Source organism: Cupriavidus sp. a3 (genome assembly GCF_051015765.1).
GTDB classification, from domain to species: Bacteria; Pseudomonadota; Gammaproteobacteria; order Burkholderiales; family Burkholderiaceae; genus Cupriavidus; species Cupriavidus oxalaticus_A.
Genome location: NZ_CP170643.1, coordinates 1379416 through 1437086 on the forward strand (window position 1 = coordinate 1379416; position 57671 = coordinate 1437086).

At 67.2% G+C, this 57671-nt stretch carries 43 protein-coding genes, 6 tRNA genes and 1 other RNA gene (2 of these 50 only partly in view); 35 read left to right on the forward strand and 15 right to left on the reverse strand.

Features of this window, described 5'->3' with window-relative positions; translation table 11 throughout:
* The 4 genes from ACAD63_RS06670 to ACAD63_RS06685 all read right to left on the reverse strand — a co-directional run.
* A protein-coding gene (locus ACAD63_RS06670) for an efflux RND transporter permease subunit (protein WP_434033627.1) crosses the window boundary here: on the reverse strand, positions 1–2460 show its 5' portion. 714 nt of this gene lie to the left of the window's left edge; 2460 of the gene's 3174 nt are visible here — the first part of the coding sequence; the start codon lies at positions 2458–2460; the stop codon falls past the left edge of the window.
* Complete coding sequence (locus tag ACAD63_RS06675; RefSeq protein ID WP_434033628.1) at positions 2457–4007, reverse strand: efflux RND transporter periplasmic adaptor subunit; 1551 nt, start codon at positions 4005–4007, stop codon at positions 2457–2459. Before ACAD63_RS06675 ends, ACAD63_RS06670 begins: the two co-directional genes overlap by 4 nt.
* On the reverse strand, positions 4004–5311 hold the full coding sequence (locus ACAD63_RS06680) for a TolC family protein (RefSeq protein ID WP_135705525.1): 1308 nt from the start codon (positions 5309–5311) through the stop codon (positions 4004–4006). The genes ACAD63_RS06675 and ACAD63_RS06680 overlap by 4 nt, the downstream gene beginning before the upstream one ends.
* Positions 5312–5383: 72 nt before the next feature.
* On the reverse strand, positions 5384–5782 hold the full coding sequence (locus ACAD63_RS06685) for a copper resistance protein (RefSeq protein ID WP_133096112.1): 399 nt from the start codon (positions 5780–5782) through the stop codon (positions 5384–5386).
* Between the two features lie 454 nt (positions 5783–6236).
* Between ACAD63_RS06685 and ACAD63_RS06690 the strand changes: the two genes are divergently transcribed.
* The 3 genes from ACAD63_RS06690 to ACAD63_RS06700 all read left to right on the forward strand — a co-directional run bounded on the left by ACAD63_RS06690 (position 6237) and on the right by ACAD63_RS06700 (position 9233).
* Entirely contained in the window at positions 6237–6764 is a 528-nt protein-coding gene (locus ACAD63_RS06690; protein ID WP_133096134.1) for a c-type cytochrome, read from the forward strand.
* 188 nt (positions 6765–6952) lie between these two features.
* Positions 6953–7420: a nucleoside deaminase gene (locus tag ACAD63_RS06695; RefSeq protein WP_195431970.1), complete on the forward strand. Its 468-nt coding sequence runs from the start codon at positions 6953–6955 to the stop codon at positions 7418–7420.
* A 523-nt stretch (positions 7421–7943) separates the two neighbouring features.
* The gene (locus tag ACAD63_RS06700) at positions 7944–9233 is read left to right on the forward strand and encodes an MFS transporter (protein ID WP_133096113.1); all 1290 of its coding nucleotides are present in this window, start codon (positions 7944–7946) and stop codon (positions 9231–9233) included.
* A 106-nt stretch (positions 9234–9339) separates the two neighbouring features.
* Here ACAD63_RS06700 and fabI read toward each other — a convergent pair whose 3' ends face one another.
* Positions 9340–10125, reverse strand: a complete 786-nt coding sequence (fabI, locus tag ACAD63_RS06705) for an enoyl-ACP reductase FabI (RefSeq protein ID WP_133096114.1) — start codon at positions 10123–10125, stop codon at positions 9340–9342.
* Positions 10126–10336: 211 nt separating this feature from the next.
* Between fabI and ACAD63_RS06710 the strand changes: the two genes are divergently transcribed.
* The 5 genes from ACAD63_RS06710 (at position 10337) to ACAD63_RS06730 (ending at position 17226) form a co-directional block, all read left to right on the forward strand.
* Entirely contained in the window at positions 10337–12235 is a 1899-nt protein-coding gene (locus ACAD63_RS06710; RefSeq protein ID WP_434033629.1) for an extracellular solute-binding protein, read from the forward strand.
* 41 nt (positions 12236–12276) lie between these two features.
* Positions 12277–13326, forward strand: a complete 1050-nt coding sequence (locus ACAD63_RS06715) for a microcin C ABC transporter permease YejB (protein WP_133096116.1) — start codon at positions 12277–12279, stop codon at positions 13324–13326.
* Complete coding sequence (locus tag ACAD63_RS06720) at positions 13323–14459, forward strand: ABC transporter permease (RefSeq protein ID WP_133096117.1); 1137 nt, start codon at positions 13323–13325, stop codon at positions 14457–14459. The genes ACAD63_RS06715 and ACAD63_RS06720 overlap by 4 nt, the downstream gene beginning before the upstream one ends.
* Positions 14456–16123 carry an ABC transporter ATP-binding protein gene (locus ACAD63_RS06725; RefSeq protein WP_135705523.1) on the forward strand — a complete coding sequence of 556 codons (1668 nt, stop codon included), beginning with the start codon at positions 14456–14458 and terminating at the stop codon, positions 16121–16123. Before ACAD63_RS06720 ends, ACAD63_RS06725 begins: the two co-directional genes overlap by 4 nt.
* Positions 16124–16545: 422 nt before the next feature.
* Positions 16546–17226 carry a C40 family peptidase gene (locus ACAD63_RS06730; protein ID WP_135705522.1) on the forward strand — a complete coding sequence of 227 codons (681 nt, stop codon included), beginning with the start codon at positions 16546–16548 and terminating at the stop codon, positions 17224–17226.
* Between the two features lie 80 nt (positions 17227–17306).
* On the opposite strand, the gene ACAD63_RS06735 is transcribed toward ACAD63_RS06730, so the two are convergent.
* The gene (locus ACAD63_RS06735; RefSeq protein WP_434033630.1) at positions 17307–18236 is read right to left on the reverse strand and encodes a patatin-like phospholipase family protein; all 930 of its coding nucleotides are present in this window, start codon (positions 18234–18236) and stop codon (positions 17307–17309) included.
* A 257-nt stretch (positions 18237–18493) separates the two neighbouring features.
* On the opposite strand from ACAD63_RS06735, the gene gltX reads away from it, so the two are divergent.
* The 7 genes from gltX to ACAD63_RS06770 all read left to right on the forward strand — a co-directional run bounded on the left by gltX (position 18494) and on the right by ACAD63_RS06770 (position 21125).
* Positions 18494–19900 (forward strand): glutamate--tRNA ligase, encoded by a 1407-nt coding sequence (gltX, locus tag ACAD63_RS06740; RefSeq protein WP_133096121.1) that lies wholly within the window; start codon positions 18494–18496, stop codon positions 19898–19900.
* A 273-nt stretch (positions 19901–20173) separates the two neighbouring features.
* Positions 20174–20249 (forward strand) — tRNA-Ala (locus ACAD63_RS06745).
* Between the two features lie 66 nt (positions 20250–20315).
* Positions 20316–20391, forward strand: a tRNA-Glu gene (locus ACAD63_RS06750).
* A gap of 68 nt (positions 20392–20459) precedes the next feature.
* Positions 20460–20536: transfer RNA gene (locus ACAD63_RS06755), tRNA-Asp, on the forward strand.
* Positions 20537–20722: 186 nt separating this feature from the next.
* Positions 20723–20798 (forward strand) — tRNA-Ala (locus tag ACAD63_RS06760).
* Between the two features lie 106 nt (positions 20799–20904).
* Positions 20905–20980 (forward strand) — tRNA-Glu (locus ACAD63_RS06765).
* Between the two features lie 68 nt (positions 20981–21048).
* Positions 21049–21125 (forward strand) — tRNA-Asp (locus ACAD63_RS06770).
* Between the two features lie 105 nt (positions 21126–21230).
* Here the strand turns inward: ACAD63_RS06770 and ACAD63_RS06775 are convergent.
* The 6 genes from ACAD63_RS06775 to trxA all read right to left on the reverse strand — a co-directional run bounded on the left by ACAD63_RS06775 (position 21231) and on the right by trxA (position 27930).
* Positions 21231–22586: an MATE family efflux transporter gene (locus ACAD63_RS06775; protein ID WP_135705520.1), complete on the reverse strand. Its 1356-nt coding sequence runs from the start codon at positions 22584–22586 to the stop codon at positions 21231–21233.
* Between the two features lie 114 nt (positions 22587–22700).
* Positions 22701–24488, reverse strand: a complete 1788-nt coding sequence (locus ACAD63_RS06780; protein ID WP_133096123.1) for an ArnT family glycosyltransferase — start codon at positions 24486–24488, stop codon at positions 22701–22703.
* Between the two features lie 263 nt (positions 24489–24751).
* A complete protein-coding gene (locus ACAD63_RS06785; protein ID WP_133096124.1) occupies positions 24752–25012 on the reverse strand; it encodes a type B 50S ribosomal protein L31 in 261 nt (86 codons plus the stop codon).
* 204 nt (positions 25013–25216) lie between these two features.
* The gene (locus ACAD63_RS06790; RefSeq protein ID WP_195431966.1) at positions 25217–26068 is read right to left on the reverse strand and encodes a M90 family metallopeptidase; all 852 of its coding nucleotides are present in this window, start codon (positions 26066–26068) and stop codon (positions 25217–25219) included.
* 92 nt (positions 26069–26160) lie between these two features.
* Entirely contained in the window at positions 26161–27423 is a 1263-nt protein-coding gene (gene rho, locus ACAD63_RS06795; protein WP_042886485.1) for a transcription termination factor Rho, read from the reverse strand.
* Between the two features lie 180 nt (positions 27424–27603).
* Entirely contained in the window at positions 27604–27930 is a 327-nt protein-coding gene (gene trxA / locus ACAD63_RS06800) for a thioredoxin TrxA (protein ID WP_029046118.1), read from the reverse strand.
* Between the two features lie 458 nt (positions 27931–28388).
* Between trxA and ACAD63_RS06805 the strand changes: the two genes are divergently transcribed.
* From ACAD63_RS06805 to ACAD63_RS06815, 3 genes are all read left to right on the forward strand, one after another.
* Positions 28389–28661 carry a hypothetical protein gene (locus tag ACAD63_RS06805; RefSeq protein WP_116322035.1) on the forward strand — a complete coding sequence of 91 codons (273 nt, stop codon included), beginning with the start codon at positions 28389–28391 and terminating at the stop codon, positions 28659–28661.
* A gap of 174 nt (positions 28662–28835) precedes the next feature.
* Positions 28836–31751 carry a PD-(D/E)XK nuclease family protein gene (locus ACAD63_RS06810; RefSeq protein ID WP_135705518.1) on the forward strand — a complete coding sequence of 972 codons (2916 nt, stop codon included), beginning with the start codon at positions 28836–28838 and terminating at the stop codon, positions 31749–31751.
* On the forward strand, positions 31748–35371 hold the full coding sequence (locus tag ACAD63_RS06815; protein ID WP_240745884.1) for a UvrD-helicase domain-containing protein: 3624 nt from the start codon (positions 31748–31750) through the stop codon (positions 35369–35371). The genes ACAD63_RS06810 and ACAD63_RS06815 overlap by 4 nt, the downstream gene beginning before the upstream one ends.
* 213 nt (positions 35372–35584) lie before the next feature.
* Here ACAD63_RS06815 and ffs read toward each other — a convergent pair.
* An RNA gene (gene ffs, locus ACAD63_RS06820) (signal recognition particle sRNA small type) lies at positions 35585–35683 on the reverse strand.
* A gap of 218 nt (positions 35684–35901) precedes the next feature.
* Here ffs and ACAD63_RS06825 point away from each other — a divergent pair.
* The 11 genes from ACAD63_RS06825 to ACAD63_RS06875 all read left to right on the forward strand — a co-directional run bounded on the left by ACAD63_RS06825 (position 35902) and on the right by ACAD63_RS06875 (position 49311).
* On the forward strand, positions 35902–38385 hold the full coding sequence (locus tag ACAD63_RS06825; protein ID WP_195431964.1) for an adenosylcobalamin-dependent ribonucleoside-diphosphate reductase: 2484 nt from the start codon (positions 35902–35904) through the stop codon (positions 38383–38385).
* A 120-nt stretch (positions 38386–38505) separates the two neighbouring features.
* Entirely contained in the window at positions 38506–40857 is a 2352-nt protein-coding gene (locus ACAD63_RS06830; RefSeq protein WP_434033631.1) for a DNA polymerase III subunit gamma/tau, read from the forward strand.
* Positions 40858–40930: 73 nt separating this feature from the next.
* On the forward strand, positions 40931–41263 hold the full coding sequence (locus ACAD63_RS06835) for a YbaB/EbfC family nucleoid-associated protein (RefSeq protein ID WP_012353187.1): 333 nt from the start codon (positions 40931–40933) through the stop codon (positions 41261–41263).
* An 8-nt stretch (positions 41264–41271) separates the two neighbouring features.
* Entirely contained in the window at positions 41272–41898 is a 627-nt protein-coding gene (recR, locus tag ACAD63_RS06840) for a recombination mediator RecR (protein ID WP_133096548.1), read from the forward strand.
* A 56-nt stretch (positions 41899–41954) separates the two neighbouring features.
* Positions 41955–42860, forward strand: coding sequence for a LysR substrate-binding domain-containing protein (locus ACAD63_RS06845; protein WP_063238140.1), 906 nt, complete (start codon positions 41955–41957; stop codon positions 42858–42860).
* Positions 42861–43046: 186 nt separating this feature from the next.
* Complete coding sequence (locus ACAD63_RS06850; RefSeq protein WP_135705515.1) at positions 43047–44243, forward strand: CaiB/BaiF CoA transferase family protein; 1197 nt, start codon at positions 43047–43049, stop codon at positions 44241–44243.
* Positions 44240–45208, forward strand: coding sequence for a hydroxymethylglutaryl-CoA lyase (locus tag ACAD63_RS06855; protein ID WP_135705514.1), 969 nt, complete (start codon positions 44240–44242; stop codon positions 45206–45208). Before ACAD63_RS06850 ends, ACAD63_RS06855 begins: the two co-directional genes overlap by 4 nt.
* Before the next feature lie 47 nt (positions 45209–45255).
* The gene (locus tag ACAD63_RS06860) at positions 45256–46287 is read left to right on the forward strand and encodes a Bug family tripartite tricarboxylate transporter substrate binding protein (RefSeq protein ID WP_434033632.1); all 1032 of its coding nucleotides are present in this window, start codon (positions 45256–45258) and stop codon (positions 46285–46287) included.
* Between the two features lie 207 nt (positions 46288–46494).
* Positions 46495–47538, forward strand: a complete 1044-nt coding sequence (locus tag ACAD63_RS06865; protein ID WP_135705512.1) for an ABC transporter substrate-binding protein — start codon at positions 46495–46497, stop codon at positions 47536–47538.
* A 116-nt stretch (positions 47539–47654) separates the two neighbouring features.
* Complete coding sequence (locus ACAD63_RS06870) at positions 47655–48467, forward strand: ABC transporter ATP-binding protein (RefSeq protein WP_135705511.1); 813 nt, start codon at positions 47655–47657, stop codon at positions 48465–48467.
* A 52-nt stretch (positions 48468–48519) separates the two neighbouring features.
* Positions 48520–49311, forward strand: a complete 792-nt coding sequence (locus ACAD63_RS06875; protein WP_133096542.1) for an ABC transporter permease — start codon at positions 48520–48522, stop codon at positions 49309–49311.
* A gap of 193 nt (positions 49312–49504) precedes the next feature.
* On the opposite strand, the gene ACAD63_RS06880 is transcribed toward ACAD63_RS06875, so the two are convergent.
* Positions 49505–50479 (reverse strand): NADPH:quinone oxidoreductase family protein, encoded by a 975-nt coding sequence (locus ACAD63_RS06880; protein ID WP_063238131.1) that lies wholly within the window; start codon positions 50477–50479, stop codon positions 49505–49507.
* 220 nt (positions 50480–50699) lie between these two features.
* Here ACAD63_RS06880 and surE point away from each other — a divergent pair, with 220 nt between their 5' ends.
* From surE to ACAD63_RS06905, 5 genes are read left to right on the forward strand one after another with little or no spacing between them, the layout of a single operon-like run.
* Complete coding sequence (gene surE / locus ACAD63_RS06885) at positions 50700–51452, forward strand: 5'/3'-nucleotidase SurE (RefSeq protein ID WP_133096541.1); 753 nt, start codon at positions 50700–50702, stop codon at positions 51450–51452.
* Between the two features lie 28 nt (positions 51453–51480).
* On the forward strand, positions 51481–52401 hold the full coding sequence (locus tag ACAD63_RS06890) for a protein-L-isoaspartate(D-aspartate) O-methyltransferase (RefSeq protein WP_133096540.1): 921 nt from the start codon (positions 51481–51483) through the stop codon (positions 52399–52401).
* A gap of 8 nt (positions 52402–52409) precedes the next feature.
* A complete protein-coding gene (locus ACAD63_RS06895; protein ID WP_135705510.1) occupies positions 52410–53273 on the forward strand; it encodes a peptidoglycan DD-metalloendopeptidase family protein in 864 nt (287 codons plus the stop codon).
* A 6-nt stretch (positions 53274–53279) separates the two neighbouring features.
* On the forward strand, positions 53280–54461 hold the full coding sequence (gene rpoS / locus ACAD63_RS06900; RefSeq protein ID WP_133096538.1) for an RNA polymerase sigma factor RpoS: 1182 nt from the start codon (positions 53280–53282) through the stop codon (positions 54459–54461).
* Positions 54458–55297 (forward strand): 3'-5' exonuclease, encoded by an 840-nt coding sequence (locus ACAD63_RS06905; protein ID WP_434033633.1) that lies wholly within the window; start codon positions 54458–54460, stop codon positions 55295–55297. The genes rpoS and ACAD63_RS06905 overlap by 4 nt, the downstream gene beginning before the upstream one ends.
* Positions 55298–55340: 43 nt before the next feature.
* Here ACAD63_RS06905 and ACAD63_RS06910 read toward each other — a convergent pair whose 3' ends face one another.
* Positions 55341–56195: an endonuclease/exonuclease/phosphatase family protein gene (locus ACAD63_RS06910; protein ID WP_434033634.1), complete on the reverse strand. Its 855-nt coding sequence runs from the start codon at positions 56193–56195 to the stop codon at positions 55341–55343.
* 236 nt (positions 56196–56431) lie between these two features.
* Here ACAD63_RS06910 and rlmD point away from each other — a divergent pair, with 236 nt between their 5' ends.
* Positions 56432–57671, forward strand: the 5' portion of a protein-coding gene (gene rlmD, locus ACAD63_RS06915; protein ID WP_255519963.1) for a 23S rRNA (uracil(1939)-C(5))-methyltransferase RlmD. 65 nt of this gene lie beyond the right edge of the window; only the first 1240 of its 1305 coding nucleotides appear in the window; it begins with the start codon at positions 56432–56434; its stop codon lies beyond the right edge, outside the window.

The window sequence follows — 57671 nt, forward strand, 5'->3', positions numbered from 1 at the left end:
CAGGCGCGCATTCTCGCTGCGCAGCATCGGCGGGCCCTGCACGACTTCAACGCGGGCCACGTCGGACAGCATGATCTGCAAGCCCTTGTCGGTCACGATCGGCAGGCTTCGCAATTGCTCGATGGAATCCCGGTAGTCGCGCGGATACCGGACGTTGATCGGAAAGCGCGCCAGTCCGTCGACCACTTCGCCGACATTCTCGCCACCGATCGCGGATGACACGATGCCTTGCACGTCCTCGATATTGAGGCCATACCGGCCCGCGGCCCTGCGGTCGATATCGACGTCGATATAGCGGCCGCCGGTAAGGCGTTCGGCCAGCGCGGAGGTGACGCCCGGGACGTTCTTGACGGCTTCCTCGATGCGGGTGGCCAGCCGGTCGATCTCCTTCAGGTCCGTGCCGGCCACCTTGATGCCGACCGGGCTCTTGATCCCCGTGGCGAGCATGTCGATCCGGTTGCGAATCGGCGGCACCCAGATGTTCGACAAGCCCGGCACCTTCACCACGCGATCCAGTTCCTCCACCAGCTTGTCGGTGGTCATGCCCGCACGCCACTGATCGCGTGGCTTGAACCGGATGGTGGTCTCGAACATCTCGATGGGAGCCGGATCGGTGGCGGTATCGGCGCGGCCGGCCTTGCCGAACACGGTCGCAACCTCGGGCACGGTCTTGATCAGGCGGTCGGTCTGTTGCAGCAGCTGCGCCGCCTTGCCGGCGGAGAGCCCGGGCAACGCCGAAGGCATGTACAGCAGGTCTCCTTCATCGAGAGGCGGCATGAACTCGCCACCGATGCGCATAATCGGCCAGGCGCTCGCTACCAGCAGCAGCGCCGCGATTGCCAGTGTGATCTTCGGATGCGAGAGCACCCTGGCGAGCAATGGCTGGTAGCCACGGATCAGCCACCGGTTGAGCGGATTGGCCTGTTCCAGTGGAATCTTGCCGCGGATCATGTAACCCATCAGCACCGGCACCAGCGTGATCGACAAGCCCGCGGCGGCGGCCATCGAGTAGGTCTTTGTAAACGCCAGCGGCGAGAAGAGCCGCCCCTCTTGCGCTTCAAGCGTGAATACCGGGATAAACGAGAGCGTGATGATCAGTAGCGAGAAGAACAGGGCCGGACCGACTTCCGCAGCGGAATCGCCGACGATGCGCCATCGCTCCTGTGCGGACAGTTCCCCTCCCGGGTTGTCGGCGTGCCAGTGCTCCAGGTGCTTGTGCGCATTCTCGATCATCACCACCGCCGCATCGACCATCGCGCCAATGGCGATGGCGATGCCGCCAAGGGACATGATGTTGGCGTTCACGCCCTGATAGCGCATGACCAGGAACGCAGCCAGCACGCCGAGCGGCAGCGAGACAATGGCGACCAGGGCCGAGCGCAGGTGAAACAGGAACACCAGGCAGACCAGCGCCACCACGATGAATTCCTCGATGAGCTTGGCCGTCAGGTTATCCACGGCGCGATGGATAAGCGCCGAGCGATCGTAGGTGGTCACGATCTCCACGCCCTTTGGCAGGCTTGTCTGCAGGGCGGCAAGCCTGGCCTTGACCGCGTCGATGGTCTCCAGTGCATTCTTGCCGGATCGCATCACGATGACGCCGCCCGCGACTTCGCCCTGGCCATCGAGCTCGGCAATGCCGCGCCGCATCTCGGGGCCGAACTGAACGGTGGCCACGTCGCCGAGCCGTACCGGGATGCCGGCCTCGCTGGTTACCAGCGGGATCTGGCGGAAGTCATCGAGCGTCTTCAGGTAGCCACTGGCCCGCACCATGTACTCGGCTTCTCCCAGCTCCAGCACGGACCCTCCGGTTTCCTGGTTCGCACCCTTGAGCGCCGCCAGCAACCTGGCCTGCGATAGGCCATGGGCACGCAGCCGGTCTGGCATCAGCACGATCTGGTACTGCCTGACCATCCCGCCCAGCGACGCGACCTCGGCCACATTGGGCAGCGATTTGAGCTCGAAGCGCAGGAACCAGTCCTGCATGGCGCGCAACTGGCTGAGGTCGTGCTGCCCGGTCTTGTCGATGAGGGCGTACTCGTAGATCCAGCCCACGCCGGTCGCGTCGGGCCCAAGCGCCGGCCTGGCGGCGGCGGGGAGCCGGGATTGCACCTGGTTCAGGTATTCCAGCACGCGCGAGCGCGCCCAGTAGAGGTCCGTCCCATCCTCGAACAGCACGTAGACGAAGGAATCGCCGAAGAACGAATAGCCGCGTACGGTCCTGGCGCCGGGCACGGACAGCATCGTCGTGGTCAGCGGATAGGTGACCTGGTTCTCCACGATCTGTGGTGCCTGGCCGGGGAGCGGCGTACGGATGATCACCTGTACGTCGGACAGGTCCGGCAATGCGTCGAGCGGCGTACTGCGCACGGCCCACAAGCCCCAGGCGGTGAGCATGGCGGTGGCCAGCAGGACCAGGAAGCGATTCCGGATGGAAGCAAGGATGAGCCGCGCAATCATGGCCTGGCTCCCTGTGCAGAGCTGGCGGGCTCCACCGACGACAGGATCGCCGCGCCTTCGTTGTTCACGCGGAAGCGGAAGCGGATGCGGTCACCTGGCTTGAAGCCCTTCGCCATGCCTGTCGGCGGTGCGGCAAAGTCCATGGTCATGGCGCCCCACTGCATCGACTGGATCGGGCCGTGGGAAATCGTCATGCCTTCAGCGCTCACCGCCTCCACACGCCCGACGCCTTCGTGCTCCGGCCCTGCGGCCGCGGCGGCGGGTGCCGAAGCGGCTGGCGCTGCCGTCATGCGCTGCGCGGTACCGCGCAGGCTGGCTTCGGAGTCGATCAGGAACTGGCCGGATACCACGACCTTCTGTCCGGCCTTGAGGCCCTCGATCACTTCGGTCTGTCCGCCAGCCTCGGCACCTGTCTTGACCTCGACGGGACTGAAGCCACCCTGGCCGGTTTCCACCATGGCAAGCGTGCGCGTCCCGGTGCGGATCAGCGACTCGGTCGGGACAAGCAGCCGTTCCGGTCCGGGCGGGGCACCAAAGCGGGCAGTCACGAACATGCCAGGCAGCAACTGACGGTCCTTGTTCTGCAACTCGATCCGTATCTTGATCGTCCGGGTGCCTGGGTTGATGTCCGGAAGGATGGCGTCGGCCTTGCCAGTCAGCGCTTGTCCGGGCAGCGCTGCCGCGATTGCCGACACGGCTTGTCCGGGCCGTAGCTGCGCGGCCTGGCTCTCCGGCACTTCGGCCAGCACCCATACCGTGGCCAGGCTGGCAATGCGAAAGAGCGTCGTGCCGGGGGACACCGTCATGCCCTCGCGCGCGCCGATCTCGGTGACGATGCCGTCTGCCGGACTTGCAACGGTGAGCCGCGGCTGCAGCTTGCCGGTGTCCTGCACCAGGCGGATGTGGCTGTCGGCCATGCCGGCCTGCCGCATGCGGGCAATGGCGGCTTCGCGCAAATCGCCCTGCAGGTTACCGCTCATGCGGGCCACGGCCAGGTACTCCTCTTGCGCGGCGACCCAGTCAGGCGAGTAGATCTGCGCCAGTGGCTGGCCTTTACGGACCGGGTCCAGCGTCGTCCTGGCATAGGTGTGCTCGACGAACCCAGTCGTACGGGCCTGCAGCACTTCGATGCCGCGTTCGTCGATCGCGACATTCCCTGGAACTTCCAGTGCGGATGCCAGGCGACCCAGCTTGACTTCCGCGGTTCGAATGCCGAGGCTTTGGCTGACACGGCTATCGATGGTGACAGCCGCGCCGCCACCGGCGTCTTCGTACACGGGCGACAGCGCCATATCCATGAATGGCGACTTGCCAGGCTTGTCAAAGCGCTGGCCCGGCACCATCGGGTCATGCCAATAGAGGATGCGCTTGCCGTTTCGGGGATCGATATCCCCGGCCTTCAGGCTCGCATCGCCAGGGTCGCCCGCGGGCGTCGTCGACGCGGCCGTATGCTGGCGTCCCTGTTGCTGGCCGAGGTAGTAGGCACCGGCGACGCTCGCCACCACAGCGAGGGTTGCTCCTGCCCGTGCAATCGTGGTCCTTTTCATTGCTGGACTCCTTGCGGAAACATGGCTTGTGCGGCAGTCGGCAAAGGCATCAGGAAAGCGAGCTCGGCCCAGAGCCTGGCGGTAGCTGCCTCCAGCTTGAGCCGCTCGAGCGAGAGGTCGAGCGCCTTGCGGCTGGCCTCGGCCACCGCTGTCAGGCTGCCGGCGCCGGCGCGATAGGCGCTCAGGGCCGCCTCGGTCTGCGCCTTCGCCAATGGCAAGGTGGCATTTCGATAGCGCTCCAGGCGCGAGCGGCCGAGTTGCAGTTCGGCCTGCTTGCCGCGGAGCTGTCCAATCACGCCGCGGCGTACCGATTCGGCTTGCGCCCGTGCGGCATTGGCCTGCGCGAGCCTGGAGGCCAGTTCGCGATCCTGGCGATTCTTCTGGTCCCACGGCACCGGCAGCGAAACATTCAGCGACACCATGTTCGAATAGGCGGGACCGCGCTGGCTGTACATCAGTTCGACGCTGACGTCCGGAACCTTGCTCTCGCGCGCGAAGCGGCTTTCCGCGTCGGCCACGCCGACCTGGGCCTCCGCGGCGGCAACCTCTGGCAGTTGCGTGGCGCCGGCAGCGTCGAGCGTATCGAGCCAGGCCGGCGCATCGAGCGCGGGGCGCTCGGTCAGCGGCAGTTCCGCAGCGTCGCCGACCCACCGGCGCAGCATCGCCCGGGACGAAGCGACCGCGGCGCGGGCTTCGTCTTCGCGATCCTGCAGTCGCTGCCATTCAATCTCGGCCGCCAGGATATCGGCACGCGAACCGCGGTTGCCGCGATAGGCGGCCTGTGCCGCATCCACCAGCAGCTTGATCGACTGCGACTGTTCGGTGAGCACGCCGTATGCGCGCTCGGCATACCAGCGCTCGAGCCATGCCGTGGCGGCGCCGCGCTGCACGGCGGCCAGCGCCACCGTGCGTTGGGCCTCGGCCGAAGACGCTTCGGCCTCGAAGCGCTCGGCGCGGGCCTGGCGCTTCGCCGCGCGCGTGAATTCCTGCATGACGCTGATCGACCTCATGGTCATCGAATCCGTGCCAAGCGAGAACCGGTCAGGGCCATTCGCCGGCACGTTGTTGACGCCGACCTTCAGCACCGGGTCCGGCAACTGCTTGCCTGCTACTGCCATCTCAATGGCTGACTGGACCGCCGACCGCGATGTCTCGGCATCCGTCGAACGCGACGATGCGCGTGCGACCGCTTCTTGCAGGGAGAGCGCGGCCAGGGATTCCGCCCGTGCCGGATGGACAATGGCAAGCAGCGTGATGGCGAGCACCAGCCGGCGCCCGCACATGGTGGGGAAACGCAAATGCATAAAGCCTCCGCAAAGCAACGACCGCCCTGACGCCTATGGCTCAGGGCACGATGGCAGGCGTTGCTTCGGAGGCTACGTTCGGAAGCAGCAGTTGAGGATAGGGAGGGGGCGTGGCGGCGCGCGCGGAATTGCGTCGCGGGAAACCGCTACGCGATGTGCCAGTACCGGTACCGGGGTGGGCACCACAATATTGACGAGCACCGGATGGAAGGCGGGAACCTGGGGTGTTGCATGGTCGGCCGACTTGGAGCCGAGCTGGCAGTGCTCCTGGCAAAGCCCGTCATGCATGCCCGGCGCGGCGTCTTCCTTTGCCATGTCGGGGCAGGCTTCCGTCATGCCCGGCATTCCCTCCATCGAGCCAAGCGAATACCGGCTGCCCTCGCAGGCATACGCTGCCGCTGCCAGCTGCACTGTCAGGAAAGCGCTCAGCAGGAATACGGCAAGCAAGAGCCGATGAAGGGGAGTACGCATGTTGTGATGCCGGTGTGGCACGAATGGTAGCAGCCTTTGCCTGCTTGCAGCATATGCCGGTTGTGGCGCTTTGTCGCACGTCAAGCGCATGCTGCCGGCCATGGATGGGAGCGCCAATTCGCCAGACACCTTACCGGGATGTAATGGCCGCGTAACGTCCTGGTGAGAGAAGGCCTCATACGATGGATTCGCGGGTGCGCCCGCGTTTGGGAGCCAATGTGGGAGCCACATTGCCTCCCGGCCGCCCTTTGCGATAGTGTTGCCGTACCCGCTGATGCATTTCTTCCATGGCAGCCAAAAGGAGCCAGGGGCAACGCCACGGTAACAGGCAAAGCGGATGCCTCGATGGGTCCCGGCCGCCGATGATTGCGGCGCTGGCGATGAGCCTGAGTTCTGCCTCGGTCATTACCAATGCGTTGCGGCTCAGGGGGGCTGCTACTTGACGCGAGCCAACATGGAAGATTCAAGCAAGCGACGCTGGCGCATCGCTGGACTGATCGCACTCGGCGCGGCGGCTGCCGCCGCCGTTGCGCTGCAGGCCAAGCGATATATCGAGGCGCCCATCCCTGCCGGAAAGGCAAGCGATGCGCGGCAGCTTCGCATCGATGCCTCCGATACGGTACTGGTTGCGCAGGGTCGGAAGATCTACGCGCAGCAGTGCGCGTCGTGTCATGGCGCCAGCCTGCAGGGGCAGCCCGAGTGGCGCCAGCGACTGCCAAGCGGCCGGATGCCGGCGCCTCCGCATGATGCTTCCGGCCACACGTGGCATCATCCCGACGCCGTGCTGTTTGCCATTACCCGGAATGGCCTGGTCCCGGGCGTTACCGCGCCGGAGGGCTATGAGAGCGACATGCCGGCGTTCGCACCGTTGCTGTCCGATGCAGACATCATCGCCGTGCTGGCGTATATCAAGAGTACCTGGCCACAGAAAATGGCAGCCGCGCAGCGGGAGGCAACGGAGCAGTACGCCGGTCGCCGGTGACGCGCCGCACCGGGTCCCGGCGAAAGCGTCGCCGTCAAGCCGCGTTGCGGCTCAGCACCGGCAGCGAGCTGGAACCAAATTCGCTGTATAACAACTTGCCGCACGCCGCGCACGCACGCTGGCCTATAGTCTGTCAGCCAGCCACCTCATCGGCCCAACCAGGGCCGAGCCCTCACAGGAGATAACGCGTGTCGACCACGGAAACCTATCTGATCGATTCCATCCGCCTTGCCATGGAAAACGTGCGGGAGCGCAACACCTGGCCCTTCGGCGCCGTGGTGGTCAAGGACGGCAAGGTGCTGGCGCGCGCGGTCAACGAGGTGGAAGCCACCTGCGATCCCAGCGCGCACGCCGAAATGCAGGCAGTGCGCGCCGCGAGCCGTGCACTGGGCAAGCCCGACCTGAGCGGCTGCACGGTCTACGCCAGCGGCTACCCGTGCCCGATGTGCCTGACGGCGATGTACCTGGCCGGTGTCGGGGCGGTCTACTACGCCTATTCCAACGAAGACGGCGCGCCTTATGACCTGTCCGCGGAGCGCGGCTATGTCGAGCTGGCGCGGCCTGTCGAACAGCGCGAGATGAAGCTGGCCTACCTGCCGGCGCGCGACGAAGGCCCAGACCTGTATGAGGCGTGGCGCGAACGGCAGGACCGCTAGGGCATAGGCCTTCACCGGATGCCGCGCGATGCCTTGTCCGCGCGGCCGTGCAGCGCGCGACTTCCTGGCCGCAGGTGCTCCAGCACCCGGGCGGCGCGCGGCGACAGCGGCCACTCGGCACGATGGACCAGCCAGAGCGTATCGACCGCCGGCGGGCCAGCACGACCAGTTCCTGGCGCTCTTCGATAGACGGGCTCGCCGCGCGCCGTGCATCGTCTGGCTTCAGCGTAACCAGCCCAAGCTCATAGCGGTTCTGCAGCACTGCCAGGCGCATTACGCTGGCCTGGCCCGTGGCGGTGCCGGCCTAGTGATCGTCGAAGCGACTGCCGGAGCGCTACCAGCTTCAAGCCTGAGCGCGGGCCGGGCGTGGGCTGAACGCGGCGGCGTGCCGGCACGTTTGCGCGTTTTGCCGCACAATAACGCCTTGCGCGCCGCACAGGAGCACGCTGGATCACCAGAGGCGGGGTCATCGACCCGCCCGGCAGCGGGCGGCATTTTCGTAGAACCCCCTGCAATCCTGTACATGGCCGCCCCACATGCACACGCCGCCGCGGACGCCGTCCGCGGCGTTCCGCCTTCCGGCCCCTCGCGCGATGCGAGCACGCCGAATCTTTCCGACCACCCTGCAAAGGCCAGACGGCCGGCAAGTTCCGGCCGCCTCGCACTGCTGGCGCTTGGCGTCGGCAGCTTCGCCATCGGTACCGGCGAATTTGTCATCATGGGTCTGCTGCCCGATGCCGCGCGCGACCTCGCCATCTCCATCCCCGAAGCCGGCCACCTGATCAGCGCCTATGCGCTGGGCGTGGTCATCGGCGCGCCGCTGCTGGCGGTGCTGGGCGCGCGCTGGCCGCGGCGCAACCTGCTGGTGGCGCTGATGGCGGTGTTCGCGGCGGGCAATCTCGCCAGCGCGATGGCGCCGGCCTACCTGTCGATGCTGGTGGCGCGGCTGCTGACCGGCTTCCCGCACGGCACCTACTTTGGCGTGGCGGCGCTGGTCGCCGCGGGGCTGGTGCCGCGCGAGCGGCGCGCGCAGGCGGTAGGACTGGTGATGCTTGGGCTGACCAGCGCGACGCTGGTCGGCGTACCGATCGCCGCCACGGTCGGCACCTGGCTCGGCTGGCGATCGGCCTTCGTGATCGTGGGTGCGCTCGGCGCGCTGACCGCGCTGCTGGTGTGGCGCTGCGTGCCGTTCGTGCCGGCCGACCGGCATGCCAGCCCGCTGCGCGAGTTGTCGGCGCTCAGGCGCAAGCAGGTGTGGCTGACGCTGGGCATCGGCGCGATCGGGTTTGGGGGCATGTTCTCGGTGTTCAGCTACATCAAGCCGACCATGCTCGAACTGGCGCACATGCCGGCCGCGGGCATCCCCGTGGTGCTGGCGCTGTTCGGCGTCGGCATGGTGGTGGGCAACCTCGCCGGCGCGCGGCTGGCCGACAAGGCGCTGATGCCGACCATCGGCGGCGTGCTGGTGTGGACCGCGCTGGTGCTGGGCGCCTTCACCTTCACCGCGCCGCATGCGTGGCTGGCCGCGGCCAATGTGCTGCTGGTCGGCACCGTGGTGGCACTGGGCCCGGCGCTGCAGATCCGGCTGATGGACGTGGCCGGCGATGCGCAGGCACTGGCGGCCGCGCTCAACCACTCGGCGTTCAACATGGCCAATGCGCTCGGCGCGTGGCTGGGCGGCGTGACCATCGCAGCCGGCTATGGCTGGACCTCGACCGGCTGGGTCGGCCTGCTGCTGGCGCTGGGCGGCCTGGCGATCTATGCCTGGTCGGTGCTCGACATGGACCGCCGCGGCGCCACTGCCACGGCTTGATCTTGCTCGCGGCGCTACGACAGCCGGCTTGCAACCTGCCAGGAAAAAAGGGCGCCATCGCTGGCGCCCCTTGTCGATTCCGGCGCTGCGGCCGGCAGTGCTGCCCTCAGGCGTCCGCGACGCTCGCGCCGACGATATTGAAGCCGCCGTCGACGTAGGTGATCTCACCGGTCACTCCGCTGGCCAGGTCGGACAGCAGGAAGGCGGCCACGTTGCCGACTTCGTCGATGGTCACGTTGCGGCGCAGCGGCGCGGCCTGCTCGAAGTGGCCCAGCAGCTTGCCGAAGTCCTTGATCCCCGACGCGGCCAGCGTCTTGATCGGGCCGGCCGAGATGCCGTTGGCGCGGATGCCGCGCGGGCCGACCGAGGAAGCCAGGTAGCGCACGCTGGCTTCCAGCGCGGCTTTGGCCAGGCCCATGGTGTTGTAGTTGGGAACCACGCGCTCGGCGCCCAGGTAGGTCAGCGTCAGCAGCGAGGCCTTGTCCGACAGCAGCGGCAGCGCGGCCTTGGCCAGCGCCGGGAAGCTGTAGGCGGAAATGTCATGCGCGATGCGGAAGCCTTCGCGCGACAGGCCCTCGAGGAAATCGCCGGCGATGGCTTCGCGCGGCGCAAAGCCGATCGAGTGCACCAGCCCGTCGAACTTCTCCCAGCGCTGGCCCAGCGCGGCGAAGGTCGCGGCGATCTGCTCGTCGCTGCCGACGTCGCACTCGAACACCATGTCGGTACCGAATTCCTTGGCAAACTCGCTGATCCGGTCCTTGAACCGTTCGCCGACATAGGTGAAGGCGAGTTCGGCGCCTTCGCGCTTGCACGCGGAGGCAATGCCATAGGCGATCGAGCGGTTCGAGAGCAAGCCCGTGATAAGGATCCGCTTACCTGCCAGAAATCCCATAAGTTCTCCAAGGTGGTGTATCAGGCACGCTTCCTGCGTCCGCCGTGCGGCCGTGCGCGTGCCCTGGCTGTTCTGCGGCTGTTTTATTGCGCCGCGCAGAGGGAATGTCCGGATGGCTGGCGCCACCCCGGACGCATGTAAAATTGTCTCATACTTGGCCCGGCCGCAGAACGCCGGGACCCCAGAGGTCATAGTGGAGGAATCCAACGGGATGCCTATTCAAGCACGTTGGCCGCTTCAGGCGGCATGGCAGTGCTTCCGGCGGGATGCGGTACTGCGGTTCGGGCTGGCGACCATGCTGGCGGCGGGGGTCTCCCTGGTCTCTCTGGTCTCTTCCCCGGCCATGGCGGCGCATGGGTTCGCGCTGCACGGAGACCTGAAGTACGCCGAGAATTTTCCGCACTTCGACTATGTCAACCCCAACGCACCGGCTGGCGGCACGCTCACGCTCGCCAATCCGGACCGGCGCACCAGCTTCGACAAGTTCAACCCGTTCACGCTGAAGGGCACGTCGGCGCCCGGGCTCAATGCGCTGATGTTCGAGTCGCTGCTGGTCAGCAGCGCCGACGAGACCGCCAGTGCCTACGGCCTGCTGGCCGAGGACGTCACGGTCGCGCCGGACGAGATGTCGGTCACCTTCCGCATCCGCCCGCAGGCGCGCTTCTCCAATGGCGACCCGGTGCTGGCATCTGACGTCAAGCATTCTTATGACATGCTGATGAGCAAGGCGTCGAGCCCCGGCTACCGCAGCATGTGCACCGATGTGAAGGCGGTGGTGGTGACCGGCGAGCGCACGCTGCGCTACGACTTCAAGCAGCGCAACCGCGAACTGCCGCTGATCGTCGGCGCACTGCCGGTGTTCTCGAAGAAGTGGACCGCCAAGGTGCCGTTCGAGAAGCTGACCTTCGAGCCGCCCATCACCAGTGGCCCCTACCTGATCGAGCGCTACGACGCCGGCCGCGGCATCATCTTCAAGCGCGATCCCGGCTATTGGGGCAAGGATCTGGCGGTGCGCCGCGGCACCTTCAACTTCGCGCGCGTGGTCTACCGCCTGTACAAGGACGAGACCGCCAAGCTGGAGGCCTACAAGGCCGGCGAGTTCGATGCCATCGTCGAGTACCGTGCCAAGAACTGGGCCAAGAGCTACCAGGGCACGCGCTTCCGCAACGGCGAGCTGATCAAGACCGAGTTCCCGCACCGCAACGGCGCCGGCATGCAGGGCTTCGTGATGAACATGCGCAAGCCTGTGTTCCAGGACGTGCGGGTGCGCCAGGCGCTGATCCTGGCGCTGGACTTCGAATGGCTGAACCGGCAGCTGTTCTACGGCGCGTACAAGCGGCTGGACAGCTGGTTCTCCAACAGCGAGCTGGCCGCCAGCGCCACCGTCGACGGCCGGCCCGGCCCCGGCGAGATGGCGCTGCTGGAGCCGCTGCGCGCCGAGCTGCCGCCCGAGGTCTTCGGCCCCGACGTGGTGCAGCCCAGCACCGCGGCGCCGCGGTCGCTGCGCGACAACCTGCGCCTGGCCCGGCGCCTGCTGGCGCAGGCCGGCTGGACCTACACCGACGGCGCGCTGCGCAACACCAAGGGCGAGCCGCTGGTATTCGAGTTCCTGGACGATGGCGGCGCCATGAGCCGCGTCATCACCACCTATGTGCGCAACCTGGAAAAGCTCGGCATCCAGGTGCACCAGCGCACCACTGACTTTGCGCTGTACCAGAAGCGGCTGGAAGACTTCGATTTCGACATGGTGTCGATCCGCTTCCCCGACTCGCAGAGCCCGGGCAACGAACTGCGCGACCGCTTTGCCAGCGAGGCCGCGACCACGCCCGGCTCGGACAACCTGTTCGGGCTGAAGTCGCCGGTCGTCGACAAGCTGGTCGACAACCTGCTGCATGCCCATACCCGCCAGGAGCTGATTACTGCCGGGCGCGCGCTCGACCGGGTGCTGATGCACGGCTACTACATCGTGCCCAACTGGTACAGTGCGTCACACCGGGTCTCGTACCGCAAGGAACTGGCTTATCCGGAGCGGCTTCCCTCTTTCTATACGGCCGAAGGCTGGATCCTGAGCCAGTGGTGGCGCAAGGACGTCCAGCCGCAAGCGCGCTGACGCTTTCAGTGCAGATTAGCTAAAGGAACAAGGACCGGCCGATGCTTGCCTACCTGCTCAAGCGCATCCTGCTGATGATCCCGACGCTGATCGGCGTCATCACGCTGACCTTTGTCGTCATCCAGTTCGTGCCGGGCGGCCCGGTCGAGCAGATGATGATGGAACTGAAAGGGCGGGGCGGCGCTGGCGAAGCCAGCGGCGGCGGCGCCGAATACCGCGGCCGCCGCGGCGTCGACCCGGAGAAGATCAAGGAGATCCAGGCCCTGTACGGCTTCGACAAGCCGCCGCTGGAGCGCTACTTCCTGATGCTCAAGCGCTTCGCCCAGTTCGACCTGGGCCAGAGCTATTTCCAGCACCGCAGCGTGTGGGAGCTGGTCAAGTCCAAGCTGCCGGTGTCGGTCAGCCTGGGTTTGTGGACGTTTTTCCTGACCTACCTGATATCGGTGCCGCTCGGCATCTCCAAGGCGATCCGGGCGGGCAGCCGCTTCGACGTGGTCACCAGCATCGTCGTGCTGGTCGGCTATGCGATCCCCGGCTTCGTGCTGGGCGTGCTGCTGCTGGTGCTGTTCGGCGGCGGCACCTTCGTGCAGTGGTTCCCGCTGCGCGGGCTGACCTCCGACAACTGGGAACAGCTGTCGCTGATGGGCAAGGTGATGGACTACCTGTGGCACCTGGTGCTGCCGATCACCGCCTCGGTGGTGGGCAGCTTCGCGGTGGTGACCATGCTGACCAAGAACGCCTTCCTGGAGGAAATCCGCAAGCAGTACGTGCTGACCGCGCGAGCCAAGGGGCTGGGCGAGCGCCGCGTACTGTGGAAGCATGTGTTCCGCAACGCGCTGATCCCGCTGGTGACCGGCTTTCCGGCGGCCTTTATCGGCGCCTTCTTCACCGGCTCGCTGCTGATCGAGACACTGTTCTCGCTCGACGGGCTGGGCCTGCTGTCGTATGAGGCCGTGCTGCGGCGCGACTACCCGGTGGTGCTCGGCACGCTCTACCTGTTCACGCTGATCGGGCTGGTCACGCGCCTGATTTCCGACGTCTGCTACGTGCTGGTCGATCCGCGCATCCATTTCGAGGGCCTGCACCGATGAAACCGTTCTCGCACGCGGTGCCCAACGGCCTGCCGCATTCGCCCTCGCCGCGCCAGCGCGCCTGGCAGCGCTTCCGCCGCAACCGCCGCGGCTACTGGAGCCTGGTGATCTTCGTCGCCATCTTCGTGCTGAGCCTGGGCGCGGAGATGTTGTCCAGCAACCGCCCGCTGGTGGTGCGCTACAACGGCGACTACTACTTCCCGATCGTCAAGACCTACCCGGAGACGACCTTCGGCGGCGACTTCCCGACGCAGGCCGACTATCTCGATCCGTTTATCCGCGACCGCATCACCAGCGACGGCAATTTCGCGGTCTTCCCGCTGAACCGGTATTCGTACGACTCGCTGAACTACTTCGCCAAGGAGCCCAACCCGGCGCCGCCGTCGGCCGAGAACTGGCTTGGCACCGACGACCGTGGCCGCGACATCCTGGCGCGGCTGCTGTACGGCTTCCGCGTATCGGTGCTGTTCAGCCTGGCGCTGACCGTGATCGGCGTGGTGATCGGCACGCTGACCGGGGCGCTGATGGGCTTCTTCGGCGGCCGCTTCGACCTGTTCTCGCAGCGTGCCATCGAGATCTGGAGCTCGATGCCCGAGCTGTACCTGCTGATCATCTTCGCCTCGATCTTCGAGCCCAGCCTGGCGCTGCTGATCATCCTGCTGTCGCTGTTCGGCTGGATGGGGCTGTCCGACTACGTGCGCGCCGAGTTCTACCGCAACCGCTCGCTCGACTACGTCAAGGCGGCGCGCGCGCTGGGCTTGTCCAACGTGCAGATCATGTGGCGCCATATCCTGCCCAACAGCCTGACGCCGGTGATCACGTTCCTGCCGTTCCGCATGAGCGCGGCGATCCTGGCGCTGACCAGCCTGGATTTCCTTGGCCTTGGCGTGCCGCCGACCACGCCCAGCCTGGGCGAGCTGCTGGCGCAGGGCAAGGGCAACCTCGATGCCTGGTGGATTTCGCTGTCGACCTTCACCGTGCTGGTGGTGACGCTGATGCTGCTGACCTTCATGGGCGACGCGCTGCGCGATGCCTTCGACACCCGCCTGGGCCTGGCCGCGCTGCGTGGCCGGGTCGAACCCAAGGTCCCGGCCGGCGCGCCGGCGGCGCCGGCGCCGGGAGTCACGCCATGAGCGCCGTGTCGCCGCTGCTGCAGGCCGCCACCGGCCTCGCCCCCGCCGAGATCCCCGCGCCTGGCTCCACGCTGATGTGCGTGGACAAGCTGTCCGTCACCTTCGGTCACGGCGAACATGCCACCCGCGCGGTGCGCGAGGTCAGCTTTGACCTGCGCGCCGGCGAGCGCTACGCGCTGGTCGGCGAATCGGGCTCGGGCAAGACCGTGACCGCGCTGGCCATGCTGCGCCTGGTTGAAGATGCCTACTACGACGGCGCGATCCGCTTCGAAGGCAAGAACCTGCTCGACGTCTCCGACCGCGAGATGCGGGCAATCCGCGGCGCCGAGATCGCGATGATCTTCCAGGAACCGATGACGGCGCTGAACCCGCTGTACACCATCGGCAACCAGATCGTCGAAACGCTGGCGCTGCATGAAGGCCTGGACCGCCGCGCCGCGCGCGAGCGTGCCATCGCGCTGCTGGAGCGCACCGGCATCACCGACGCCGCCCACCGTTTCGACAGCTTCCCGCACCAGCTGTCCGGCGGCCAGCGCCAGCGCGCCATGATCGCCATGGCGCTGGCGTGCCGGCCCAAGCTGCTGCTGGCCGACGAGCCCACCACGGCGCTGGACGTGACCATCCGCGCGCAGATCATGGACCTGCTGCGCGACCTGCAGGCCGAATTCGGCATGGCGGTGATGCTGATCACCCACGACCTGAACCTGGTGCGTTCATTTGCCCAGCGCGTGGGCGTGATGGAGAAGGGCGTGCTGGTCGAGACCGGCGAGACCGCCCAGGTGTTTGCCGCGCCCCAGCACCCGTACACGCGCAAGCTGATCGACAGCCGCCCGAAGCGCGAGGTGCTGCCGCTGGTGCCGCTGGCGCCGGTGCTGCTGGAGGCGCGCAACCTCAGCGTCAACTACGCGCGCAAGCGCCGTGGCGTGGCCGGCTGGTTCGGCAAGGACCAGTTCGCGGCGGTCAAGGATGTCGATTTCCAGTTGCGCGAAGGCGAGACCATCGGCATCGTCGGCGAATCCGGCTCGGGCAAGACCACACTGGCGCATACCGTGCTGGCGCTGCAGCGCAAGGGCGCCGGCACCATCCATTTCCTTGGCCGCAGCTTTGACGACGCCACGCGCAAGGACCGCTGCCAGCTGCGCTCGCGCATGCAGGTGGTGTTCCAGGATCCGTTCGGCTCGCTGTCGCCGCGCATGACCATCGAGCAGATCGTCGGCGAAGGGCTGGCGCTGCACCAGCCCGGCCTGTCGCGCGAGGCCACGCGCGAGCGCGTGATCGACGCCCTGCGCGAAGTCGGGCTCGACCGCACCGCGCTGGGGCGCTATCCGCACGAGTTCTCCGGCGGCCAGCGCCAGCGCATCGCGATCGCGCGGGTGCTGATCCTCAAGCCCCAGGTGCTGGTGCTGGACGAGCCTACCTCGGCGCTGGACGTCTCGATCCAGCAGCAGGTGCTGGCGCTGCTGTCCCAGCTGCAGCACAAGTACAACCTGAGCTATCTCTTTATCAGCCACGACCTGGCGGTGATCCGGGCCATGGCGCACCGCGTCATCGTGATGAAGGCGGGGGAGGTGGTAGAGACCGGGGAAACCGAGGCCGTGCTCGGTGCGCCGCAGCATCCCTATACCCGCAAGCTGATGGCCGCGGCGCAGGTTGGTGCTGCCTGACCGCAGTGCCTCGCAGCATCGCTTTTTGCGCCGCCGGACTGGCGGCGTTTTGATATGCGCAATCCGATAAACAAGATGCAAAATTCGGCCTATATCGTTGATTCGCAAGTCAAATCCGGCGAATTTGTAACGAACTTTGACATGTGAATGACAACCCTTTACCATCCGGCGAGTACTACTTTCGGGGGTGGTGTGTCCGACGCATTGAATCGCGCAGTGCACGTTGACGGTGCGATTGTCGGCGCGGTTTATCGGCGCGGTTTCGGCGCGGTCGTGACGCAATAGCGTCATCTCTGCCTGGCGCGGATGTTGCGTTACGTCCTCCCCGTAGTACCGGCGTGGTGCACACGCTGTACACAGATACCCAGCAGCCCCGGACCTTGTGCCGGGGCTTGCTTTGGAAACGTTCAACGGGAGAACCAATGCAGCGATCGGTGCTTCATTCCCTGGCGCGCGCCGCCGTCGGAATTGCCATTGCCTGCGGTGCGACTGTGTCGAATGGAGTGCTGGCGGACACGGTGTTCAAGGACGCCGACGCCCGTATCGATGCCACGGCCCCGGCCGCGGACTCGCATGCGGAAGGCAAGCGTGGCTTGCTGTCGTCGATGGTGAATTCCACCAGCAACGTTGCCAGCAAGGCTGGCGACCTGGTCATGAACGCGCTGGGCCTGATCGGCGTGCGTTACCGCTTCGGCGGCAACAGCCCCGAATCCGGCCTCGACTGCAGCGGCTTTGTCCGCTACGTGTTCCATGACACCTTCGGCTTCATGCTGCCGCGCCGCTCTGTCGAAATCAGCCGTGTCGGCACCAACGTGGCGACCAGCGACCTGCGTCCGGGCGACCTGGTGTTCTTCAACACCATGCGCCAGACCTTCTCGCACGTCGGCATCTATATCGGCGACAACAAATTCGTGCACGCCCCCTCGACGGGCAGCAAGATCCGTGTCGACGACATGCGCGCCGCGTACTGGGTGACGCGCTACAACGGCGCGCGCCGTATCGAGGACGATGGCAACAGCCGCAGCGAAAGCCTCGGCGACATGGTCGAGACGCTCAAGCGCTACGATCCCAAGGCCGTACGGGCCACCATGTACGGCGGCTGAGCTTCAACGCAACGCCACAAAGGAAAGGGACTGCCGCGGCAGTCCTTTTTGTTTTCCGCGTCGGGCGCCGCTATGCGTCGCTATTGCGCCGCCACCGTGCCGGCCGGCTGTAGCCGCGCCTGCTCCAGCTTGTGCCGCAGCGTGGCCATCACCGCGGCGGTCGCCTGTTCGCCCGCCAGCACCGCGCGGTTGCGGGCGTTGAAGTCGCTGCCGCTCATGTCGGGCAGTTCGGGGCGGATCACCACGTCGGCGCGCGACAGCGCCATCTTGTTGATCGACTGGCCCATGATCGCGGTGGTCTGCAGCAGTACGCCGCTCTGGCCGGCGTTCTTCTGTGCCGACGGGTCGGCGGAGATATTCACCGCGATGACGAAGTCGGCGCCCATGGCGCGCGCCGAGTCGACCGGCAGCGGCTCGACCAGGCCGCCGTCGACGTAGTCATGTCCCTGGATCGACACCGGCTGGAATACGCCCGGCACGCTGCTCGACGCACGCACGGCCTGTCCGGTATTGCCGCGGCGGAACAGGATCTTTTCGCCGGTCTTCAGGTCGGTGGCGACGATGCCCAGCGGCAGCTTCATTGCCTCGATCGGCCGGTTCAGCACCTGTCGGTTGACGTAGTTCTGCAGCGCCTCGCCCTTGAGCCAGCCGCCGAAGCGGGTGCCGAAGGGCAGGGCCCAGTCGGCGATCGACGCCTCGTCCATGGTCAGCGCCAGCTTGTTCAGCCTGAAGCCGTCCAGGCCGCTCGCATACAGCGCGGCCACGACCGCGCCGGCGCTGGTGCCGGTCACCAGGTCGGCATGGATCCCCTGTGCCTCGAGCGCCTTGATCACGCCGATATGGGCAAAGCCGCGCGCGGCGCCGCCGCCAAGCGCCAGGCCGATCTTGACCGGACGCGGAGTGGGTGGGACGGCGGGCGTGGTCGCTACCGGCGGCGCAGTGCGCGGGCCGAAGGCGCAGCCCGCCAGCAGGGCGGCCGCGGAGAGGCCGAGGAAATGACGTCGTTGCATGAAGCGGGATCAGTAAATCGGGGGTGGCCGGGACTGCTGTGGCATGTGATGTCAACGCTGCTTTATGCGTCTTGCGCCGGCATGCCTGTCGACCGGCACGATCTCAGACCGGCGCAAGCATAAATGATTCCGCGCACGATTCCGCGCACGCCCGGCGCCATGCGGAGGGCGGCAGGAACGTGCTTGTATAATGCAAAGCCTGCACACACCAGCCCGCGCGCCGCTGCGCGCGGGCTTTCTTGTTTCTGCCCCTGACCATGACCCAACGCGTCCGCACCCGCTTTGCGCCGAGCCCGACCGGCTTTATCCACCTCGGCAATATCCGCTCCGCGCTCTATCCCTGGGCCTTCGCCCGCCGCATGAAGGGCGACTTCATCCTGCGCATCGAAGACACCGACGTCGAGCGTTCGTCGCAGGAAGCGGTCGACGTGATCCTGGAAAGCATGGCCTGGCTGGACATGGACATCGACGAAGGCCCGTTCTACCAGATGCAGCGCATGGACCGCTATCGGGAGGTCGTGGCGCAGATGGTCGACGCCGGCCTGGCCTACCGCTGCTACATGAGCACCGCGGAACTCGACGCACTGCGCGAAGCGCAGCGCGAGCGCGGCGAGAAGCCGCGCTACAACGGCTTCTGGCGTCCGGAAGAGGGCAAGGTCCTGCCCGAGCCGCCGGCCGGCGTGGATCCGGTGATCCGCTTCAGGAACCCGATCGGCGGCAGCGTGGTGTGGGACGACGCGGTCAAGGGCCGCATAGAGATCTCCAACGACGAGCTCGATGACCTGGTGATCGCGCGCCCGGACGGCACACCCACGTACAACTTCTGCGTGGTGGTGGACGACCTCGACATGAAGATCACGCACGTGATCCGCGGCGACGACCACGTCAACAATACCCCGCGCCAGATCAACATCATCCGCGCGCTCGGCGGCACCGCGCCGGTCTACGCGCACCTGCCGACCGTGCTGAACGAGCAGGGCGAGAAGATGAGCAAGCGCCACGGCGCCATGGCCGTGACCGGCTACCGCGACGAAGGCTATCTGCCCGAAGCCGTGCTGAACTACCTGGCCCGCCTGGGCTGGGCCCACGGCGACGCCGAGATCTTCTCGCGCGAGCAGTTCATCGAATGGTTCGACCTGGAGCACCTGGGCAAATCGCCGGCGCAGTACAACCCGGAAAAACTGGCCTGGCTGAACAACCACTACATCAAGGTCGGCGACAACCAGCGCCTGGCAGGGCTCACGCAGCCGTTCATTGAAGCGCTCGGCGGCAAGGTGGAAGGCGCCGACCTGGTCGGCGTGGTGGCCCTGGTGAAGGACCGCGCCAACACGCTGAAGGAAGTCGCACAGGCCGCGCTGCTGTTCTATCGCGGCGAGCCGCAGGCGGATGCCGCGCTCAAGGCCGAGCACCTGACGCCGGAGATCCAGCCCGCGCTGGCCGCGCTGTCCAGCCAGCTGGGCGCGCTGCCTGAGTGGAAGCGCGAGGCCATCAGCGCGACCTTCAAGGTAGTGCTGGCCGAGTTCGGCCTGAAGATGCCCAAGCTGGCCATGCCGGTGCGCCTGCTGGTGGCGGGCCAGCTGCAAACGCCGAGCATTGACGCGGTGCTCGAACTGTTCGGCCGCGACACGGTGCTGCGCCGTCTGGGCGCCGGTATCGCCGCGTAAAAAATCTCGCAAAAATCCGCGCCTGGGGCTTGCGCTCCGGGCCGGAGTTGCGCATAATCTCGTTCTCCCTGCAGCGCGGTCCCTGACCAAGCGGGCTGACGGATCCGCAAGGATCTACGCGGTCTCCACGCTTTTTAGAAAGCAAGGAGAAAAGCGAAAAAGTTAAATAGGGAGCTTGCAAAGATTAGTAGTTGATATATAATCTTGGCTTCGCTTGAAACGGTAGTTAAATCCAGCGAAAATAACGCAAGTTGCAGTAAATGGCAGTACCATGGGGCTATAGCTCAGCTGGGAGAGCGCTTGCATGGCATGCAAGAGGTCAGCGGTTCGATCCCGCTTAGCTCCACCAAGATTTAGGTGGCATCCAGTCAGTATCGGGTGGCGCCAGACGGAACGTGTTGAAAGACAAGTTTCTGTCCCCTTCGTCTAGAGGCCTAGGACATCACCCTTTCACGGTGAGTACAGGGGTTCGAATCCCCTAGGGGACGCCAAAATAGCAGGGCGTAATCAAACGCCCAGCGCGTCGCCAAGAGCTTTGCTCGAGGTGGCAGCCGACTAAGGAGTGGTAGTTCAGTCGGTTAGAATACCGGCCTGTCACGCCGGGGGTCGCGGGTTCGAGTCCCGTCCACTCCGCCAAAACTAAACCCGCATGGTTAATGCCATGCGGGTTTTTCTTTTAGTGTGAGGGATTATGTTGATAATCGCCGCGGCAACAGTAAAAAATGTTGCAATCGTTGCGGAAATCGATATATAATCCTGACTTCGCTGCAAATACAGCAGTTTGTGAAAGCCGCGAAAGCAGTATCAGGCAGTTACCCGTATGGGGCTATAGCTCAGCTGGGAGAGCGCTTGCATGGCATGCAAGAGGTCAGCGGTTCGATCCCGCTTAGCTCCACCAAGGATTCGGGAGGCGTCAAAAAAGATGCTTCCCAGGCGCGAAAAAGTCTGTTAGAATGGCAGACTTTCCAGCGCAAGACAGAAAACGCGTTGTAAAACAAGTTTCTGTCCCCTTCGTCTAGAGGCCTAGGACATCACCCTTTCACGGTGAGTACAGGGGTTCGAATCCCCTAGGGGACGCCAAAATAGCAGGGCGTAATCAAACGTCCAGCGCGTCGCCAAGAGCTTTGCTCGAGGTGGCAGCCGACTAAGGAGTGGTAGTTCAGTCGGTTAGAATACCGGCCTGTCACGCCGGGGGTCGCGGGTTCGAGTCCCGTCCACTCCGCCAAATTAAACGCCCGCGCAAGCGGGCGTTTTTCTTTTCAGCTCCAGGATTTTCACCCACATCGGTAGAGTGGCGCGCCTGCGGCAAGCGCAGTGCTTAGCGCCGGGCTCAGTGCTTCACGTCGGCGCTGCTTACCCGCGCGAAATACCGCACCAGCAATCCGCCGGCAATGGCAAGGCTTATGCTGTTGGCCAGCCAGAACCCGCTGGCCCCGTGCGTGAACGCCGGCAGGCCTTCAATCAGTCCGAACCCGAGCACATAGCCGCCACCCAGCCCGATGCCCCACAGCGATCCCGCATAGATCAGCGTCGGAATCACCGCGATCTTGTAGGCGCGCAGGATAAACGCCGTCAGCACCTGCACGGCATCGAACGCCTGGTAGAAGGCCACGAACAGCACCAGCGGCAGCGCGGCCGCCACCACGGCGGGGTCGCTCGCATAGGCGTGCAGGATCGGTTCGCGCAGCAGCCACAGCAGCGCGCCGGTCAGCATGGCCAGTGCCACGGCTGCGCGGATGCCGCGCCAGGCAATGCGGCTTGCGCCGGCGAGATCGCGTGCGCCGATATGCTGAGCGACCAGTGTCGAGGTGGCGATGCCCAGCGACAGCGGCAGCATGTAGGCAACGGCGCCCAGGTTGGCGATGATCTGGTGCCCCGCCAGCGTGACCGTGCCCAGCCGCGTGATAAAGATCGACATCAGCGTGAACGAGGTGATCTCGATCAGGTAGGTCAGCCCCATCGGCACGCCCAGGCGCAGCAGCGCGCGCAACGGCGCGGTTGCCGGCCAGCTCCATGTCGCAAAGATCCGCAGCGGCTGGTAGGCGGCGCCATAGCGCAGGACCAGCAGCGCGGCGATGCACCATGCCCAGCTGATCAGCGTCGAGGCCAGCCCGCAGCCGGCCCCGCCCATGGCGGTCACGCCCAGGCCGCCGTGGATAAACCAGGCGTTGAGCGGAACCTTCAGCGCCAGGCCGCCGACCTGCAGCACCGTGACCATGATCGGCCGCGACATCGCATTGTTGAGCGCCGAATAGATGCGGAAGCCGAGCGCCGCGGGCAGCCCGAACGCGGCGAAATGCAGGTAGGCGGTGGCCTTGTCGACCAGTTCGGGCGGCGCCTTGGCAAAGGCCAGCAGCGGCGCCGGGAAGGCCAGCAGCAGCACGCCGGGGAGCGCCAGCGCGGCGCCGAGCCACGCGGCCTGCCGCACCTCCGAACCAATCGCCTCAAGGCGGCCGGCGCCATAGAGCTGGCCGGCGACGGGCGCCAGCGCCTGCAGCACGCCCATCAGGCTGATATAGACGGTAACGTAGATCGAACCGCCCAGGCCGACGGCGGCGAGGTCGGTGGCGGAGGCGCGGCCGGCCATCACGGTGTCGATGACACCAAAGGCGATCACTGCCAGCTGCCCGGCCAGTACCGGGGCCGCCAGGCTGAAGATGCGGCGAAGGTCTTGGAGCAGGGTCATTCAGGCCTCAGGGGCAATGTCAGGGGCGTTGACCGGGCACGATGCCCGCAGCCGCCTGCGGCCGGAATGGATCGATGGCGCTGCGGTGCGCTGCGGAGGCTCGTGCCGGTGGGGTCAGGGCTGCCGCGGCAGGCGGCGGCGCGGCAGGTCGGGGCGCGGGTGCACCGCGCGCGCGGTATCGACCAGCCGGTACATGCGGAAGCGCTCGTCGCGGTCCGCGGGGCGGCGGCCTTCCCAGATCAGCCGCCATTCGAAATGCGAGATATTGCCGGGCTCGCCATAGTCCACCGCATCGTGGCGCAGCAGCACGTCGCAACCGTCGCTTGGGCCGCCAAAGCGGATATGGCCGAAGTAGGCGAACGACGCGAGCTGCGCGTCGCCCATGCGGATCGGCTGCACGCACCGGTATGCGGGCGGCAGCGCCATCGCGGCGGCCTGGGCCACGTCACGATAGGTCTTGCCGTAGTTGATCGACGGCAGCCACAGCGTCATCGCCATCACCCACATCAGCGTGGTGCCGGCGGCCGAGATCACCACCGGGCGCCAGATCTGCTTGGGCGCGCGCGACAGGCGCCAGCGCACGATCAGCACCCAGGCAATGGTGGCCGCCAGCGCGATCAGCACCGCGGTGATCGTGAACTCATGCTGGTAGCCGGGCAGCTGGCGGAACACATTGCGCGCTACGCGCGGCGGCCAGCCGGTGGTCTTTGCGATCCACATGAACCAGACCGTGCCGCCGAAGATGGTGAAGAACAGCAGCGCGAACCAGTCGATCGCGTTGATCACGCCGCGCGCCAGCGTGGGCAGTGCGAAGGCTGCCAGCACCGCCATCGGCGGCAGCAGCAGGATGAACTGCACGTCGCCGCCGCTGCGTTGCAGAAACAGCAGCACCACGACAGGCAGCAGCACCGCCAGCGGCATGGCCACATGGGCGGCGCGGCGCATTCCAGCCCAGGCAACCCATGCCCATGCCGCGATCGGCCAGACCGGCCACGTGTACAGGAACAGGTTGCGCATGTTGAAGCCGAACGTCTGCATGTTCGGCGAACCATAGTTGCGCCGGTCGTAGCGCGCCCATTCGCGGATAAAGGTGACAGCCTCGGTGCGGTCCGTCGCGCCGAAATAAGTCGAAGCCAGCCAGGCCGCGACGATCAGCAACGCCAGCGGAATGCCGATGGCGGCGAGCCGCTGCCACGGCAAGGGCTTGCACACCAGCGCGCAGACGACGGTGCCGAACAGCAGCGCCAGCGGCAGGATGGGGCCGCTGGCCAGCGCCAGGCCGCCAAGCGCGGCGCCATAGACCAGGCTGCCCATCAGCGGCTTGTCGAGGCTGCGCACCAGCGCGTACAGCGCCAGCGCGATAAAGGCCACCTGGCCGACCTGCGGCGTGGTCTCGTGCCCGCGCATGGCCAGGCCGACGCAGGCCAGGAAGATCAGCAGTGCGCCATCGGCCAGCGTGCGGCCATAGTCGCGCGCATTGGGCTGGCCGCCGAACGCATAGGCGAACGGCTGGACCTCGTCGCGCCGGCCCAGCAGGTAAGTGCTGTACCAGATGCAGGCGCAGGTCGAGAAGAAGAACAGGGCGGTGGCAAGGCGCGCGGCGTCGGTGGGTCCCAGCCAGCCGCCGAAGCCGCGGATCATCAGCGCGCCGATCCAGAACACCAGCGGGCCGTCCTCCGTAAACGGCCGGCCGACGATATTCGGCATCAGCCAGTCATGCAGGCCGCCGGTGGCCAATTGCCACATCACGCCGAAGCCGGCGGCGTCCTCGTTCTTCCACGGATCGCGGCCGAACAGGCCGACCAGGCCGTAGATGATGCAGATCGCCAGCAGCAGGGCGCGCGGCAGGGCGCCGGTCGCGGCAGCGGTCAACTGGACGGGTGAGGTATTGGCTTGACGCATCGATGCTCAGGTCGGGCCGTGGCGCAATGGCGCGAAGGCCACAGTATCGCGCATGCGGCGGCCGCGAGGGCCGTGACATGCCGTAGAAGCCTCACGCGGGTGAGGGATTCCGGTGGATACAACAGTGCCGGCGCCGCTCGGCCGGTGGCACGCAAACGGCGGGCACAAAAGAAAAGAGGCAGCCGATGCTGCCTCTTTGCTGGTTCGCGCCGGCCTGGAGCATCTGTCCGCAGGCCGCGCGAAGCGGGGTTCGCCGAAAGCGATTACTTCGCGACCTTGCCCAGCTTGCTGCCGAACTTCTGGCGGAACTTCTCGACGCGGCCGGCCGTGTCCATGATCTTCTGGGTGCCGGTGTAGAACGGGTGCGATTCCGACGAGACTTCGATCTTGGCCAGCGGGTATTCCTTGCCGTCCTTCACGATCGTGTCCTTGGTCTGGATGGTCGAGCGGGTGATGAAGCTGAAGTCGCTGGACATGTCCTGGAACACGACTTCGCGGTAATTCGGGTGAATGCCTTCTTTCATGATGAGTCCTTTCTGGTTGGGTAGCCAGTCCGTTGCGATCCGCGCTTTACTGCTGAATTCACCGCTGAAAACACGACGCGTCGACGAACGAACCACTTGCCGGTAACGGGCAAACCGGGATTATGGCAGAAAAACAATAACTTGGGGAAGGGGAACAGGTATATCGCGCGCCGTCTGCCTGCAAGGCTTGATATGCCTTTTTACTCACATCGCAGCGGGGTGCTGGCGGTAAAAAGAGGCGAGCGACTGGTAGACAACCGGCCAATGGCGAGCCAGCCCGCCCGGCTCAACAAAAAATGCCTCGGAGGTCACTGCAAAGAATTCGCTGGGTGCCTCGCCACCGTACGGGTCGATGACGCGCAGCGCCGGCGGCAGCCGTTCGGGATGCTCCCAATCCGATTCCTTGCGTGCCTCCCATGCCTCGGCAAAGCGGTCGTATTCGGTGAGGAAAGTGTCCGCCCACGCTTCCGCATCGATATCCGGATGCAGCACGCGCGAGAAGGGCGGCACGCCGTCCGGCTCGCCGTCGAGCATGTCCAGCTTGTGGGCAAATTCATGGATGACCACGTTGTAGGTGTCTGCCGGCAGCTCGTGTTCGCTGTCGATGCCGGCGCCCGGCGTATGCACGTCCGGCCAGGACAGGATCACGGGGCCATGCTCCCAGGCTTCGCCGCTGGCTTCCTCCACCACGCCGTGCACCAGGCCGATCTCGTCCTGCACGGTCCGGCGGATGATGAATTCACCGGGATACAGCACGATGCCATGCCAGCCGCGGTACCACGCCAGCCCCAGCTTCAGTATCGGCACGCACGCTTGCACGGCGACGCTGACGACCATGTCGTCGTCCAGCGGCAGCTCGTGCGCGGTGGAGTATTCCTTCTCCGCAATGAATAGCGTGGCCAGCTCGCGCAGCGCGGCCAGATCTTCGCTTCCATAGCGTTGCACGAACGGCAGCGCGGCGACGGTGCGTTCCCACAGGTCGTCGGGGATCGCGTAGTGCTCCAGCTTGCGGGCCCTGGAGCGGGTGCGCAGGAATGCAGTCAGTTTGCCGAGCATAGGAAACCCATCGGGCAACAAAAAAGGCGTGCCGTGGCACGCCTTCTTGTTCATCTTGCGGCGCGTCCGTAAGCGGTACGCCGCACCGAGGCTTAGCCGCCTCTGCGCATCATATCGAAAAACTCCGCGTTGTTCTTCGTGGCCTTCATCTTGTCCATGATGAATTCCATGGCCTGCACTTCGTCCATGTCGGAGATGAACTTGCGCAGCACCCAGATCTTCTGCAGGATTTCCGGCTTGATCAGCAGTTCTTCGCGGCGCGTGCCGGACTTGTTCAGGTTGATCGACGGGTAGACCCGCTTTTCGGCCAGGCGGCGTTCCAGGTGCACTTCCATGTTGCCGGTGCCCTTGAACTCTTCATAGATCACGTCGTCCATGCGGCTGCCGGTTTCGATCAGCGCGGTGGCGATGATGGTCAGCGAACCGCCTTCTTCCAGGTTGCGCGCGGCGCCGAAGAAGCGCTTCGGACGCTGCAGCGCGTTGGCGTCGACACCGCCGGTCAGCACCTTGCCCGAGGCCGGCACCACCGTGTTGTAGGCACGCGCCAGGCGGGTGATCGAGTCCAGCAGGATCACCACGTCGCGCTTCAGCTCGACCAGGCGCTTGGCCTTCTCGATCACCATTTCGGCGACCTGCACGTGGCGGATGGCCGGTTCGTCGAAGGTGGACGCTACCACTTCGCCGCGCACCGAACGCTGCATCTCGGTCACTTCTTCCGGACGCTCATCGATCAGCAGCACGAACAGGTCGGCTTCCGGATGATTGTTGGCGATCGCGTGTGCAATGTGCTGCAGCATCACGGTCTTGCCGGACTTGGGCGAGGCCACCAGCAGCGCGCGCTGGCCGCGGCCGATCGGCGCGATCATGTCGATGATGCGGCCGGTGATGTTCTCTTCCGCCTTGATGTCGCGTTCGAGCGTGAGCGGCCGATTCGGATGCAGCGGCGTCAGGTTCTCGAACATGATGCGGTTCTTGACCGCTTCGGGAGGCTGCCCGTTGACCTTGTCCACCTTCACCAGCGCAAAGTAGCGCTCGCCGTCCTTGGGCGTGCGCACTTCACCTTCGATCGAGTCGCCGGTATGCAGGTTGAAGCGGCGGATCTGCGACGGGCTGATGTAGATATCGTCCGTGCTGGCCAGGTACGAAGTCTCCGGCGAGCGCAGGAAGCCGAAGCCGTCCGGCAGAACTTCCAGCGTGCCGTCTCCGAAGATGGTTTCGCCCATCTTGGCGCGCTTCTTCAGGATCGCAAACATCAGTTCCTGTTTGCGCATCCGCTGTGCGTTGTCGATCTCGAGCGTTGCCGCCATTTCGAGAAGCGCAGACACGTGAAGCGATTTGAGTTCTGTCAGGTGCATAGACGAGGGGTACAGATTTGCCCGGACGGGCGAGACTGAAAGAGAAGGGGGAAAAATGAGCGAACGCTCGGGGAGTTGTTGGTGGCATCTTAGCACAATCCGACCGGTGCGCCAGGGTGTGGCGCACGCACGTCGGATCGTGACAAAACCGGAGCGGCTGGTCTGGCTCCGGTGCGCAGCTTACAGGTTGCCGTCGAGGAAGGCAGTCAGTTGCGACTTGGACAGCGCGCCGACCTTCTGGGCCGCGACCGCGCCGTTCTTGAACAGGATCAGCGTCGGGATGCCGCGGATGCCGAACTTGGCCGGGACCTGCTGGTTTTCATCGACATTGATCTTGGCGACCTGCAGCTTGTCGCCATAGTCCTTGGCGACTTCGTCCAGGATCGGGGCGATCATCTTGCAGGGGCCGCACCATTCGGCCCAGAAATCGAGCAGGACGGGCTTGTCGGACTGGAGGACGTCGGCGTCGAAGGAGGCGTCGCTCACATACTTGATTTGTTCGCTCATGGCGGAAAACCTCTGGTTTCGCTCTGTTTATGTTGAAGGCCGGGAAACTGGGTAGGGCAGAACCGTAACCTTACACGAGATTGCGCGGACCCGCCGGGGACGCCATTGCCGCCTGCCGGCTGGCTCTGGCGGCCGTAGCCGCGCCCGTTGCTGCCGATATGTTACCAGTTTGCCGATTTTCAAGACCGGCACCGGTGTGGGGCTGAAAACCCGCCGGCAACGGTAATGATTCTGCTGCAATCGGGTGATTAGTAGAAATGCTTATTTTCAATGGCGCCAAGAGATTCAGCCAATCGGGGTGGGTGCCATGGCGTGCACATGGGGGCGCGGCGCAGTGCCGGATCCGCGTTGCGTGCGCGTAGAATAGAAAGCGGGCCGCGCGCCGGCCGGCCGATCCTCACGAACCCTGCTCTCCCCAGAAGGCCATCGACAAGGCGGCCATCGACAAGGTCATCGATATGAACACCGATCCCCGCAAGCCTACCCAGCCCGAGTCCGGCCAGGCGCCGGACGTGGACCACCTGAGCGATGCGCTGGACCATATCAGCAGCGCGGTCGAGACCAACAGCATTGCCAGCGGCGCCGCCAAGGGCCTGGTCTACAGCATCATCGAGACGCTGGGTACCCTGGTGGGCGACCCGGACCTGCCCGAGCATGCGCGCTCCGGCTACGAGGGCCTGCTCGAGACCGCGCGCGAGATCCGCGCCAGGCTGGAGGGCGGCACGCACTGAGCGGCCCGCCCGCGCGCAAGCCGCTCCGCCCACCGGGGCCCTTCCATGAATCGCCGCCGGCCGTGCTGGCCGGCGGCGTGCGGTATTCTCTTTGCCCCCTGACGCCCTGACGCCTGACTTCTTCCCCGACCGATGCAGTTACCGCAGCCACGCCGCGCTGCGGCTCAAGAGCCCATGACGTCGCTGAGTTTTCGCCCTGGCCCTGATTTCCTCGAGCAGGCGGCCACTGCTGCCTGGTTTTTCCTGGACCGCTGCGGCGCGCCCGAAGCCGGCGCACACGTAGTGGTGCCGACCGCCGCGCAGATTCCTGGCGTGCGCGAGGCGCTCGATGCCGCCGCGCGTGCGGCCGGACGGCCGCGCCTGTTGCCGCGCGTGCTGACGCTGGGCCACTGGCTGCTGGACCTGCCGCCCGACGGCACGCCGTTACGCAGCCATGCGGCGCGGCTGTTGGCGGTGCAACAGGCCGTGCGCGGGCAAGAATGGCTGCGCCGCGCCTTCGGCGCGCAGAACGAGACCGCGGCGTGGGGCCTGTCGCAAACGCTGCTTGCGATTTGCGACGAGCTGAATGCGCGCTGGCTCGAGGACGCCGCCATCCGCGATGACGACGACATTGACGGCGACGACCGCGCCGCGTTGCTGCAGGGCGCGCTGGAACGCACCTACTCGCACCTGTCCGAACGCTTCCTCGGCGAAGAGGCGCGCATCGTGCTGGCGTTCTGGCAGGCGCTGTCGGGGCCCGACGATCCGCTGCCGGCGCGGCGCCGCGCGCTGCGCGAACTGTCGCAGCAGCTGCGCGGCCCGGTGGTGTGGATCGCGCCGACGCCCCCTACGCCGCTCGAAGCCGCGTTCCTGCGCGATGCCGCCGAACTGGTGCCGGTACTGCAGGTCGGGTACGACTGGGCGGGGCAGGGAGATGTGGACTCCGATGCGGACGCCGCCGACTGGTACCAGACGCTGCTGTCGCTGTGGCCCGAAGCACGGATTGCCGAAGATGGAGACGTCACTGCGCCGCCCGCCATGCCGGCACTGCCCGAACAACGCCCGGCCATCCGCGTGATCGGCAGCGCGCGCTTCGAGGACGAAGCCGCGGCCGCAGCGGCGCAGCTGGTGCAATGGCTCAACGAAGGCCGCCGCCAGGTTGCGCTGGTGGCCCATGACCGCGTGGTGGCGCGGCGCGCGCGGGCGCTGCTGGCGCGTGCCGGCGCACCGGTGCGCGACGAGACCGGCTGGAAGCTGTCGACCACACGCGCGGCCGCCGCGCTGATGCGCTGGTTCGACCTGCTGGTGCGCGACGGCGATACCGCGGCGCTGCTCGACCTGTTGAAAAGCCCGTTCTGCCTGCCCGATTTCGCCGAGCGCGGCGCGGCCATCGCGCTGCTGGAGCGCCAGGTGCGGCGCGAGGGCATCACCGGCGGCTGGCCGCGCCTTCGGCAATTGTTCGGCAGCGTACCGACCAGCGCGCCCGAGCCTGGCAGCTACGAGGACGAACAGGCGGACGAACAGGCGGACGAGGCAGCCCAGGCGCCGCGTCGCGCCGCACGTGCATTGGTCGCCGTGTTGGCCGACGAGGCGGCACGCTGGCCGCGCGGCCTTGCGCAGCATCCGCTGGCAACGTGGCTGGAGCGGCTCGACGGCATGCTCGACGGCCTTGGCATGCGCGCCGCGCTGGCCGCCGACGATGCCGGCAGCCAGCTGCTCGACGCACTGGCCCGGCTGCAGGAGCTGCCGCACGATGAAACCGGCGGCCACGCCACGCTGTCGCAGGGCGAGTTCCGCGCCATGTTGTCGGCGCTGCTCGAATCGGTCGCATACAAGGAGCCTTCGGCAAGCGGCCCGGCGCGCATCACCATCCTGCCGCTGAACGGCGCGCGCATGCGCCGTTTCGAGGGCGTGGTGATCGTAGGTTGCGACGATGCGCAATTGCCGTCGAGCGCGGCCGAGCTGATGTTCTTCTCCAACCAGATGCGCCGCGAGCTGGACCTCGAAGACCGCGAGGCGCGCTTCGCCCAGCAGGCGCGCGACCTGGCGGAGGTGCTGCTGAACAACGCCGACGTGGTGATGACCTGGCAGCGCTTCGGCGGCCGCGGCGAACCGCATCACGTGTCGGGCTGGATCGAGCGGCTGGCGGCATGCTGCGCACGCAGCGGCGTCGTCATCGACGGCAACGCCGTGCCGCAGGCCCATGAAACCTTCGCCGAACCGCAAGGCATGCCCGCGCCGTCCGCGTTGCCGGAGCTGGTGCCGCAGCGCTGGAGCGCGCAGGCCTACAACATGCTGCGCCGCTGCCCGTACCAGTTCTTCGCCGGCCGCATGCTCGGCCTCGCCGGGCTCGAGACCGTCAGCGACGAACTGGAAAAGCGCGAGATCGGCGAGCACCTGCACCGCGTGCTGCTGCGCTACCACAAGGACCTGCACGCGCGCCGCGAGCGCGGCGAAACGCTGCCGCAAGACCAGCGCCTGGCGCGGCTGCGCGAGATTTCGGACGATGTGTTCGGCGCGCTGATGGCCGAGGACGGCAATGCCATTGCCTATTACCGGCGCTGGTGCGAGGTGCTGTCGTCGTATGTCGCCTGGCAGTCGGCGCGCGAGGCCGAGGGCTGGTTCTGGCGCGGCGGCGAGCTCGATGCCGGCATCGACCTGCCCATGCCCGACGGCCAGCCCTTGCGGCTGACCGGACGCATCGACCGGCTCGACCAGGGGCCGGACGGCGCGCATGCGGTGCTCGACTACAAGACGCAGAGTGCCACGCGGCTCAAGCGCAAGCTGGCCGAGGTCGAGGAAGACTGCCAGCTGCCGTTCTACGGGCTGTTGCGCGCCGATGCGGTGGACGGCAGCTGGGTGTCGCTTGAAGGCGCGAAGGAAAGCGCGCGCGACACCTCGGCGGCAGCGCAACGCGAGGTCGGGCTGCCCGACTTCCAGGCCGCCGTCACCTGGCTCGAACGGCAGATGCGCCATGACGTGATGCGGCTGCGGCAGGGGGCTAAGCTTCCAGCATTTGGCGATGCCTCGGCCTGCGTGTATTGCACCGCCCGCGGCCTGTGCCGCAAGGGCTTCTGGGAATCCACCGCCGTGCCGGTGCTGAAAACATGATGGTCCACGATCCGCTCAATACCCAGGTCCAGCCTTACCAGCGCGACGGCCATCCCGTGTCGGAGGCCGAGTTCACCCGCGCGGCCTGCGATCCTGCGCGCTCCGTCGTGGTCGAGGCCTGCGCCGGCAGCGGCAAGACCTGGCTGCTGGTGGCGCGCCTGGTGCGCCTGCTGCTGGCCGGCGCCGCGCCGCACGAGATCCTCGCGATCACCTTCACGCGCAAGGCTGCCGAAGAAATGCGCGACCGCCTGCTGGAAGTGCTGGCGCAACTGTCGCGCGATCCCGACGACGACGTCATCGCCGCGCTGGTGCAGCGCGGCCTGAGCCCGGAGGCCGCCCGTGAGGCGCTGCCGCGCGCGCGCCGCTTGCACGCGCAGGTGCTGGCCGCGCCCGGGCGCATGGCCATCGATACCTTCCACGGCTGGTTCGGCACGCTGCTGCGCGGCGCGCCGCTGGCGTCGGGCATCGTGCCCGGCGCGTCGCTGCGCGAAGATGCGTTGCGCATGAAGCGTGAAGCGTGGGCGCCGGTCTGGCGCGCGCTGGCCACGCCGCAATACGAAGACCTGCGCGCCGCATGGGAAACGCTGGTCGACACCGTGGGGGACTTCCAGGCGCGCGCGCTGCTCGACGCCATGTTCCACGCCCGCAGCGAATGGTGGGCGATGCAGGAGGGCGGCAGCCCGCTGCAGGCGCTGTCCGACTGCCTTGGTGAAGACGCCCAGGGCGACGTGCTGCTGCAGGCGCTGGCCGACGAAGGCTGGCGCGATGCCTGCGAGACGCTGGCACTGCGCCTGGGCGGCGGCGGCAAGACCGAGCAGACCCATGCCACGCGCATCACCGACGCGCTGATGGCCATTACTGCCTGGCGCGAAGCCGGCGCGGCGCCGGGCAAGGCCGCCGAACGCGTGTTCGCACAATTGCGCGCGGCGTTCTTCACCACCACGGGCGAGCCGCGCTCGCTGCGCCGGACCAACGCCCTCGTCAAGGCCGCGGGAGGCGAGGGCATGGTCGATACGCTGCTCGACCAGCATGCTTCCATCTGCGCGATGCTCGACGAGATCAGCGCCCGCTGCTGCGAGGCCGCGGTGCTCGCCATCAACCAGGCGCTGTTCTGCATCGGCGACGCGTTGCTGACGCGCTACCAGCAGCACAAGCAGGAACAGCGCGCGATGGACTTCGCCGACCTCGAATGGCAGGCCGCGCAGCTGATGTCCGACGAAGAGACCGCGACCTACCTGCAGGTGCGGCTCGATGCGCGCTACCGCCACCTGCTGCTCGACGAATTCCAGGACACCAACCCGCTGCAGTGGCGCATCCTGCAGGGCTGGCTGGCTGGCTACGCAGGCCTGGGCGAGCGCCCGACGGTGTTCCTTGTGGGCGATCCCAAGCAGTCGATCTACCGCTTCCGCCGCGCCGACGCGCGCCTGTTCGGCGCTGCCGGCGAGATGCTGCGCGACGCGTTCGGGGCGACGGTGCTGCGCACCAACCGCACCCGGCGCAATCGCGCCGAGGTGCTGGAGTGGGTCAATGCCGTGTTCGACGCGGCGCGCGCGGAAGGGCGCTACCCGCTGTACGAGACGCAGACCTCGGCGCTGGCCGAAGGCGGCGGTCCGGTGTGGCTGCTGCCGCTGGTAGAGGCCGAAGAGAAAGCCGAAGGCAAGGCGGGCGACAGCGAAGCGAGCGAGACGGAAGCGCAGGCCGGCGACGGCGCCATGCACCGCGACACGCTGCTGCAGCCGCGCCGGCAGGCCGGCGATTCGCTGCGCCTGGAGGAAGGCCGGCGTGTGGCCGCGTGGCTGCGCCATGTGCGCGACACCGTGCCGGTCCACGAGAACGGCGCCACGCGCCCCGCCCGCTGGAGCGACATGCACCTGCTGGTGCGCCGCAAGACCCATCTCGCCGACTACGAGCGCGCGCTGCGCGAGGGAGGCATCCCATGCCTGAGCCCGCGCCGCGGCGGCCTGCTGGCCACGCTGGAAGCGCTGGACCTGTCGGCCTTGCTGGCCTTCCTGATGACACCGGAGTCCGATCTCGATCTCGCCCATGTGCTCAAGAGCCCGCTGGTCGGCGCGACCGACGATGACCTGCTGGCCCTGGCGCAGCTGGAAGGCGAGGGCGGCTGGTGGGCGCGCATCGAAGCCAGCGGCCTGCCCGGGCACGTCTCGGACGCATTGCGCGAAGGCGTGCCGCGGCTGCGCCAGTGGCTGCGCGTCGCGCCGCACCAGCCGGTGCACGACCTGATCGACCAGATCTTCCACGGCGGCGAAGTCCGGCGCCGTTATGCCGAAGCCGCGCCGCCGGATATCCGCGAGCAGGTGCTGGCCAATCTTGATGCCTTCCTGAAGCTGTCGCTGGATCTGGACGGCGGCCGTTACCCGAGCCTGCCCAAGTTCATCGACGAGCTGCAGGAGATCCGCCGTGGCGACGAGGGCGAGAGCCCCGACGAAGGCGGCATGGGCGACAACGCCGAAGACGTCGAACCGGCGGAGGACGATGCCGCCTTTGCCGGCCTCGACGCAGTTCACATCCTGACCGTGCATGCGGCCAAGGGCCTGGAGGCGCCGTTCGTGGTGCTTCTCGATGCCAACCACAGCGATCCCGCCGCGGACAAGGGCGGGATCCTGGTCGACTGGCCGCCGTCGTCGCCGGTGCCGCGGCATTTCTCGGCGTATGGCAAGCGCAGCGAACGCGGACTGGCGCGCGCGCCGATGTTCGAGGCCGAGGCTGCGCTGGGCGAGCGGGAGAATTGGAACCTGCTCTACGTCGCCATGACGCGGGCGCAGCAGGGCCTGCTGGTCAGCGGCGTGAAGGGCCGCGCCAGTCGCGCCGCCGCCGGCGAGAACAACGCGGAAATCGCCGGCAGCTGGTACGTGTGGCTGCAGGGCGCGGGCGTGGGCGAGATGTTGCCCGCGTACCCAGGGCAACCGGAACAAGCGGGCGACAGCGAGGCGCCAGTACTGGCACGCCTGAGCGAGCCGGTGCGCTTCACCGACTTCCGCCTGCGCTACCGCGACGCCGGGGCGCTGCCATCGTTCGAGGACGACGCGCGGGCCGAGGAGGGTCCGTCGGCAGACGACGGCATCGTCTTCAACGCCGCGGCAGCCCGCCACGGCGAACTGGTGCACGCCCTGCTGGAGCGGCTGACGCGCTATCCGGAAGCCTTTGCCGGCATTCCGGACATCGACACGGTGCTGCGCTGGTTCCCGCTCACCGGCGCGCATACCGTCGAGGCACGGCAAGCGTGGCGCGAGCAGGTAGATGAAGCGCTCGCGGCGGTGCGCGCGATGCTGGGCGCGCCGGCGCTGGCGCCACTGCTGTCGTCGGACGAGGCCGGCAGCGCGCGCAATGAAGTCGAGCTGTATGACGCGCGCGGCCGGCTGCTGCGCATCGACCGGCTGGTCGAGTTCGACGACCGCGTCGTCATCGTCGACTACAAGCTGAGGCTGCTGCCGCAGGAGCACGCCGCCTATCGCGCGCAGCTGGGGCGCTACGTGGCGGCGGTCGCGCCGCTGTTCCCGGGCAAGCGCATCGAGGCCGGCGTGGCCACTGCCGACGGCCAGTGGATTCCCGCCGAGCGGCTGGCGCCGCCGATGCTGACGCAGCAGGGTTCGCTATTCTGAGTGGCGATCGCGCCGGACAGCTTCCGCAAATCGGCGCAGAATGGGCCGTGGGTGCGCCGGGTCCGGCGCGCGCCAGATGGCATGCTGTACTAAAGTGACAGGGACGGCGCTGCAGGCGGCGTGCGCATGTCGATGCGGAAACGATGCGGAAAGCTGTTCGCGTAAGCGTGGGGTGAAGCGGTGGAAGGGTGAAGCAGGAGGGATAGCGGGGAGGTGGACGAGCCTGACCCTCGGCACTGGTGGAAAACGGCTGTGGCTGCTTCGTTCCCGACCTGACCAGGTTGACCGCGCCACCATGCGAGGAGGCCCGTCCGAGCGGCATTGTAACCTAGTCCGAGGCATCGCGTCGAATTGCCTTGTCCGCCATGGGTCATTGCATGCGGCAAGGCGCCGGCTTGATCTGGCGCAGGCAGTGCAGGCCGCGCTGGCCCGACCATGACAGGCCGCCGCATTGCAGCGGCGCGGCGCGCCGGCGATGCGCGTCCCGGATCCACCGATTCACCCAACCTCGGAGCGTGGTGAGCCCAGACATGAACGCAAACGACCAGATCATTCACGGTGCCATGGCGCCGCAGGAAATCTCCACCGAAGTCCTGATCGAAAAATACGCCAAAGGCGAAGAAGGCAGCATTGCCGACGTCAGGCAGCGTGTGGCGCTGGCGCTGGCCCAGGCCGAGCCGGAGGACCAGCGCGAGGCCTGGAGCGCGCGCTTCCTGTGGGCGCAGGAAAACGGCTTCGTGCCCGCCGGGCGCATCAATTCCGCCGCCGGCACCGGTATCCAGGCCACGCTGATCAACTGCTTTGTGCAACCGGTGGGCGACTCGGTGTCGGAAGCGCGCGACGGCCGGCCCAGCATCTACACCGCGGTGGCGCAGGCGGCCGAAACCATGCGCCGCGGCGGCGGCGTCGGCTATGACTTCTCGGCGATCCGGCCGGCGGGCGCGCTGGTGCGTGCGACGCATTCGCGCGCGTCGGGGCCGGTGTCGTTCATGAAGGTATTCGATGCCTCGTGCGCGACGGTGGAATCCGCCGGCGCGCGCCGCGGCGCGCAGATGGGCGTGCTGCGCTGCGACCATCCCGATATCGAGAGCTTCATCCACGCCAAGGACAAGGGCGACCTCACCAACTTCAATATCTCGATCGGCGTCACCGACGAATTCATGCGCGCGGTGCAGGCCGACGGCGAGGTCGAGCTGATCCATGAAGCCGAGCCCGGCGCCGACATGATCGCCGCCGGCGCCTATCGCCGCGACGACGACCAGTGGGTGTACCGCCGCCTGCCGGCACGGCAGCTGTGGGATCAGGTGATGCAGGCCACCTACGACCACGCCGAGCCTGGCATCCTGTTCCTGTCGCGCATCAATGCCGACAACAATCTCTATTACTGCGAGCGCATCGAGGCCACCAATCCCTGCGCCGAGCAGCCGCTGCCGCCGTATGGCTGCTGCTGCCTGGGTTCTATCAACCTGACGCGTTTCGTGCGCCAGCCGTTCTCGCCGCAGGCTGAATTCGACTTCGATGCCTTTGCCGAAGTGGTGCGCGTGGCCACGCGCATGCTCGACAACGTGCTCGACGTGACCTTCTGGCCGTTGCCCGAGCAGCAGGCCGAGGCCCACGCCAAGCGCCGCGTCGGCCTGGGTTTCCTGGGGCTGGGCAGCGCGCTGGTGATGCTGGGCCTGCGCTACGACACCGAGCCGGCGCGGCAACTGGCGGCGCGCATTGCCGAGCGCATGCGCGACGAGGCCTACCTGGCCTCGACCGAACTGGCGGCGCTGAAGGGCGCCTTCCCGCTGCTGGATGTCGACGCCTACCTGCAGAGCGGCTTCGCCAGCCGGCTGCCGCAGGCCGTGCGCGATGCCATTGCGCGCAACGGCCTGCGCAATTCGCACCTGCTGTCGATCGCGCCGACCGGCACGATCACGCTTGCCTTTGCCGACAATGCCTCCAACGGCATCGAGCCGGCCTTCTCCTGGACCTACAACCGCCGCAAGCGGATGCCGGACAACAGCTACCGCTCGTTCGAGGTGGCGGACCACGCCTGGCGCCTCTACCGTCACATGGGCGCCGACATGGCGCAGCTGCCGGACAGCTTTGTCACGGCGCTGCAGATGTCGGCGCTGGACCATATGCGCATGCTGGAAGCGGTGCAGCCGTATATCGACACCAGCATCAGCAAGACCGTCAACGTGCCGGAGGACTATCCGTACGAGGCCTTCCGCCACCTGTACCTGGAGGCCTGGCAGGCGGGGCTGAAGGGGCTGGCGACCTATCGCCCCAATCCGGTGCTTGGCGCGGTGCTGTCGGTCGACGCCCCGGCGGCAGCGCCTGCTGCGGTGGCCGACGACAACCCGCTGGTGCGCCCGTTCAACAGCCGGCCGGTCGGCGACCTGGAGGGCGTGACCTCCAAGGTCGAATACCTGACCTACGAAGGCCACAAGACCGTCTACCTGACCGTCAATTTCATGCGCGTGGCGGGCGTCGCCGACGGCAGGCCCGTGGCCATCGAGCGGCCGGTGGAGTTCTTCATGCCGGCGGGGCAGCGCAGCGAGGGCCAGCAGTGGATCACCTCGACCATGCGGCTGCTGTCGATGGTGGCGCGCTCGGGCGGCTCGGTCGCCAAGGCGCTGGCCGACATGCGCAACGTGGTGTGGGACAAGGGCACCGTGCGCTATGGCTCGCTGGTGCGGCAGGACGGCACCGAGGTGCCGCGTTTCCATGACTCGGAGGTGGCGGCGCTCGGCTATGCGCTGCAGCGCATCCTGATCAAGCGCGGCTTCCTTGATGCGGAAGGCGGGCAGGTGCCGGTGGCGGCGCTGGCAGCCCGCCTGGCGCAGCGCGAGGCGGGCGGGGCGGCGGCCGCGGAGGCCGGGATCGCGGTCCAGGCCGGCGCCGGCGTGGCCACTCCCGGCGTGGGCACCGGCAAGCCTTGCCCGGAGTGTGGCGCGCACGCCCTGCACAAGGTCGACGGCTGTGCGAAATGCGCCAATTGCGGCTACGTGGGCGAATGCGGCTGAGGCCGTCCCGCGCCTGAAACCCGCCAGCGGCGCGGCGCCGCTGGCAGGCCTGCGCTCCAGGCCGCAAACTCCGGCCCCGCCGCGGGTTGCGGGCGGTCGCCATTTGCTACAATCGCCGCCATGAGTTATCAAGTTCTAGCGCGCAAATGGCGCCCCAGGGATTTCACCACGCTGGTCGGCCAGGAGCACGTGGTCCGCGCGCTCACGCACGCGCTGGAACAGCAGCGGCTGCACCACGCCTACCTGTTCACCGGCACGCGCGGGGTCGGCAAGACCACGCTCTCGCGGATCCTGGCCAAGGCCCTGAATTGCACCGGCGCTGACGGTAACGGCGGCATCACCGCCCAGCCATGCGGGGTGTGCAAGGCCTGCACCGAGATCGACAGCGGCCGCTTCGTCGACTACATCGAGATGGACGCCGCCTCCAACCGCGGCGTCGACGAGATGGCGCAGCTGCTCGACAAGGCGGTCTACGCGCCGGGCACCGGGCGCTTCAAGGTCTACATGATCGACGAAGTGCACATGCTCACCAACCACGCCTTCAACGCCATGCTGAAGACGCTGGAAGAGCCGCCCGGGCACGTCAAGTTCATCCTCGCCACCACCGATCCGCAGAAGATCCCGGTCACGGTGCTGTCGCGCTGCCTGCAGTTCAACCTCAAGCAGATGCCGCCAGGGCATATCGTCTCGCACCTGGACCATATCCTGGCGCAGGAAGGCATTGCCCATGACGGCAACGCGCTGCGGCTGCTGGCGCAGGCCGCGCACGGCTCGATGCGAGATGCGCTGTCGCTGACCGACCAGGCCATCGCCTACAGCGCGGGACAGGTCTCCGAGGAAGCAGTGCGCGGCATGCTGGGCGCGATCGACCAGGGTTTCCTGGTGCAGCTGCTCGATGCGCTCGCCGCCGAAGATGGTGCCGCCATGCTGGGCATCGCCGATGCCATGGCCGACCGCAGCCTGTCGTTTGCCGGCGCGCTGCAGGACCTGGCTTCGCTGCTGCACAAGGTGGCGCTGGCGCAGGCCGTGCCGGCTTCGGTGCAGGAGGAATGGCCGGAGGCGGACGATGTGCGCCGCCTCGCCGGCGTGTTCGACGCGCAGGAGGTGCAGCTCTTCTACCAGATTGCCAACCTCGGCCGCAATGAGCTGGCGCTGGCGCCGGACGAGTACGCCGGCTTCACCATGACGCTGCTGCGCATGCTGGCGTTCCGGCCCTCGGCGTCGCCGGAGCCGACGCCCCCGACCGTGGCGCAAGGGCAGGGCGGCGGCGCCGCGCCGTCGCGGCCGCGCAGTGCGGCGCTGGCGGCCGATCCGGCCACGCCCCGGCATGCCGCCGTGGCGGCAGCACCGGCTGCACCTTCCGCTGCACCTTCCGCTGTAGCGGCGCCGATGCCCGTGGCGGCAAAGCCGGCGGCGCCGGCGCCCGTATCCGAACCGGTGGCCGAGCCCGTTGCAACCACCGCACCGGCTGCGCCCGCCGCACCCGCGCGCCCAGCGCCGGATGCTGCCATGTCGCCGGCCCGTGCCGCGCTGGCGGCCGCCCGTGCCGCATCCGCGCGCGGTGGCGCGCGCAATGCCCCGCCGCCTGCCGCGCCCGCCGCCGCAGCGGCTCCCGCGCAGCGTCCGCCGGCACAGCCCTTGCGCGCGCCCGGTGCATCTGCCGTCAGCCGTCCCGCCGCGGCGCCTGCGCGGCCGGCACCGCAGGCACCGGCACAGCGCGCTGTGCCGCAGCCATCGGCCGCGCCCGCCAGGCCAGGTCCGGCCGCTCGCCAGCCCGAACCCGAATCGGTGCCGCCGTGGGAGATGTCCGGCGGCAGCGATGTGCCGCCATGGGAAGACCTGCCGCCGGACTTGCCGGTGATCGGCCCCTATGACAGCGACCCCGGTTTCCGTGCGGACGAGCGAGACAACGGCTTCAGCGACAACGGTTTCAGCGAGCGGCCGGCCCGCGTCAATCCACGCAGCGGCGCCACCAGCGCGCCCGTACGCGAAGCCGAACCTGTGCGTGAGGCCGCTGCGCCCGCGGCACCGGCCGAGGGTGCCAAGTACGTCGCCCCGCGCCCGCCCGCGCCGGCCGAAGACGGCTCGCCGCCGGTCTTCGCCGGCGACTGGCCGGTGCTGGCTGCCGGCCTGCCGCTCAAGGGCCTGGCGCAACAGCTGGCGTACCAGAGCGAACTGACGCAGGTGGTCGGCAAGACCTTCAACCTGCGCATCCCGGTGGCCGCCCTCGGCGAGAACGGCGTCGCCGAACGCCTGCAGCAAGTTCTGTGCGACCACTTCGGCCAGCCCGTGCGCGTGCTGTGCGAAGTCGGCGCGGTCGCGGTCACCGCCGCGGCGGCCGATGCCCAGGCCCGTGCCGAGCGCCAGCGCGAAGCCGAGGCCGCGATCGAGGCCGATCCGTTTGTGCAAGGGCTGCTGCGCGACTTTGGCGGCCAGATCGTGCCGGGCTCGATCCAGCCGCGCGCGGCCTGACAGCCCCAGTCCGCGCCATCCGCCACGAATTTCCACCACCGAATTTTTTTACCGAATCCAGGAGCGTTCCATCATGATGAAAGGTCAACTCGCCGGGCTGATGAAGCAAGCCCAGCAGATGCAGGAAAACATGAAGAAGATGCAGGAGCAACTGGCCCAGATCGAGGTCGAGGGCCAGTCCGGCGCCGGTCTCGTCAAGGTGGTCATGACCTGCAAGAACGACGTCAAGCGCGTCACCATCGACCCCAGCCTGCTGGCCGAGGGCGAGGACAAGGACCTGCTGGAAGACCTGGTCGCCGCCGCCTTCAACGACGCCGTGCGCAAGGCCGAGGCCACCACGCAGGAAAAGATGGGCTCGATGACCTCCGGCCTGCCGCTGCCCCCGGGCTTCAAGCTGCCGTTCTGAAGGCAAGCGTGAAAGCGGGGGGGAAGGGTTCCGCGCCGACTTCGCTGCAGGCGCTGGTCGAGGCGCTGCGGGTGCTGCCGGGCGTCGGGCCGAAGTCGGCCCAGCGCATGGCGTACCACCTGCTGCAGCACGACCGCGAGGGCGCGCGCAAGCTGGGCGACGCGCTGCGCGGCGCGGCGGACCATATCCGCCACTGCCAGCGCTGCAACACCTTCACCGAGCAGGAAATCTGCGAGACCTGCCTGGATGACCGCCGCGACGCCGCGCTGCTGTGCGTGGTGGAAACGCCGGCCGACCAGGTCATGATCGAGCAGACCCTCACTTACCGCGGCAAGTACTTCGTGCTGATGGGCCGGCTGTCGCCGCTGGACGGCATCGGCCCGCGCGAGATCCACCTGGACCGGCTGCTGGCGCGCGCCACCGAGCCGGAGCTGGGCGGGCCGGTCGGCGAAGTCATCGTCGCCACCAACTTCACCAGTGAAGGCGAGGCCACCGCGCACTACATCGGCGAAATGCTGAAGGCGCGCGGCCTCAAGGTGTCGCGGCTGGCGCGCGGAGTGCCGGTCGGCGGCGAGCTGGAATACGTCGACGCCGGCACCATCGCGCGCGCGGTGATGGACCGCCGCAACCTCTGATCCCTGCGGCGCTGGGCGGCATGCCCGCGCCGGACTTTTTCGCGTCCGCCTGTCCCATGAACCTGGCCCGCTTCGATCTCGTCACGCTTGGCTTGTTCGTTGCCGTGGCGCGCCAAGGCAGCATCTCGGCCGGCGCGCGCCAGTCGCACCTGGCGGTGGCGGCCGCCAGCAAGCGCATCTCGGACCTTGAGACCGCGGTGGGCGCGCCGCTGTTTTTCCGCCATGCCGCCGGCGTGCAGCTGACCGAGGCCGGGCAGGCCTGCTTCCACCACGCGCTGACCATCCTGCAGGACGTGGAGCGCATGGCTGGCGTGATGTCCGACTATGCGTCCGGCGTGCGCGGGCAGGTGCGCGTCTGCGCCAACACGTCGGCGATCACGCAGTTCCTGCCCGACGACCTGGCGTCGTTCATGCAGCGCCATCCCACCATCCGCATCGAGCTGGAAGAACAGAACAGCCGCGACATCGTCGCCGCGCTGGTGGAGAACCGCGCCGACGTCGGCATCTTTGCCGACCGCACGCCAGCGGCGGGGCTGATGACGGTCGAGTACCGCCAGGACGAACTGGTCATCATCACGCCGCCCAACCATCCGTTGGCTGCACGCGGCCCGGTGCGGTATGCCGATACGCTCGAATTCGACTTCGTCAGCCTGCCGCAGGAAACTTCGCTGGCGGCGCGTCTGCTCGAAGAAAGCAGCCGGCTCGACCGGCCCTTCCGGCTGCGCATCCAGGTGCGCAGCTTCGACGCCATGTGCCGCATGGTGATGGCCGGCCTCGGCGTGGGCGTGCTGCCGCGCATCGCGGCCGAGCCGCACGTCAAGTCGATGGGTTTGTCGCTGGTGTCGCTGCAGGATGCGTGGGCGCGCCGCTCGCTGCTGATCGGCCTGCGCGATCCTGCAGGCCTGACGGTGTCGGCGCGTCTGCTGATCACCCATCTTTGCGGGGACAAGGCGCCGTTCTGACGTCCTGGGGCGCCAGGTGCCCCCCGGAGCCTTTCGCGTTCCGAGAAAGCCCGCTTCTCCGATTGCCGATTCCTGGCTCGCCCCTCGCTGGGGCACACTCCGTGCCAATGACAGACGCGGCGGTATCGATCACCAGATCGAATTTCCGCGGCGCAACGAATCCCCCGCATTGCACGGAGACACGCCATGGCGCAACAGATCCTCGAGGGCATCCGCGTCCTCGAACTCGGACAACTTATCGCCGGCCCCTTTGCCGCGAAAACCCTGGCCGATTTCGGCGCCCACATCATCAAGGTAGAGCCGCCCGGGCAGGGCGACCCGCTGCGCAAATGGCGCATGCTGCATGAGGGCACGTCGGTGTGGTGGGAAGCGCAGTCGCGCAACAAGGAATCGATCTGCATCGACCTGCGCCAGCCGGAAGGGCAGGCGCTGGTGCGAAAGCTGGCCGCCGAGGCCGATGTGCTGATCGAGAACTTCCGCCCCGGCACCATGGAAAAGTGGGGCCTGGGCTGGGACGTGCTGCATGCCGACAACCCGCGCCTGATCATGCTGCGCGTGTCGGGCTACGGCCAGACCGGCCCCAAGAAAGACGAGCCGGGCTTTGCCGCGGTGGCCGAGGCCATGGCGGGACTGCGTCACCTGACCGGCGAGCCGGGCCGCGCGCCGGTGCGCGCCGGATTGTCGCTGGGCGACACCATCGCCGGGCTGCACGGCGCCATGGGCGTGCTGCTGGCGCTGTACCAGCGCGATGCGCGCGGCGGCGAGGGCCAGGTGATCGACGTGGCGCTGTATGAATCGCTGTTCAACCTGAGTGAAAGCCTGCTGCCGGAATACTCCGCCTTTGGCGCGGTGCGCCAGCCCGCCGGCGGCGCGCTGCCGGGCATCGCCCCGTCCAACGCCTATCCCTGCAGCAGCGGCGAATACGTGCTGGTGGCGGCCAACGGCGATGCCATCTTCAAGCGCATGATGCTGGCCATCGGCCGGCCCGACCTGGCCGATGACCCGGCGCTGGCCCAGAACGACGGCCGCGTGAAACGTGTCGACGAGATCGATGCCGCCATCGCCGACTGGACCCGCACGCAGACGGTGGAATCGGTGCTGGCGGTGCTGCGCGAGGCGCAGGTGCCGTCGGGCCGCATCTATACCGTCAAGGATATTGCCGAAGACCCGCACTACCGCGCCCGCGGCGTGATCGAGTCGGTGACCTCGGCCGGCGGCCTGACCGTGGAAGTGCCGGGCGTGGTGCCCAAGCTGTCGGCCAGCCCGGGCGGCATCCATGACCGCGCGCCCACGTTGGGCGAGCATACCGATGCAGTGCTGAAGCAGGCGGGCTTCGACGATGCCGCCATCGCCGACCTGCGCGCGCGCAAGGTGATCGCATGAGCGCCGCCGCCCAGCTGCGCGGCCCGGCCCGCGTCGAAATCAATGAAGTCGCGCCGCGCGACGGCCTGCAGATCGAGCCGGTGGTGGTGCCCACCGACGGCAAGGTCGCCTTTGTCGATGCGCTGTCGGCCTGCGGCTTCGCCCGCATCGAAGCCACCTCGTTCACGTCGGCACGCGCCATCCCCGCGCTCGCCGATGCCGAAGCGGTGATGCACCAGATCCAGCGCTTCCCCGGCGTGCGCTACACCGTGCTGGTGCCCAACCTGCGCGGGCTGGAACGCGCGCTGTCGTGCCGGCCGGACGAGGTCAACCTGGTGATGTCGGCCAGCGAGACGCATAACCGCGCCAACCTGCGCATGACGCGCGAGCAGTCGCAGGCGCAGTTGCTGGCGATGATCGAAGCCGCCAGCGCCGCCGGCGTGCCGGTCAATATCTCGCTGTCGACGGTGTTCGGCTGCCCCTTCGAGGGCGAGGTCGAGGCCGGCGCGGTGATGGCGCTGGCCACGCGCTTCGCCGAAGCCGGCGCGGCGGGCATTACGCTGTGCGACACCACCGGCATGGCCTATCCCACGCAAGTGGCCGCGCTGTGCGAGCGCTTCCAGGCGGCGCTGCCCGGCACCGGCCTGACCATCCACCTGCACAACACGCGCGGCATGGGCCTGGCCAACGCGCTGGCGGCATGGGAGACCGGCGTAACCCGCTTCGACGCGGCCGCCGGCGGCCTCGGCGGCTGCCCCTATGCACCCGGGGCCAGCGGCAATGTCAGCACCGAGGACCTGGTCCACATGTTCGACTGCATGGGCGTGCAGACCGGGGTCAGCCTCGGCGCGCTGCTCGGCGCGGTGGCCGGCCTGCCGGCGCTGGTCGGGCGCGACATCCACAGCCAGTTGCTCAGCGCCGGCCCGCGCCTGCGCACGCACCAGCCGCCGGGATGGATGGCGGAGCATTTCGCGGTGCAGGCCTAGCGCCGCACCCCGACAACAACAAGACAGCAATACAAATGGAGACCCTCATGAAGCAAGCCCTTCAACGCAACGCTGCCAAGCCGGCCACGTCCACCCTTATCGCCCGGCGCAAGGCCGTCGCTGCCACGCTGGCCGCGCTCGGTACCGCGTGGCTGGCGCCTGCCGCGCTGGCGCAGGACGCCTATCCCGGCCGCCCGGTCACGCTGGTGGTATCCGCCGCGGCAGGCGGCACCACCGACATCGCGGCACGGATGATTTCCGAGCCGCTGTCCAAGGCGCTTGGCCAGCCGGTGGTGGTCGACAACAAGCCCGGCGGCAATGGCGGAATTGCCGCGCAGCTGGTGGCGCGCGCCAAGCCGGACGGCTACACGCTGATGCTGCAGTACTCGGGCTTCCACGTGATCACGCCGCTGCTGATGAAGAACCTGTCGTGGGATCCGGTCAAGGACTTCGCGCCGGTGGCCAATATCCTGTCGGCGCCGCAGGTGCTGGTGGTGCGCCAGAACCTGCCAGTCAAGTCGCTGAAGGAACTGGTCGCATACGCCAAGGCCAACCCGGACAAGCTCAACTACGCGTCGTCGGGCAACGGTTCGCTGCAGCACGTCTCGACCGAGCTGCTGAACCAGATGGCCGGCACCAAGATCGCGCACGTTCCTTACAAGGGCACCGGGCCGGCCATCACCGACCTGCTGGGCGGCACGGTCGACCTGACCATGACCACGCCGCCGCCGCTGATGGGGCATATCGCCGCCGGCAAGCTGCGCCCGCTGGTGGTGACCAGCAAGACGCGCCTGCCCAGCCTGAAGGACGTGCCGTCGGCGCCCGAGGGGGGCTATCCCGACCTCGACGTGTCGTCGTGGTTCGCGATGTATGCGCCGGCCGGCACGCCCAAGGCCGTGGTCGACAAGCTGACCGGCGAGATCGAGAAGATCATGCGCACCGAAGCCTTCCGCAAGAAGGCGGAGGAACTGGGTGCCGAGGCGAAGTACATGAACCCACAGCAACTGGCGCAGTACCAGAAGGCCGAACTGGCGCGCTGGGGCAAGGTGATCAAGTCTGCGGATATTCACGCTGAGTAAGCATTGAAGCGCGGATGTTGTCTCCCCTCTCCCGCATGCGGGAGAGGGGAGCACACCAGGAGCCCGCCTAGGTATAGATACCGATGCGGACCCTCCATCCACCCGGTAGCATCGCAACTTGCCGCACGGCGGCACGCCGTGCTTTCGCGCATCGCCGTCCGAATCCAAATGGACAACAAACGGACAGGAAACGGGTAGGAGACAAGCATGTATAACAAGAAATTCTGGAAGCAGTTCCTGATCGCGCTGGCGCTGTTCCTGGCCGGCTGGTTCACCTTCGGTCATGCGCAGGCGCAGGGCAAGCCGGAGAAAACCAAGGTCACCATCGCGGTCGGCGGCAAGAACCTGTTCTACTACCTGCCGCTGACCATCGCCGAGCGCCAGGGCTATTTCAAGGACGAAGGCCTGGACGTCGAGATCGTCGACTTCGCCGGCGGCGCCAAGGCGCTGCAGGCCGTGGTGGGCGGCAGCGCCGACGTGGTTTCGGGCGCCTACGAGCACACCATCAACCTGCAGGCGAAGGGCCAGCGCTACCAGGAATTCGTGCTGCAGGGCCGTGCGCCGCAGATCGTGCTGGTGGTGTCGAACAAGACCATGCCTAACTTCAAGTCGATCGCCGACCTGAAGGGCAAGAAGATCGGCGTGACCGCGCCGGGGTCGTCGACCAACATGATGGCCAACTTTGTGCTGGCCAAGCATGGCCTGAAGCCGTCGGACGTGTCGTTCATCGGCGTGGGCGCCAGCGCCGGCGCGGTGGCGGCGATGCGTTCGGGCCAGATCGATGCGATGGCCAACCTCGACCCGGTGATCTCGATGCTGATGCAGAAGAACGAGGTGCGCATCGCCTCGGACACGCGCACGCTCAAGGACACGCAGGCGGTGTTTGGCGGCAACATGCCGTCGGGCTGCCTGTATGCATCGCAGGCCTTTATCCAGCAGAACCCCAACACCACCCAGGCGCTGACCAATGCCATGGTGCGCGCGCTGAAGTGGCTGCAGAAGGCCGGCCCGTCCGACATCGTCAAGACCGTGCCGGAAAGCTACCTGCTTGGCGACCGCGCGCTGTACCTGGCCGCGTGGGACAAGGTCAAGGAAGCGATCTCGCCGGACGGCACCATGCCGGCCGATGGTCCGCGCACCGCGCTGAACACGCTGCAGCAGTTCGACGCCGAACTGAAGGGCAAGCCGATCAAGCTGGAAGAGACCTATACCAACGCCTTCGTGCAGAAGGCCAACGCCAAGTACAAGTAAGACCGCGTCGCGCACGCCACCGGCCCGCTGCCCGCAGCGGGCCTTTGCTTTGCGGCAGCGGCAGGCATTCCCTCATCACTCGCCAGCGGCACGAATGGCGAACGACACGGTGCACCATGAGCATTCCCGCACTTTCCCTCGACAAGGTCACCTGCACCTTTGTCTCGCGCGATGACCGCAGTCAGCGCTATACCGCGGTCAAGGACGTCACGCTGTCGATCCAGCCGGGCGAGTTCGTCTCGGTGGTCGGCCCGACCGGCTGCGGCAAGTCGACGTTGCTGAACGTCGGGGCGGGCCTGCTGGAGCCTTCCAGCGGCGAGGTACGCGTGTTCGGCGAGCCGCTGCGCGGCATCAACCGGCGCGCCGGCTACATGTTCCAGACCGAGGCGCTGATGCCGTGGCGCAGCGCGCTCGACAACGTCGTCGCCGGGCTCGAATTCCGCGGCGTGGCGCGCGCCGAGGCCGTGCGGCAGGGCGAGGACTGGCTGCGCCGCGTGGGCCTGGGCGGCTTCGGCGACCGCTATCCGCACCAGCTCTCCGGCGGCATGCGCAAGCGCGTGGCGCTGGCGCAGACGCTGGTGCTGGACCCGGACATCATCCTGATGGACGAGCCGTTCTCGGCGCTCGATATCCAGACGCGACAACTGATGGAGAACGAGGTGCTGGACCTGTGGGCCGCGAAGCGCAAGGCGGTGCTGTTCATCACCCACGACCTCGACGAGGCCATCGCCATGAGCGACCGCGTGGTGGTGCTGTCGGCAGGCCCGGCCACGCATCCGATCGGCGAGTTCGCCATCGACCTGCCGCGCCCGCGCGACGTGGCCGAGATCCGCAATCATCCGCGCTTTGTCGAACTGCATGCCGCGATCTGGGACGTGCTGCGCGAGGAAGTGCTCAAGGGCTATGCGCAGCAGCTCAAGGTGGCCTGAGCCTGCCATTGCTACGTCATCACAACGACAACCGAACGACAACCGAACCCTGATGGCATTCCGCAACGACTCCAAGGGCATGCTGCGCGTCTGGCAGCTGCTGGTGCTGGTGGTGATCCTGGGCATCTGGCACATCGCCACGCGTTCGCAGCAGGTCGCCTTCTTCTTTGGCGAACCGCTGATGGTCGCGCAGCGGATCTGGAACTGGTTTTTCATCGAGCGCGATATCTACCTGCACCTGGGCGTGACGCTGCTCGAGACCGTGCTGGCCTTCGGCATCGGCACGCTGGCGGGTCTCGGCGTAGGCCTGTGGCTGGCGCTGAGCCCGATGACCTCGGCCATCCTGGATCCCTACGTCAAGGCGATGAACTCGATGCCGCGCGTGATCCTGGCGCCGATCTTCGCGGTGTGGTTCGGCCTGGGGATCTGGTCGAAGGTGGCGCTGGCGGTGACGCTGGTGTTCTTTATCGTCTTCTTCAACGTCTACCAGGGCGTGAAGGAAGTGAGCCCGGTGGTGCTGGCCAACGCGCGCATGCTGGGCGCAAACCAGCATCAGCTGCTGCGCCATGTGTACCTGCCGAGTGCAACCAGCTGGGTGTTTTCGTCGCTGCATACCTCGGTGGGACTGGCCTTCGTCGGTGCAGTCGTGGGCGAGTACCTGGGCTCGGCGCGCGGCGTGGGCTACCTGATCCTGCAGGCCGAGGGCACCTTCGACATCAACACGGTGTTTGCCGGCATCGTGGTGCTGACGGCATTCGCGCTGATGCTGGACTGGATGGTCGGCATCGGCGAGAAGCGGCTGATGAAGTGGCAGCCCAGGAGCGGGGAGACGGAGAAGCTCTGACCTCCGGGTCCGCGCTGGTTTGCTTCCTTTGCCTTAAGCGAGAGACGGGCACACAGTCCTGTGGCCCCGAAACAGACCGACACCGTCAGCAGCGGGCGCAGGGCGTTGCCGCATGTCCTGCGCCTTTCTCTAATCGGCGGCGGGCAGGGCGCCCGCCGCCTGGCGCGTGCTTCAGCGCACGCCGAGGGCACGATTAGGGCACGATCACGATCTTGCCGGTCACCTTGCGCGCTTCCATGTCCTTGAGCGCCTGCGGCGCCTGTTCCAGCGGATAGCGCGCCGAGATATGCGGACGGATCTTGCCTTCCTTCATCCAGCCCAGCATCTGCGCCATGTTGGCCTGGTTGGCCTTAGGCTCGCGGCGCACGAAGTCGCCCCAGAACACGCCCACCAGCGATGCGCCCTTGAGCAGCGCCAGGTTCAGCGGCAGCCTCGGGATCTCGCCATTGGCAAAACCCACCACCAGGTAGCGGCCGCGCCAGCCGATCGAGCGGAACGCCGGCTCGGCATAGATGCCGCCCACCGGATCGTAGACCACATCCGGGCCCTTGCCGTCGGTCAGCGCCTTGACGCGCTCGCGGAGGTCTTCGGTGCTGTAGTTGATCAGCGCATCGGCTCCGTGCTCCTTGCACACCGCCAGCTTTTCGTCGGTAGACGCGGCGGCGATCACGCGCGCGCCGATGGCCTTGCCGATCTCGATCGCCGCGATGCCCACGCCGCCGGCCGCACCCAGCACGAGCATGGTCTGGCCCGCCTTCAGCTCGCCGCGGTCGATCACCGCATGGTGCGAAGTGCCGTAGGTCAGCGTGAAGGCCGCGGCGGTCTCGAAGTCGATGCCCGGCGGCATCGGCACCACCGAGGCGGCGGGCGCCTTGGCCTGCGTGGCAAATGCGCCATTGCCCAGGTAGGCGATGACCTTGTCGCCCGGCTTGACGTGGGTGACGCCTTCGCCCACAGCATTGACCACGCCGGCCAGCTCGGAGCCGGGGCTGAACGGCAGCGCAGGCTTGGCCTGGTATTTGTTCTGGATGATGAGCACATCCGGGAAGTTGACGGCGGCCGCCTTCACGTCGATGACCACTTCGCCAGCGCCCGGCACCAGGTCAGGCAGGGTTTCCACGGTCAGGGAATCAGGGGGGCCCCAGGCTTTGCACAGTACGGCTTTCATCTTGTCTCCGTTTCGATGTGTATGGCTTCCGCGCCAGTCAAGCTTAAGCGGGCGGGCAGGGCAAGTGTAGCGTACAAATAGCACGGTCGTTCTGTTCCATGCCGAACCCGCGGGGGCGGTTATTTGCGCCCTGCATACCGGCTCGCGGCGTGCGCCCGGACGGGATTCCGGCGCGGCGCACGGGGCGCTTGTGCGGCGCGCGCTCAGGTACAATCGCGCCATGCATATCCTCCTTGCCAACGATGACGGTTATCTCGCGCCGGGATTGGCCGTTCTGCATGCTGCGCTCGCCCCGCTGGGCCGGATTACGGTCATTGCGCCCGAGCAGAACCACAGCGGCGCTTCCAACTCCCTGACGCTGCAGCGCCCGCTGTCGATCTACGAAGCGCGCGAAGGCGTGCAGAAGGGATTCCGCTTCGTCAACGGCACGCCGACCGACTGCGTGCACATCGCGCTGACCGGGCTGCTGGATGAGAAGCCCGACCTGGTGGTGTCCGGCATCAACCAGGGACAGAACATGGGCGAGGACGTGCTGTATTCCGGCACCGTCGCCGCCGCCATCGAAGGCTATCTGCTCGGCATCCCGTCGGTGGCCTTCTCGCAGGTCGACAAGGGCTGGGAGCATCTCGATGCAGCCGCGCGCATCGCGCGCACCGTGGTCGAGCGCATCATCAGCCAGCCGCCCGCCGAGCCCTTCCTGCTCAACGTCAATATCCCGAGCCTGCCGTTCGAACATATCAAGGGCTATCGCGCCACGCGCCTGGGCAAGCGCCATCCTTCCCAGCCGGTGATCACGCAGGTGAATCCGCGCGGCGACACCAACTACTGGATCGGCCCGGCCGGCGATGCGCGCGATGCCAGCGAAGGCACGGACTTCCATGCCACTGCCGCCGGCTATGTCTCGCTGACGCCGTTGCAGCTCGACCTGACCCACCGCGGGCAGCTCGACGCGCTCGACCAGTGGCTGAAATAGGCAGCCGCTCCGCAGTGTCGCGCCCCCGATGAGTTCCACGCCCCGACGCAACAAGTTCCCCCTGCCGCTGGACGCGGTCGTCGAACGCAAGCCCGCACCGGCACGCACCGCCGGCATGCCTGCCGTCGACGCGCGGCGCACGGGGACGGCAGCCGCGCCGCCCCCGAAACCCGCCAAGCCAAGGCTGCCGCGTACAGCCGCGCCTGCGCCGGCGCCCGCACCCGCGAGCGCCGTGGAGCAGCGCGCCTCGGCGGCTACGGCCGGCGGCGGGGGCATGGCTTCCGCGCGTGCGCGTGCCGCGCTGGCGGGCCGGCTGCGCGCCGGCGGCATCCGCGACGAGCGCGTGCTGTCGGCCATCGCCACGGTGCCGCGCCACCTGTTCGTCGAGCCGGGGCTGGCCTCGCAGGCGTATGAAGACGCCGCGCTGCCGATCGGCCACCAGCAGACCATTTCCAAACCGTCGGTGGTGGCGCGCATGATCGAACTGCTGCGCGACGGCCTGGCCGCCGACACGCCGCTGGAGCGCGTGCTGGAGATCGGCACCGGCTGCGGCTACCAGGCCGCGGTGCTGAGCCAGGTGGCGCGCGAAGTCTTCTCGATCGAGCGCATCCGGCCGCTGCACGAACAGGCCAAGGCGAACCTGCGCCCGCTGCGCGTACCCAACCTGCGCCTGCACTATGGCGACGGCATGCTCGGGCTGCCGCAGGCGGCCCCGTTCTCGGCCATCATCCTGGCCGCTGCCGGCATGGAGGTGCCACAGGCGCTGCTGGAACAGCTGGAGGTAGGCGGGCGGCTGATCGCCCCGGTGGCCGTGGTGCCGCCGGCGGGCGTGCCCGGCCAGACGGTGACGCAGCAGCTGCTGCTGATCGAGCGGCGCAACCGCCATCGCTTTCACCGAACCGCGCTTGAAGCCGTTTTCTTTGTGCCCTTAAAATCGGGCACCATCTGAGTCGAACTATGCACAACATCGTGAAATCGCAATATTTCGCACGCGCCGGTCAACTTTTTACGGCTTCCGCGCTGACGGCCCTGCTGGCCGCCTGCGCTAATTCGCCGATGCCGGCCCCTGTCGTTGACCGCACCTCCACCTCGGGCGCTGCCGCCGCGTCGATGGAGCCGGCCCCGCCTGGATACTATCGGGTCAAGCGAGGCGATACGCTTTATCGAATCGCCCTGGAAAACGGCCAGTCGTACCGTGACGTCGCGACCTGGAACAACCTGTCCAATGTGAACCAGATCGAAGTTGGCCAGTTGTTGCGCATCGTGCCTCCGGGTGCCGACGTCAACGCTGCGCCCGGGGTTTCCACCACGCCGATCGCCCCGGCCACGGTGCAGTCCCAGCCGATCGACCAGGCGCGCCCGGTGGGCACGCCCGCAGCACCGCCTGCCGCCGCAGCGGCGGCGCCGGCAACGCCCGCGGCAGCGGCCGCCACCCCCGCCGCGCCGGCCGCTGACGGCGCGATCAAGCTGGCCTGGCCGGCAACCGGCCAGATGGTCGGTAAATTCGATGACAAGGGCAATAAAGGCATCGATATTGCGGGCAAGAAGGGCGATGCGGTGCTGGCCGCCGACGATGGCCGAGTGATTCACGTTGGCCCCTTGCGCGGCTACGGGAATCTTGTCATCATCAAACACAACGAGACATTTCTTACTGCGTACGGGCACAACGAAAAGGTGCTCGTGGCAGAGCAATCCGCGGTCCGCAAGGGCCAGAAGATTGCGGAGATGGGCAACAGTGATACCGACCGGGTGAAGCTTCACTTCGAAGTTCGCAAGAACGGAAAACCGGTTGATCCGATGCGGTACCTGCCGCCACAGTGAGGGTTCATGCCACGCCAGAAAACCGTCTCCTCCGGAACAACTGTCAGCAGGGCTCGCCGTCCCAAGCAGCCGGAAGTGAAGGCTGGTGTGGCACATCCCGACGAGCACGCCGACGCGCAAGCGTTCGAGCCCGATCTCGCTGCCGACCTGATTCCCGCGACCGACGAGCCGATCGCCACGTCCACTTCGGTGGGCCTGCGCGAAGCGGACCTGCTCGCCGACGACAACGACCGCCATCTGCGCGATGATGACGATGACGAGTCCGAGGACGAGGAAGACAGCGAAGGCGAGAACGGCAGCGACGGCGCAGCGGCCGAGCACGATGACTTCCGCACGGTGCTGCATACCGAGCTGGCCGCCGACACCGTCCAGCATTACCTGAACCGCATCAGCATCAAGCCGCTGCTGTCCGCGCCGGAGGAACTGCATTTTTCCACGCTGGCCAAGGACGGCGACTTTGCCGCGCGCCAGGTCATGATCGAGCGCAACCTGCGGCTGGTGGTCAGCATCGCCAAGGGTTACCTCAATCGCGGCGTGCCGCTGCTCGACCTGATCGAGGAAGGCAACCTGGGCCTGATGCACGCGATCGAGAAATTCGATCCGTCGCGCGGGTTCCGCTTCTCGACCTATGCGACCTGGTGGATCCGCCAGAGCATCGAGCGCGCCATCATGAACCAGGCCCGCACCGTTCGCCTGCCGGTGCACGTGATCCGTGAACTGAACCAGGTGCTGCGCGCCAAGCGCCATCTGGAGAAGGGCGGCACCGACGGGCGCGATGCCAGCCTGGAAGACATCGCCCACCTGCTGGGCAAGACGCCGGACGAAGTGCAGGACGTCCTGGCACTCAACGAACATACCACCTCGCTCGATACGCCGTTCGACCTCGATCCCGGCTCGAGCCTCCTGGATTTCCTCTCCGACGAGCACAACGCCGCCCCCGACCAGGAGGTGGCGCACCGCGAGCTGGAAGGGCTGATGAAGCTCTGGCTGGCACGCCTGTCGGAAAAGCATCGCTATGTGGTGGAGCGCCGCTTCGGCCTCAACCATATCGAGCCCGCCACGCTGGAAGAGCTCGCCGAGGAGATGGGCCTCACGCGCGAGCGCGTACGCCAGATCCAGCAGGAGGCGCTGGTCAAGCTCAAGCGGCATTTCGCTTCGCAAGGTGTCAGGAAGGACGCCGTTTTATGACCCCTGTGCTGGTATTCGACATCGAGACCATTCCCGATGTCGCCGGCCTGCGCCGTTTGCATGACCACCCCGATGCGATGAGCGACGGCGAAGTCGCCGAACACGCCTTCGCCGCCCGCCGCGAGAAAACCGGCAGCGATTTCCTGCCGCACTACCTTCAGCGTGTCGCCGCGATTTCCTGCGTGCTGCGGCGCATGCACCGCGATGGCTCGGCGGTGTTCCATGTGGGCTCGCTCGGCACCATCGAGGACAACGAAGCCACGCTGATCCAGAAGTTCTACGAACTGATCGCCCGCTACAGCCCGCAACTGGTTTCATGGAACGGTGGCGGATTCGATCTCCCCGTGCTGCATTACCGCGGCCTGGTCAACGGCGTCACCGCGCCGCGCTACTGGGAGATGGGCGAGGGCCGCGACGAAGATAGCCGTGACTTCAAGTGGAACAACTACATCAGCCGCTACCACATGCGGCACCTGGACTTGATGGACCTGCTGGCGATGTACCAGCCGCGCGCCAGCGCGCCGCTGGATGACCTCGCCAAGCTCTGCGGTTTCCCGGGCAAGATGGGGATGGATGGCAGCAAGGTCTGGCATGCTTACCAGGCTGGCCAGCTCGACGAGATCCGCGCCTACTGCGAGACCGACGTCGTCAATACCTACCTGATGTACTGCCGTTTCCAGCTGATGCGCGGCGGCATGTCGCCGCGCGAGTTCGACATGGAGATGGAACTCGTTCAGGAATCGCTGGCGGAACTGCCTGGCGAACAGTGGATGGAATACCTGCAGGCCTTCCGCCTGCAGCGCCTCACGCCCGAAGCCGACGACTTCGAGGACTGATCGCGCCTGCGCCCGCGGACACCCGCCGGCGGGTGCCATGGCCTTAAAGGTCCAGCGATAGCAGGATCGGCTGGTGGTCCGAGTCGGCCGTATCTGCGTTGATCTCGCAACGCCGGATCCGCGCGGCCAGGTTGTCCGTGACGAACATGAAGTCGCAGGCGAACGGTGGCTCGGGCCATTGCTCCTTGTCATGGATGGCGCAGGTCGGCGCGTGCGGCTGGCCGGGATGTGTGAGCAGCCAGGCGTCGCGCCATGGCGTGGTGGCGTCGTCGAACGGCTCCAGCATGCGCCGATAGGCAATGTCGTCGGGTTTGCTGTTGAAATCGCCGCACAGGATGGCTTCGGCGGGGCGCGGTTCCGGCGTGAACGGCCCGGGCCACTTCTCGCTGCGGCCCGGGCGACGCGCGTGGTCGCAGGCCTGGGCATGCCAGTCGCGCAGGGCTTCGGCCTGCGCCGCGCGCTGGAGCGCCGAGTAATACTCAAGGTGCGTGCAGATCACGCGCAGCGACTGCGTGCCGGCTTCGACAGTGACTTCCAGCGCAACGCGCGGCATCGACGCCACTTGCGGGTCCGCCGGCCACGGCAAGGCGTGCCGGAATACCTCGCGTACTGGTAGCCGCGTGGCTATCAGGTTGCCGAATTGCTTGTGTGTGCCGTTGCGGTCGCGCCGGTCCACGCCTGACGCAAAGAGCAGGTGATAGCCTGGCAGCAGGGCGGTCAGTTCGGCAACCTGGTCGATGCCTGGCTCGCCGCGCAGTTCACCGAATCCGCGCGTGACTTCCTGCAGGCAGATCACATCGGCATCGGCCATCGCGTGCAGTGTGTCCACCTGCCGCGCCAGGTCCACACGCCCGTCCGCGCCGCGGCCCCATTGGATATTCCAAGAAATCAGTTCCATGCGACGCCTCCATCGTTGACCCGGCCGGTCTGGCATACAATCGCGCTTTCGTAAAACAATACGTCAGGTTTTATCTGGTGTCCCAAGCCGTGTCCTCCCCACAAGAAACGACCGCCGTCGCGCCCGAATCAGCTGCACCGGGTGCCGCTCCCGCCGCAAAAGAGCCCCGTGGCCGTGGCAATGCCAATGGCAATGCTCCGGGCGTCGACCCCGTGGTGTCGATCGACAGCCTCGACATGGAGGCACGCGGCGTCGGCCGCCTGGTGAACGAGGACGGCACGCCTGGCAAGGTGATCTTCGTCGAAGGCGCATTGCCGGGCGAGACCGTCAGTTATCGCAGCTACCGGCGCAAGCCCAGCTTCGAGCAGGCGCACCTCGGCGAAGTCCTGCAAGAATCGGTGATGCGCGTAAAGCCGGGCTGCCAGCATTTCGGTGTCTGCGGCGGGTGCTCGATGCAGCATCTGGATTCGCGCGCGCAGCTTGCGATCAAGCAGCGCGTGCTGGAAGACAACTTGTGGCACCTGTCCAAGGTGAAGCCCGACGTGGTGTTCCGGCCGATCGCCGGTCCGGACTGGGGCTACCGCTACCGCGCGCGCCTGACCGTGCGCCACGTGGTGAAGAAGGGCGGCGTGCTGGTGGGCTTCCATGAGCGCAAGAGCAGCTATGTCGCCGACATGACGCGTTGTGAAATCCTGCCGCCGCATGTCTCGGCGATGCTGGTGCCGCTGCGCGAACTGGTGGCGGGCCTGTCGATCCGCGACCGCATGCCGCAGATCGAGCTGGCCGTCGGGCATGAAGTGACGGCGCTGGTGCTGCGCATCCTCGAGCCGCTGACCGATGCCGACAAGGACCTGCTGCGCGCCTTCGCCGATAAATACAAGGTGCAGTTCTGGCTGCAGCCGAAGGGGCCGGACACGGTCTACCCGTTCTACCCGACCGACGTCGAGCTGGCCTATACGCTGCCGGAATTCGGCATCCGCATGCCGTTCAAGCCGACCGACTTCACGCAGGTGAACCACCAGATCAATCGCGTGCTGATCGGCCGCGCGCTGCGCCTGCTCGATGCGCAGCCGGGCGACCGCCTGCTCGACCTGTTCTGCGGCATCGGCAATTTCACGCTGCCGCTGGCCACGCAGGGCAAGTCGGTGATGGGCATCGAGGGCAGCGAGGCGCTGACCACGCGCGCACTGGCCAATGCGGAATACAACGGGCTGGCCGCCAAAACCGAGTTCGCGTGCCGCAACCTGTTCGAAGTCACTGCCGACGACATCGCCGCGCTGGGCCGCTTCGACCGCTGGCTGGTCGATCCGCCGCGCGAAGGCGCGCTCGCGGTGAGCAAGGCGCTCGGCGAGCTGGCGCAGCAGGGCAGCCACGTGCTGCCGCGGCGCATCGTCTACGTGTCGTGCAGTCCCGCCACGCTGGCGCGCGATGCCGGCCTGCTGGTGCACGAGGCGGGCTACCGCCTGAGCGGCGCCG

Excerpts from the sequence above, each read along its gene's own strand:
- rpoS (WP_133096538.1), top strand. The coding sequence starts at position 53,280 with ATGCCACGCCAGAAAACCGTCTCCTCCGGAACAACTGTCAGCAGGGCT.
- ACAD63_RS06700 (WP_133096113.1), top strand. The coding sequence starts at position 7,944 with ATGGCCGCCCCACATGCACACGCCGCCGCGGACGCCGTCCGCGGCGTT.
- ACAD63_RS06675 (WP_434033628.1), bottom strand. The coding sequence starts at position 4,007 with ATGAAAAGGACCACGATTGCACGGGCAGGAGCAACCCTCGCTGTGGTG.
- ACAD63_RS06710 (WP_434033629.1), top strand. The coding sequence starts at position 10,337 with ATGCCTATTCAAGCACGTTGGCCGCTTCAGGCGGCATGGCAGTGCTTC.
- ACAD63_RS06880 (WP_063238131.1), bottom strand. The coding sequence starts at position 50,479 with ATGAAAGCCGTACTGTGCAAAGCCTGGGGCCCCCCTGATTCCCTGACC.
- ACAD63_RS06805 (WP_116322035.1), top strand. The coding sequence starts at position 28,389 with ATGAACACCGATCCCCGCAAGCCTACCCAGCCCGAGTCCGGCCAGGCG.
- ACAD63_RS06825 (WP_195431964.1), top strand. The coding sequence starts at position 35,902 with ATGAACGCAAACGACCAGATCATTCACGGTGCCATGGCGCCGCAGGAA.
- rho (WP_042886485.1), bottom strand. The coding sequence starts at position 27,423 with ATGCACCTGACAGAACTCAAATCGCTTCACGTGTCTGCGCTTCTCGAA.
- ACAD63_RS06790 (WP_195431966.1), bottom strand. The coding sequence starts at position 26,068 with ATGCTCGGCAAACTGACTGCATTCCTGCGCACCCGCTCCAGGGCCCGC.
- ACAD63_RS06775 (WP_135705520.1), bottom strand. The coding sequence starts at position 22,586 with ATGACCCTGCTCCAAGACCTTCGCCGCATCTTCAGCCTGGCGGCCCCG.
- ACAD63_RS06830 (WP_434033631.1), top strand. The coding sequence starts at position 38,506 with ATGAGTTATCAAGTTCTAGCGCGCAAATGGCGCCCCAGGGATTTCACC.
- ACAD63_RS06865 (WP_135705512.1), top strand. The coding sequence starts at position 46,495 with ATGTATAACAAGAAATTCTGGAAGCAGTTCCTGATCGCGCTGGCGCTG.
- ACAD63_RS06715 (WP_133096116.1), top strand. The coding sequence starts at position 12,277 with ATGCTTGCCTACCTGCTCAAGCGCATCCTGCTGATGATCCCGACGCTG.
- gltX (WP_133096121.1), top strand. The coding sequence starts at position 18,494 with ATGACCCAACGCGTCCGCACCCGCTTTGCGCCGAGCCCGACCGGCTTT.
- fabI (WP_133096114.1), bottom strand. The coding sequence starts at position 10,125 with ATGGGATTTCTGGCAGGTAAGCGGATCCTTATCACGGGCTTGCTCTCG.
- ACAD63_RS06725 (WP_135705523.1), top strand. The coding sequence starts at position 14,456 with ATGAGCGCCGTGTCGCCGCTGCTGCAGGCCGCCACCGGCCTCGCCCCC.
- ACAD63_RS06855 (WP_135705514.1), top strand. The coding sequence starts at position 44,240 with ATGAGCGCCGCCGCCCAGCTGCGCGGCCCGGCCCGCGTCGAAATCAAT.
- ACAD63_RS06850 (WP_135705515.1), top strand. The coding sequence starts at position 43,047 with ATGGCGCAACAGATCCTCGAGGGCATCCGCGTCCTCGAACTCGGACAA.
- ACAD63_RS06810 (WP_135705518.1), top strand. The coding sequence starts at position 28,836 with ATGACGTCGCTGAGTTTTCGCCCTGGCCCTGATTTCCTCGAGCAGGCG.
- ACAD63_RS06785 (WP_133096124.1), bottom strand. The coding sequence starts at position 25,012 with ATGAAAGAAGGCATTCACCCGAATTACCGCGAAGTCGTGTTCCAGGAC.
- ACAD63_RS06870 (WP_135705511.1), top strand. The coding sequence starts at position 47,655 with ATGAGCATTCCCGCACTTTCCCTCGACAAGGTCACCTGCACCTTTGTC.
- ACAD63_RS06845 (WP_063238140.1), top strand. The coding sequence starts at position 41,955 with ATGAACCTGGCCCGCTTCGATCTCGTCACGCTTGGCTTGTTCGTTGCC.
- ACAD63_RS06735 (WP_434033630.1), bottom strand. The coding sequence starts at position 18,236 with ATGCAACGACGTCATTTCCTCGGCCTCTCCGCGGCCGCCCTGCTGGCG.
- ACAD63_RS06895 (WP_135705510.1), top strand. The coding sequence starts at position 52,410 with ATGCACAACATCGTGAAATCGCAATATTTCGCACGCGCCGGTCAACTT.
- ACAD63_RS06690 (WP_133096134.1), top strand. The coding sequence starts at position 6,237 with ATGGAAGATTCAAGCAAGCGACGCTGGCGCATCGCTGGACTGATCGCA.
- ACAD63_RS06730 (WP_135705522.1), top strand. The coding sequence starts at position 16,546 with ATGCAGCGATCGGTGCTTCATTCCCTGGCGCGCGCCGCCGTCGGAATT.
- ACAD63_RS06685 (WP_133096112.1), bottom strand. The coding sequence starts at position 5,782 with ATGCGTACTCCCCTTCATCGGCTCTTGCTTGCCGTATTCCTGCTGAGC.
- ACAD63_RS06890 (WP_133096540.1), top strand. The coding sequence starts at position 51,481 with ATGAGTTCCACGCCCCGACGCAACAAGTTCCCCCTGCCGCTGGACGCG.
- ACAD63_RS06905 (WP_434033633.1), top strand. The coding sequence starts at position 54,458 with ATGACCCCTGTGCTGGTATTCGACATCGAGACCATTCCCGATGTCGCC.
- ACAD63_RS06835 (WP_012353187.1), top strand. The coding sequence starts at position 40,931 with ATGATGAAAGGTCAACTCGCCGGGCTGATGAAGCAAGCCCAGCAGATG.
- ACAD63_RS06875 (WP_133096542.1), top strand. The coding sequence starts at position 48,520 with ATGGCATTCCGCAACGACTCCAAGGGCATGCTGCGCGTCTGGCAGCTG.
- trxA (WP_029046118.1), bottom strand. The coding sequence starts at position 27,930 with ATGAGCGAACAAATCAAGTATGTGAGCGACGCCTCCTTCGACGCCGAC.
- ACAD63_RS06860 (WP_434033632.1), top strand. The coding sequence starts at position 45,256 with ATGAAGCAAGCCCTTCAACGCAACGCTGCCAAGCCGGCCACGTCCACC.
- surE (WP_133096541.1), top strand. The coding sequence starts at position 50,700 with ATGCATATCCTCCTTGCCAACGATGACGGTTATCTCGCGCCGGGATTG.
- ACAD63_RS06780 (WP_133096123.1), bottom strand. The coding sequence starts at position 24,488 with ATGCGTCAAGCCAATACCTCACCCGTCCAGTTGACCGCTGCCGCGACC.
- ACAD63_RS06680 (WP_135705525.1), bottom strand. The coding sequence starts at position 5,311 with ATGCATTTGCGTTTCCCCACCATGTGCGGGCGCCGGCTGGTGCTCGCC.
- ACAD63_RS06720 (WP_133096117.1), top strand. The coding sequence starts at position 13,323 with ATGAAACCGTTCTCGCACGCGGTGCCCAACGGCCTGCCGCATTCGCCC.
- ACAD63_RS06815 (WP_240745884.1), top strand. The coding sequence starts at position 31,748 with ATGATGGTCCACGATCCGCTCAATACCCAGGTCCAGCCTTACCAGCGC.
- ACAD63_RS06910 (WP_434033634.1), bottom strand. The coding sequence starts at position 56,195 with ATGGAACTGATTTCTTGGAATATCCAATGGGGCCGCGGCGCGGACGGG.